The organism is Ramlibacter sp. AN1133 (genome assembly GCF_037890035.1).
Lineage (GTDB): Bacteria > Pseudomonadota > Gammaproteobacteria > Burkholderiales > Burkholderiaceae_C > Ramlibacter.
On sequence record NZ_JBBKTQ010000011.1, the window covers coordinates 1 to 56665 of the forward strand.

Genomic DNA, 56665 nt, shown 5'->3' on the forward strand with positions numbered 1-56665 from the left:
AAGAAGAAGGGCCTTCTTTCTTCCTTTCTTTCCTTTGTTCTTTCGGTTTCTTTTGCGTCCTCTGCGTACCCTTTGCGTCCTCTGCGTCCGGTAGTTTCGGTATCTTGTCTCGAAAACTCAGCGCTCCCGCACCTCCACCCGCAGCGACGCGAACCACGCCGCCAGGTCCTCGATCTCCTGGTCGCTGAGGTCCTTCGCGATCACGCCCATCACCTCGTGCGGGCGCCGGCCGCTGCGGAAATTGCGCAGCTGCTCGGCGAGGTAGATCTCGGGCTGGCCCGCCAGGTGCGGCGCGTTCGGCACCATGGACAGGCCCAGCGGCCCATGGCACACCGCGCAGGCCTGCGCCCTCGTCCGCCCTGCCTGCGGGTCCGCGGCCTGCGCGCAGGGCACGCAGGCCGCGAGCAACAGCGCGGCGAGGTGCCCGACCCTCAAGGCTGGTACGTGACGCGGTAGATCGCGCCGGCGTAGTCGTCCGAGATCAGCAGCGAGCCGTCCTTCATCACCGCCACGTCCACCGGGCGGCCGCGGTAGGTGCCGGTGGCCTCGTCGAGCCAGCCTTCCGCGAACACCTCGGGCCGGCCGGCCTTGCCGTCCTGCCCCACGGGGACGAAGTTGATCAGCGCGCCGGTCGCCTTGGTGCGGTTCCACGACCCGTGCGAGGCGACGAAGGCGCCGCCGCGGTACTTCGGCGGGAACTGCGCCGCGTTGTAGAAGGTCATGCCCAGCTGCGCCTGGTGCGCGGGGAACTCCACCTCGGGGAAGACCGCGTTGGCCGGCTCCTTCATGTCCTTGAGTTCCGGCGCCGCGGGCGAGCCCGCCACCTTGAACTTGCCGCCCCAGTACGGATAGCCGAAGTGCTGGCCGACCTTGGTCAGGCGATTCAGCTCGCCGGGCGGGACCTCGTCGCCCAGCCCGTCGGTCTGGTTGTCGGTGAACCACAGCACCTTGTCGCGCGGGTTGAAGTCCATGCCCACGGAGTTGCGCACACCCAGCGCCACCACTTCGCGCTTGGAGCCGTCGAACGGGTCCAGGCGCACGATGCCGCCGATGCCCATCCGGTCGTAGAGGCTGAACTTCATCAGCGGCTGCACGTTGTGCGGCTGGCCGAGCGTCACGTACAGCTTGCCGTCGTCGCCCACGCGGCAGGTGCGCGCGCCGTGGTTGTACGACTCCTCTTCCACCGGCACCAGACCGCCTTGCGGCACCACCTCGATCACCGCGACGTCGGGGCCCTCGTAGAAGAACTCGGCGGCCGGGAAGTTGAGGATCCGGTTGTGCTCGACGACGATCAGGAAGCCGTCCTTGGTCCAGCACACGCCGTTGGGCACCTTGAAGTTGAGCGAGGGCGCGAAGGGCTTCACCTCGTCGGCCACGCCGTCGCCGTTGCGGTCCGTCACGGCCCACACGGTCGTCTTGCGGGTGCCCACGAACAGCATGTTGGTCGACGGTGCCACCGCCATGTGGCGCGCATCGGGCACGATCGCGAACAGTTCGATCCTGAAGCCCGGCGGCAGTTTCACGCGCTTCAGGTTGGCGCGGATGGCCTCCGCGTTGCGGCCTTCCTGCGGGACGGTCGGGATGTTCAGGTCGGTGCCCGAGACCCGCATCTGTTTCAGGTTGGCAAGATTGTCGCGGCCGCTTTGCGCGAGCGCGCCGGAAGACACGGTGCCGAGGGCCGCAGCCACGGCGAATACCACGAACGACTTCTTCATCGCTTTGCCTCCTTGTGGTGGAACCGTTGCGGCGGATTGAAGCGCAACAGCAGAAGAAGGCAGTAGGACTTTTTCCTATCGTTTCAAATGAGCGCGGCCGTGGCGACCTCCGCGATCGCGAGCGCACTCGTCAGTCCCGGCGACTCGATGCCGAACAGGTTGAGCAGGCCCGGCACCCCGTGCAGCGCGGGGCCGTCGATGCGGAAGTCGGGCGCCTTCTCGTGCGGGCCGTGGATCTTCGGCCGCACGCCGCTGTAGCTGGGCGCCAGCGCGCCGTCGGGCAGGCCGGGCCAATAGCGCCGCACCTCGGCATAGAAGCCGTCCGCCCGCGCCGGATCCACGCGGTAGTCGATCTGTTCCGGCGCGCCGACGTCCAGCCATTCGATGTCGGGGCCGAACTTCGCCTGCCCGCCCAGGTCGAGCGTGAGGTGCGTGCCCAGGTGCGCATCGCCCGGGGCCGGATAGATCAGGTGCGTGAACGGCGCGCGGCCGCTCAGCGCGTAGTAGTTGCCCTTGGCGAACCACTCGCGCGGCACGAAGCGCGCGTCCAGGCCCTCGAAGCGGCGCGCGAGGCCGCACGCATGCAGCGAGGCGGCGTTCACGAGGAGGTCGCACGCCAGTTCGGAGCCGTCCGCGAGGCGCAGCACGTGCGGCTCGCCGGCATGCGGCGACACGCGCGCCGAGACGACCTCGCTGCCCAGGGCGACCATGCCGCCGGCGCGTTCGAGATCGCCCTGCAGCGCCAGCATCAGGCCATGGCTGTCGACGATGCCCGTGGTGGGCGAGTGCAGCGCCGCCACGCATTGCAGCGCCGGCTCCAGGGCCCGGGCCTGCGCGCCGTCCAGCCATTGCGCCGGCACGCCGTTGGCGGCGGCGCGGTCCTGCAGGCCGCGCAGGGCGCGCACCTCGTCCTCGTTGTGGGCCACGGTGAGCTTGCCGCAGCGCCTGTGCTCCACGCCGTGGGTCGCGCACAGCGCGTACAGCAATTCCTTGCCGCGCACGCACAGGCGCGCCTTCAGCGACCCGGGCGGGTAGTACAGGCCGGCGTGGATCACCTCGCTGTTGCGCGAGCTCACGCCCTGCCCGATGCCGGCCTGGGCCTCCGCGACGATGGTCTCGCGGCCCGCCTGCGCCAGCGCGCGCCCTACCGCCAGGCCCACGACGCCGGCGCCGATCACGACTGCATCCACGCGGTCCATCAGGCCAGCTTCCGCGGATCGGTGGCGAGCAGCTCCTCCACCAGCCGGCGCAGGTGCGCCTGCAGGCGGCCGAAGCCTTCGTTCGGCTCCAGGCTGGCTTCGTCCATGTACAGCTTGCGGTTGATCTCCACCTGGATGCTGTGCCGCTGCGCGGCCGGGTCGCCGTAGCGCCGCACCAGTTCCACGCCCTTGTACGGATGGTTGTACGAGACCGAGTAGCCGAAGCCGCGCAGCACCTCGCAGATGCGCTGCGACAGCGCCGGGGACGCCGTGCTGCCGTCGCGGTCGCCGATCACGAAGTCCGCGTGGACCAGCCCGGGGAAGTCGGTCGAATACGCCGACGACACCGCCGGCATCGAATGGCAGTTCAGGTGGATGCTGTAGCCGTGGCGCGCATGGGCGGCGGCGATCGCATCGGCCACGGCCTGGTGGTAGGGCTTCCAGCAGCGCTCGATGCGCGCGCGCACCTCCGCGGCCGGCAGCCTGCGGTCATAGAGCGGCTCGCCCTCGTCGGTGATGCGCCAGATCAGGCCCTTGCCCAGGCGCACCTTGGCCAGCGCCACGGGATCCAGTTCGACCGGTTCGTCCCAGTCCTCGACGAGGTCCAGGTCGATCTCGGTGACATTGCGGTTGGCATCGAGGTAGCTGCGCGGAAACAGCGCCTCGATCCAGGCGACGCCCAGCGCCGGCGCGAAGTCGTACAGCTTCTCCACGTGCGTGTCCTCGGCGCGGCGCAGCACGCGCAGCGCGAGGCGGGAGCGGAAGTCTTCGGGATAGTTCACGCCGCTGTGCGGCGAATCGAGCACCAGGGGGGCGCTGCCCGTGAGGGTTCGGACGAGCGATGACATGCCCCGATTGTCGCCGAGCCCGGAGGCCGTTTCAGCCGTTGCGGTCGGCTGCCGCCGTGCCGCTGGTCCAGCGCACACGCCCGCCGGACTCGCGCGTGACCGTGCCGTTGGACCACACCACGTGCCTGCCCGCGCGGCGGCCGTCGGCGTCACTGCCGGCGCCGGACCACTCGATGGTGCCCAGCGCGCGCGGCGGCTCCTTGACGGCAGCGACCCGCTGCACCGCAGCGGCCCTGGGAAGGGGCGGCAGATCCAGCTTGCCGCCCGCCAGTCGTTCGGCCTGGCGTGCGCCCTCGCGCACGTTCTCGATGTGGCGCTGCGTCTCCACCGGCAGGGCCGGGTGGCTGGCGCCGTTCCAGCGCTCGCGCGCCGCGCTCGAGAGGTTGTAGTAGATCGAGATGCCTTCGCGCAGGCGGGCGGCGCGTTGGGCGCCGTCCAGGCGCAGGCCGGCGATGCGGCGGGCGCTCCATTGCCCCGCTTCCCTCAGCAGCGTGGCGGCGGCATGCACCGCCTCCACGGGGTCGTTGGCGTTTCGCACGCCCAGCGCGCGCGCCGTGGCCGGCTCGAGCTGCGCCAGGCCCTGGCTGGTCACGCCGTTGCGGCCCAGGCCGTCGCGCGGCACCCAGCTCGTCTCGGCGCTGATCACGCCGTACACGTCGCGCCAGTCCAGGCCCACCTGCGCCAGGCCGGCGCGGTCGGCGGCGGCGCGAGCCAGCAGCAGGCGCGAGTCCGCATCGGGCGTGCGCACGTCGCGGCTGCCCACGCGCACGGTCACCCAGCGCAGCTGCGAGCGCAGGCGTTCGTAGTACGCGCGGGCGGCGCTCGGCGCCGAGGCTTCGGTGGCGCCCGCGTGCGCGGCGACGGGCCAGGCCACGCTGGCGGCGATGCAGGCTGCAGCCAGCGCGGACTGCGCGGCGAGATGGACGAACGACGGCTTGCTTCCCATGGCCCCTTTCCTGGACAAGCCATGTCTGACCCGCTGCCGCCGAGAGGTTCAGCACGGGGACGTGAAAACCGCACGAAAACCCTGTCGGAAACGTCCGACAGAGGCGAGCACCGCAGGCTGGCTCAGCCTTGGTGGAACTCGTGCCGCAGGATCTTGGCCGCCTCGACCATCGCGACCAGCTTGCCCTGCGCCACCTCGCGCGGCAGGTACTTCATGCCGCAGTCGGGCGCCAGGATCACGTCCTCGGGGGCTATGTCGTCCAGCGCGCGCCGGATGCGTCCGGCCACCACCTCGGGCGTTTCCACGTTCATGTCGTTGAGGTCGAGGCAGCCCACCAGCACCTGCTTGCCCTCGAGCTCGCGCAGCACGCGCGTGTCGAGTTTCGACTGCGCCGTCTCGATCGACACCTGCCGGCAGCCGCATCCCGCCAGCTCCGGCAGGAAGGAGTAGCCGCTGGGCCGCTGGTGGATCACCGCCGCGTAGCCGAAGCAGATGTGCACGCAGGTCGTGCCGTGCACGCCCTCCAGCGCGCGGTTGAGGGCCTGCAGGCCGTACTGCCGCGCCTTCTCGGGCCGTGCCTGCATGTAGGGCTCGTCGATCTGCACCACGTGCGCGCCGGCGGCGAAGAGGTCGCGGATCTCCTCGTTGACGGCCACCGCGTAGTCCATCGCGGCCTCTTCCTCGCTGGCGTAGAAGTCGTTCTGCGCCTGCTGCAGCATGGTGAACGGGCCCGGCACGGTGATCTTCGTGCGGTGCGTGGTGTGCGCCTTGAGGAACTTCAGGTCCTCCACTTCGACCGCATGGCGGCGGCGGATGGGCCCGACGATGCGCGGCACGGGATTCGGGTGGCCCGAGCGGTCCAGCGCCGTGCCGGGGTTGTCGAGGTCCACGCCGTCGAGCGCGGTGGCGAAGCGGTTGGAGTAGCTCTCGCGGCGGATCTCGCCGTCGGAGATGATGTCCAGGCCGGCATCCTCCTGGAAGCGGATCGCCAGCAGCGTGGCGTCGTCCTGCGCCTGCGACAGGAAAGGCTCGGGCAGGCGCCACAGCTCGCGGGCGCGCACGCGCGGCGGGAAGCGCCCGGCCAGCTTCTGGCGGTCGATCAGCCATTCGGGCTGCGGGTAGCTGCCGACGATGGTGGTGGGAAAGAGCATGCGGCCTCCTCTCGGAATTCCCGGCAATCTGGCACAGCAGTGCGGCTGCCGCAAGAGGGTGGCGGCAAGCTACTTGACGGGCTGCCGGCGGCCCGCGTACGCCCCGCCCACGCCCAGCAGCGCCGCGATGCCCCAGAACAGCGGCGCCAGGCCCAGGGCGCTGCTGAAGGCTCCCACGGCCAGCGGCAGCACCGTCTGGCCCAGGCCGATCATCGCCATGCGCAGGCCCACGGCCTCGCCGGTGCGCTCCGGGGGCGCGGTGACGTGCAGCAGGCTCATCACCACCGGCTGGCCGCATCCAAGCACGGCGCCCACCACCACCGCCAGCGGCAGCATGGTGCCCAGCGTGCGGCAGAAGGGAAACGCCAGGTAGCCCAGCGCCGAGAGCGCCAGCGCGATGCCGATCAGCCGCCATTCGGTGACGCGCCGGCTGATCCAGGGCAGCGCCAGCCGCACCAGGGCGCTGCCGATGCCGAAGCCGCCCGCCACCAGGCCGATGGCCGTGGCCGACAGGCCGCTGCGGGCGCCGTGCAGCGGCACGAGGAAGGTGAACAGGTCCCAGCCCGCCGCCACCAGCGAACTCACCACCAGCACCGCGCGCAGGCGCGGCAGGCGCAGCAGGTCCATGACCGCGGCTTTCGCGGCGCCGGGCACGGCGTCCGGCCGCGGCACGGCGGGCGCACGCCACAGCAGCGTGCCGGCCGCGAGCGGCAGCAGCGCCAGCAGCGCGAAGGTGAGCGGATAGCCGACGTGGTCGATGCCCGCCCCGGCCAGCATCGGCCCGAACAGCGCCGAGAGCGAATAGCCCACGGCGGTCAGCCCGAAGGCCCGCGCCCGCCCCGATGCGCCCGCCAGGTGGCCGATCGCGTTGTTGATCGCCACGTTGACGACGATGAAGGACGTGCCCACGACGATGCTGCCCAGCGCCAGGCCGGCCACCGACTGCAGGGTCGCGATCGCGAGCTCGCCCGCGACGAGCGCGGCGAGGGACCACGCCGTGGGGCGCAGGTAGCCGACGCGGTCGACCCAGCGGCCGATGTGGGCGGCCGTGAACGTCGGCACGAGCATCAGCAGGCTCATCAGGATGCCGACCGTGAGGGCGGAACCGCCCAGGTGCAGGGCCTGCAGGGAGATCGCGAGGCGCGCGCCGGCGAAACTGGCATGGCTGACGATCACCAGCAGGATCAGGCGCAGGGGGGAAGCGGGAGCGGGAATTTCAGCGGGACCGGGACGCGAGCGACGGCGCCGATGTTAACTTGGCCACGCCGGCCGTCGTCGCCGGACTACAGAAGCTTCGTCCCTTTGCCCCGGCGGCGCCGGGAGTGCGTGGGTAGAGTGGCCCCGGAAGGACAAGCACCCATGCCCTCTCCCAGCAAGAACAAGGATCTGCGGCTCGCCGTTCTCGTGGCGGCCCTGGTCGCCGCCGGCGGCCTGCTGCCGCTCGCGTACCACTACGGCCGCGAGCACCGGCCCGCGGCCCCGGCCACCCAGGTGGCCGGCGGGCCGGCGACGCCCGCACCGGCGCCGGAGGCCGAGGCGGCCCCGCCCGCGCCTCCCGGCGCCGAAGTGGTGCCGCCGGAGGAGGCCGAGACCGACCGCGGTCCCGCAGCCGCCTCGCCCGCGGGCCCGACCCTGTCCTTCGGCCGCGCGGCGGGCCTGCACCTCAAGCCCGATCCGCTGCACCTGAGTTCCAGCGCCGCCTTCGTGATGGACCAGGACACGGGCCAGGTGCTCGCGCAGAAGAACGAGACCGTGGTGCTGCCCATGGCCTCGCTCACCAAGCTCATGACGACGCTGCTGGTGCTCGAGGCGAAGCAGCCCATGGACGAAGTGCTGACCATCACCGAGGACGACGTGGACACCGAGCGCCACAGCCGCTCGCGCCTGCGGGTGGGCACGCAGCTCACGCGCGAGGAGGCGCTGCGGCTGGCGCTGATGTCCAGCGAGAACCGCGCCGCGCACGCGCTGGGCCGCAGCTATCCCGGCGGCCTGCCGAAGCTGGTGGAGGCCATGAATGCGCGGGCCAGGGCGCTGGGCATGGCCAACACGACCTACGTGGACCCCACGGGCCTGTCGAACCGCAACCAGTCGACCGCGCAGGATCTCGCCCGGCTGGTGGCCGAGGCCGCCAAGAACCCCGTGATGCGCGAGTTCTCCACCACGCCGACGCACCTCGCGTCGCTGAGCGGCCGCACGCTGCAGTACCGCAACTCCAACCGGCTGGTGCGCAACCAGAACGGGGGCTGGGACATCGAGCTGCAGAAGACCGGCTACATCGTGGAGGCGGGCCGCTGCCTCACGATGCTGGCCAAGGTCGGCGGCCACAACCTGATCATGGTGATGCTCGATGCCGACAGCAACGGCACGCGCCTGGCCGACGCGCAACGCCTGCGCAAATGGGTGGTGGCGCGCAACGGCTGGCAGGACCAGCCTGTCATGGCCCGGGCCGCCCCCGAGCCGGCACGCGAGCGCGTGGCCGCCAAGGACAAGGCGGAGAAAGCGGTGAGCCTGGCGGCTGTGAAGGCGCGCAAGGGCGAGAAGGCCTCGGCCGGCAAGGACGGCAAGCGCACGCAAGTCGCGTCGGCGAAGAAGCGCCGCGCGGGCGCGAAGACGGCCGTGGCCAAGGCCGACGCCGGGGACCGGAAGACCGCCGTCGCGAAGAAGGACGACAGGAAGGCCCGCGTCGCCAAGAAGGACGACGGCCAGAAGGCCGGCCGCGTCTCCCGGACCTTCGCCGCGCGCGCCGACCACAAGGGCTGAGGGCGCAACTGCGGGGGGGCGGGCTGCTTAAGCCGCCCGCTGAGAGGAAACTCCCCTATTCCCGCGCCGCGCCGGCCTGCTCGACACTGGAGCGGCTAATGCGGCCGAAGCGCGTGCCAAACGCGGGGCCGCGGGGAGAGCAACCATGATTCCAGTCAAGACAGCCGCGGGCCAGCAGGTGCTGAAAGACCGCTCGATCAAGCTGACGCCGCGCCAGCGCGCCGCGCTGATCCTCGTCGACGGCAAGCGCACCCTGGCCGACGTGCTGCAGGCCACGGGCGCCGCGGGCATCAACCGCGGCGACCTCGAACGCCTGTTCGAACTCGAGCTCGTGTCGGCCACCGGCGACGGCTCGCGCTCGCTGGGCACCGAGCCCACCCAGGCCTCGCCGCTCGGCGAGGACTGAGCGGGCCCGCCCTTTTCGCGTCAGCCGATCCGGATCGGCACGAAGATCTTGTCCTCGCCGCGCTGGATCAGCAGCGCGACGGACTTGGTCGACTTCGCCAGCGCGGCCTTCACCTGCTCCGGCGTCGTGACCGGCGTGCCGTTGACGGCGAGCACCACGTCGCCCGGCTCCACGCCCGCGGCTTCCGCGGGCCCGGCCACATCGGCCACCACGACGCCCGCGCGCAGGCCGGTTTCGGCCCGCTCCTCCGGCGCCAGCGGCCGCAGCGCGAGGCCCACCCGCGCGCCCTCGCCCGTGTCGGGCGTCGCGGCCGCGGCGACCTTCTCGCCGCCGGCGCGGGCCAGTTCGGCCGTGAGCTGCACCTTCTGGCCCTGCCGCCACACTTCCATCGCGAGGCGATCGCCGGGCGCGGACAGGCCCACGATCGCGGGCAGGTCGCCCGACGACACGATGGGCTTGCCGTTCACCGTGCGGATCACGTCACCGGGCTTGAGGCCGGCGCGTTCGGCGGGACTGTTCTTCTCCACGTTGGCGACCAGCGCGCCTTCCGGCCGCTCGAGGCCGAAGGAATCGGCCAGCGACTGGTTGACCTCCTGTACCGCCACGCCGAGCTTGGCGTGTTCGACCTTGCCGTGCGCGACGATCTGGTCCTTGATCTTCACCGCCATGTCGATCGGGATCGCGAACGACACGCCCTGGTAGCCGCCCGACTGGCTGTAGATCTGCGAGTTGATGCCCACGACCTCGCCGCGCGCGTTGAACAGCGGGCCACCGGAGTTGCCGGGGTTCACCGCCACGTCGGTCTGGATGAAGGGCACCGCGCTGTCGTCGGGCAGCGAGCGGCCCTTGGCGCTCACCACGCCGGCCGTCACCGTGTTCTCGAAGCCGAACGGCGAGCCGATGGCCAGCACCCATTCGCCCGGACGCAGCGCTTCGGCGCTGCCCACGGAGACCACGGGCAGGTTGGCCGCGTTGATCTTCAGCACCGCGACGTCGGTCTTGGGGTCGCTGCCCAGCACCTTGGCGCGGAACTCGCGGCGGTCGGTGAGCTTCACCATGACTTCGGTGGCGTCCTTCACCACGTGCGCGTTGGTCAGGATGATGCCGTCGGCGCCGACGATGAAGCCGGAGCCCTGGCCGCGCACGGGCACGTCCTTCGGGCGCACGCCGCGCTGGAACTGGCGGAAGAACTCCAGCGGGTCGCTCATGTCGGGCGTGGCCTGCGCGCGGCCCGTCACGCTGATGTTCACCACGGCAGGGCCATAGCGCTGCGTGATCAGCGGGAAGTCGGGCATCACCACGCTGCCCGCGCCCGGCGTGGGCGACGGCACGCTCGCCGGCGCCACGGGCGCCAGCACGGCGGCGATGGCCGGGGAAGAGGCATGGTGCACCGCCTCGACGGCGGCGCCGCCGACGATGCCGGCACCCAGCAGGGCCAGCACCAGCGGAGCGGATTTCAGGTTGACGTTCTTCATTGCGGGGATCCTCGTGAGTAACCGACCCCTGCAATGTGCGGCCGCAGCCTTAGAACAGGCTTAAGGTGGGGGAAAACGCAGTTCGACGCGGGCGCCGCCCAGCGTGGGCGACTGCACGAGCCGCACCTGGGCGCCCAGCCGCTGGGCCACCGTGCGCACGATCGCCAGGCCCAGGCCGCTGCCGGCCGCCTCGGTGCCCGGCACGCGGTAGAAGCGGTCGAACACGCGTTCGCGTTCCGTTTCGGGCACGCCGGGCCCGCTGTCGTCGACGGCCAGCCACGCGCCCTGGGCATCGCGGCCCATGCCGATGTCGATGCGGCCGCCCACCGGCGTGTACTTGATCGCGTTATCGAGCAGGTTGCGCAGGATGAGATGCAGTGCTTCGCGGTTGGCCTGCACCACCACCGGCTCGGTGGTGGCCAGCCCCACGTCCAGCGACTTCGCATGCGCGGTCGGCAGCAGCGCGGACACCGCCTGCCGCGCCACCTCCTCCAGGTCGAGGGGCTCGCCCGCGCCCTCGCCTGCGCCTTCCTGCCGCGCCAGCGCGAGCAGTTGTTCCACCAGCGCGATCGCGCGTTCGATGCCGGCGGCGAGCTGCTGGGTCGCCGCGTGCCGTGCCTCTTCATCGTGCGCGCGCTGCGCCGCCTGCAGCTGCAGCTTCAGCGCGGTCAGCGGCGAGCGCAGCTCGTGCGCCGCATCGGCCACGAAGTGCTGCTGTGCCTCCAGCGTGCCCTGCACGCGCGCGAACAGCGCGTTGAGCTCGCGCACGAGCGGCTGCACTTCCTCCGGCACGCCTTCGGCACTCAGCGGGGAGAGGTCGCGCGCCGCGCGCGCCGCCACCTGCCGGCGCATGCGCGCCAGCGGCGCCAGCGAGCCGCCGATCACCGCGCCGACGGCCAGCATCAGCAGCGGCGCCAGCAGCAGCACCGGCGTGACCGCCGTGGCGGCCAGCGCGCGCGCCCTCGTCTCGCGCGCGTCGAGGTCCTGCGCGATCTGGATCGTGTGCTCCGGCGTCTGCAGCGTGTAGATGCGCAGCCGGATGCCGTTGACGCGCGAATCGGAAAAACCGAGCACCGCCTGCGAGGGCAGCTCGCGCCCGTTGGAGCGGTAGATGGTCGAGCCATCCGGCCCCCACACCTGCACCGAGTATTCCGAGTCGTCGCCGCCGGGCGCGAACGGCATGCCCCCGTGCACGGAGCGCGCGACCTCCTCGAGGTGGAAGTCGAACATGCGATCGGCCTCGCGCAGGGCGGAGCGGTAGGCGGTCGCGGCCTGCAGCACCGTGACGACGCCGATCGCCGCCAGCACCAGCCACATGAGCCGGCGGCGCAGGGACCACGAGGCGTTCGTCGCCGCTGTCATTCGCGCGGCACCACGTAGCCGAGCCCGCGCACGGTGCGGATGAAGTCGGCGCCGAGCTTCTTGCGCAGCCCGTGCACGTAGACCTCCACCGCGTTGCTGCTGATCTCGTCCTTCCAGCCATAGAGCTTCTGTTCGAGCTGCGCCCGCGAGAACACCACGCCGGGGCGCTGCAGCATCGGCTCGACCAGCGCCCACTCGCGCGGCGAGAGGTTCAGGGGCTGTTCGTTGAAGCGCGCCTCGCGCGTGGCGGGGTTGAGCTCCAGCCCCTTGTGGCTGATCAGCGGTTCGCCGCGGCCCGCGCTGCGCCTGAGCAAGGCGCGCACGCGGGCCAGCAGTTCATCGGTGTCGTAGGGCTTCACGATGTAGTCGTCGGCGCCGGCATCGAGGCCCGCGACGCGGTCGCCGATCGCGTCGCGCGCCGTTGCCACCAGCACGGGCACCGCGTCACGGCGCGCCCGCAGGCTGCGCAGGACCTGCAGGCCATCCGCCCTGGGCAGGCCCAGATCGAGCAGCACCAGGTCGTATCGCTCAGCCAGCAGCGCCGAGTCCGCTGCCGCGCCATCGCGCACCCAGTCCACCGCGTAGTGTTCCGAGCGCAGCACATCCAGCACGGCCTGGCCGATCATCGTGTCATCTTCCACAAGTAGCACGCGCATGTCGGACGAAGCTTACCTTGGGATGTAACAACGCAGACTCAGCGGCGAACTTCGAGGCGTCCTACCTGTCTATCAGTCGTCTCCTACAAACAGTCCAGCACACAGTCCCACATGCAACGTATCACTGCCTCTACCGTCTGGTCCACCGCCGCCATTGCCCTGGTTGCCGGCGCCGCCACCCTGTCGAGCCACGTGACCCCGTCCGATCCCGCCGCGGGCGCGGACGTGGCGGGCGCCCCCGTCGCGACGAACCGCATCGCCGGTGCGGCCGCTGCCGCCACCAGCGCCGCGGCCGCCGTGGCCCGCACCACCGCGGCCGCGACGACGAGCGCCGCGCAAGCCGTTGCCGCCGTCGCCGCGAAGAGCCCCGCCGTGCCGCCCGCCATCCGCGCGGCGACCGCGTTCGCCGTCGCCTCGGACCAGGAACTGCGCGAGCGCATCAAGTGGGTGCCGGTGCGCTGGGGCGGCGAGAAGACCAAGACGCTCGACGAAGAATCGCGCCTGCTGCTCGCGGCCGTCGCGGCGGAGCGCGCGGACCTGGACCAGGTCGGCCTGACTTTCCAGGACGTGTACGGCGTGATCGATGCCGAGACCTCGTGGGTGCCGCGCAAGGGCATGGGCCGCAACGGCGTCTCCAGCCATGGCCTGGCGCAGTTCGAGGCGCGCACCGCCCGCGGCCTGGGCCTGAAGGACCCCAACGACCCGGTGCAGGCCGTGTACGCCGCCGCCGTGAACATGAAGCACGGCGCCGAGTGGGCCGCCGAGAAGATCGCGCACCTGGACCTGACCCCCGAGCAGCGCGCCGAGAAGATCCGCGAAGGCGTGTCGGTCTACTACAACCTGTCGATCCGCGGCCGCAACAAGTGGGACGGCCTCAACACGGCGCAGCTGCCCGTGCCGACCCAGCGCCACATCCGCAACGTGCGCGCCGGCGCCGAGAAGGCCTCGGACCTGGCCGAAGACATGCTGAGCTGAACGCGATCCGCGCTCACGGCGAACGCCACCTTCGGGTGGCGTTTTTCCTTTGCCTGCGCCCGCGGCGCTCAGCGCTTGCCGAACAGGCGGCCGAACCAGCTCGCGTTCGGGTCCTCCGGCAGCGGCAGCGGCTGCGTGCTCGGCCCCCGCGCGTGGTACCAGCGGCCGAAGTGCAGGTCGTGCGTGAGGATGTGGCCCACCAGCCACTTGTTCAGGAAGGTGCGCAGCTCCTGCACCCGGTGCTCCGACCAGGAGGCGCCCGAGACGAGGAATTCGCTCACGCGCGCCGCCAGCCCCTCGTGCATCTCCACGTGGCGATGCAGCCCGGGGTAGCCGCTGCGCTCCATCAGTTCCTCTTCGTGCGTGAAGTGCGTGACGACGTAGTCGACCAGGCCATGGAGCAGCTGCTTCGCGTTCGCGAGCTCGAGGCCCTTGACGAGCGCGAACAGCTGCTGGTGCTCCGCATCGATCTCCGCGATCCCGGTGCGGAAGCCCTCGCGCCACTCCACGATGAAGTTGCCGTGGCCGCCCCGGTCGGTGGCGGCCGTCATCCCCGTTTCCCGCGCCGGCATCGTGCCGCTTACCTGCGCGAGAGCAGCACGCCGAGCAACGCGCCCAACGCGGCGCCGGCCGCGATGGCCTGCCACGGGTTCTCGTGCACGTAGGCGTCGGTGGCGCGGCCGGCCGCAGTGGCGCGGTCGACGGCCGTGCGTTCCAGGCGCACGATCGCGTCCTTGGCGGCAACGAGGCTTTCCTCCAGGCGCCCGCGCGCCTCGGCCACCGCCTCGCCCGTGCCTTGCGCGCCCACGCGCAGGAGCTTTTCGGCGTCGTCGACCACCGCGCGGACGTCCTTCGCGAGCCGTTCGCGGTTCTGCTGCAATTCGCTGCGGATCTGGTGGTTCATGGTTTCTCCTGAAGCTGGCCACATGCAGCCAGTCTCGGCCGGCGCGTTCGCGGCAACCTTGACGCTCGTCAAGGCCTGTTGCGCGCCGGCGCGCAGGCACCAGGCCGCACCATGACGTACATTGGGCGCCGCTCCCCTCCACTCATCGATGTTCGCGGCCTCCAGTCCCCGCCAGTGGCTTTCGCTGCATACCGCGGTCATCCTGCTGTCGCTCGTCATCTACGTCGCCCTGTCCCTGGCGCGACGGCAGCGCCGCCATCCGTCGGCGGCGATCGGCTGGGTGTTGTTCCTCGCCCTCGCGCCCTACCTGGCGCTACCGCTGTTCCTGCTGTTCGGCACGCGCAAGACCGTGCGCGCCCGCCACCACCCGCGCGTGGCGATCGACGGCGCGGGCCGCGAGGCGCTGCACGAGCCGGCCGGGCGCTTTCGCGCCCTCGCCTTCGGCCTGGGCCTGCCGGCGCCCGTGCCGTGCCGGGACCTGGCGATCCACGAGGACGGGGAGGTGGCGCTGGAGCGCCTGTGCACGCTGCTGCTGTCGGCGCGCCACACCATCGAGGTGAGCACCTTCGTCCTCGGGCGCGACGAGGTCGGCGACAACATCGTCGCGCTGCTGGCGCGGCGCGCGCGCGACGGCGTGCGGGTGCGGTTCATGATCGACGGGGTGGGCCGCTACCTGGGGGGCAGCCCCGCGCTGCACCCGCTGCGCGCCGCGGGGGTCGAGGTGGGGCTGTTCGTGCGTCCGTGGTCCTCGCCGCTGCGCGGGCGCGTCAACCTGCGCAATCACCGCAAGGTGGCCATCGCCGACGGCACCTGGCTGTGGACCGGCGGGCGCAACCTGGCGGCCGAATACTTCGTCGGGCGCACGACACTCGGGCGGCGCGAGCGAGCGTGGACCGACCTGAGCTTCGACCTGCACGGGCCGCTGGCCGTGCAGGCCCGCGAGCAGTTCGAGCGGGATTGGGCCATCGCGGTCGGCCAGCCGCCGCCGCTGGTGCGGCGGCTGCCGCTGCCCGTCGCCGCGGCCGGCGAGCCGCTCGTGCAGTTCCTGCCCAGCGGGCCGGACCAGGCCGACGACACGGTGCACGAACTCCTGATCGACGCCTGCTTCAATGCGCAGGCCCGCATCCTCGCCGTGACGCCCTACTTCGTGCCGGACCCGGTGCTGCTGATGGCGTTCGCGCTCGCCGCCCGGCGCGGCGTGACGGTGGACCTGGTGCTGCCGCGGCGCTCCAACCACCGGCTGGCCGACCTCGCCCGGCCGACGGCCGTGCGCGAGCTGCTGGCCTCGGGCGCGCGCGTGTGGCTCGCGCCCTCCATGCTGCACGCCAAGCTGGTGGTGGTGGACCGCACGGTGGCGCTGGCCGGCTCGCTGAACCTGGACGCGCGCAGCCTGTTCCTGAACTACGAAATGATGGTGGCCTTCTACGATGCCGCCGCCATCGAGCGCTTCACGGCCTGGGGCGAGCAGGTCCGCGCCGACGCCGAAGGCCAGCAGCCGCAGCGCGTCGGCGCGCTGCGCGAGGTGGGCGAAGGGCTGCTGCGCTGGCTGACCTTCCAGCTCTAGGGCCCCCAGTCGAGCGGACCTTGATGCGGCGCAACAGCGGGCGCCGCCCGCGTGCCATGGTGGAATCGATGTCCCTCATCGCATTCGTGGGCACCTATGGCTACCTGGCCGTGCTGCTCGGCACGCTGCTGGAAGGCGAGAGCATCCTGCTGCTGGCGGGTTTCGCGGCCCACCAGGGCCACCTCTCGCTGGAACTGGTGCTGCTGATCGCCTTCTTCGGCGGCGCGGTGGGCGACCAGGTGTTCTTCTGGATCGGCCGCCGCTGGGGCGGCCTGCTGCTGGCGCGCTCGCCCATGGTGCGCGAGCGCACGGCGCGGGTGGGCGCGCTGCTCAAGCGCTGGGATGCGGCGCTGGTGTTCGGCATCCGCTTCCTGTACGGCCTGCGGATCGCGGGCCCGGTCGCGATGGGAGCGCTGGGCGTGAACGCAGGCCGTTTCACGCTGTTCAATGCGCTCGGCGCCGCCGTGTGGGCGGTGGTGATCGGCGGGGGCGGCTACCTCCTGGGGCACAGCCTGGAGGTCTTCCTGGGCGACCTGCAACGCTACGAGGGGGCCATCTTCGGCGGCGCGCTGGCCGTGGCCGCGCTGGGCTTCCTGGCGCACCGCGGACTGCAGCACGTGCGCGCGAAGCGGCTGCGGCGCGCCGACGCGGCGGATGCCCCACACCGGCGCTGACCTCAGCCAGCCTGCCAGCCCCGCAGGTCCTCCAGCGTGACGCCGTCCAGGGAAGGCAGCACCCTCAGCGCGCCGTCGAAATCATGGCCCCGCGTGAAGGACGTCGGCGTCACGACCGTGGCCAGGCCCGCCCCGGTGGCCGCGCGCAGCCCGTTGGCGGAATCCTCGAACGCGATGCACGACCGGGCCGGCTGGCGCAGGCGCTGCAGGACCTGCAGGTACACCTGCGGATGCGGCTTCTTGCGCGGTGCCGTGGCGCCGTCGCACACGACGGGAAAGTGCAGCTTCCACTGCGGCCCGATCGCCTGCCGCAGCAGCGCCGCGACGTTCACCGGCGAGGTAGTGGTCGCGATGGCCAGCGGCAGCCCGTCGCGCAGCGCCTGCTCCATCAATGCCAGCACGCCAGGGCGCAGCGGCACCCTGCCGGACGCGACCATGGCTTCGTAGGCCGCGTTCTTCGCCACGTGGACGCGCTCCACGATGTCATCCAGGGCGCGGCCGTCGATCTCGAAGCGGCCCGCCTGCGTCCGCTCCCAGTGATGCCGGATGCGTTCCCTGCCGCCGGAGACCTGCAGCAGCTGCGTGTACAGGGCCTCGTCCCACTGCCAGTCCAGCCCGGCCTCCGCGAAGGCGAGATTGAACGCCGTGCGGTGGAAATGCTCGGTGTCGGCCAGCGTGCCGTCGACGTCGAACACCAGTGCGCGCAGTGCGGGGCTCATGGCGGCGCGTCACTGCGCGCGGCGCTTGATGTCCATCAGCCGCAGGATCATCGGCGTGAAGATCAATTGCATCGCCAGCCCCATCTTGCCGCCCGGCACCACGATGTTGTTCGGGCGGCTCATCCAGGAGTCGTGCAGCATGGAGACCAGGTAGGGGAAGTCGATGCCCTTGGGGTCGGCGAAGCGGATCACCACCATCGATTCGTCGGCGCTGGGGATGTCCTTGGCGATGAAGGGATTGCTGGTGTCCACCGTCGGCACGCGCTGGAAGTTCACGTGCGTGCGGCTGAACTGCGGGCAGATGTGGTTCACGTAGTCCGGCATGCGGCGCAGGATGGTGTCCACCACCGCGTCCTGGCTGTAGCCACGCAGGTTCTGGTCGCGGTGCAGCTTCTGGATCCATTCGAGGTTGATGATCGGCACCACGCCCACCAGCAGGTCCACGTGGCGCGCCACGTTCGCGCCCGGGCCGACGTAGCCCCCGTGCAGCCCCTCGTAGAACAGCAGGTCGCTGCCCGGCGCCATGTCGGCCCAGGGCGTGAAGGTCCCGGGCTCGCCCCCGAGTTCCTTCGCCTCCCCGGCGTCGTGGATGTAGCGGCGCACCTTGCCGCCGCCGGTCTCGCCGTATTCCCGCAGGGTCTGGTCCAGTTCCGCCAGCAGGTTCGCCTCCGGGCCGAAATGGCTGATCGAGGGCCCCTCGCCGGAATCGGCCCGGCGCACGCGCTCGCGCATGCCGGCGCGGTCGAAGCGATGGAAGGAATCGCCCTCGATCACCTGGGCGGCGATGCGCTCGCGCCGGAAGATGTGGGAGAAGCTTTTCATCACCGTGGTCGTTCCGGCACCGGACGAACCGGTCACGGCGATGATGGGATGGCGCAGCGACATGGTTCTTCCTCTCAGGACGGCAGGGCTTCGGGCCGGAACAGCGAACGCTCGTTGAACAGTGGCGAGACGAAGGGGCGGTCGATGCCGCTGTCGTGCTCCACGTGGTAGCGCTCGATGCGCTGCACCTCGTTGCGCGAACCCAGGATCACCGGCACGCGCTGGTGCAGCGCCGTCGGCTGCACCTCCAGCAGGCGCTGCCGCCCGGTGCTGGCCGCCCCGCCCGCCTGTTCCACCAGCAGGCTGATGGGGCTGGCTTCGTACAGCAGCCGCAGCCGCCCCGGCTTGGCGGGATCCCTGGTGTCGCGCGGGTACAGGAACACGCCGCCGCGCACCAGGATGCGATGCACCTCCGCCACCATCGAGGCGATCCAGCGCATGTTGAAGTCGCGCCCGCGCGGCCCGCTGCGGCCGGCCTGGCACTCCGAGACGTAGCGGTGCACCGGCGCCTCCCAGAAGCGCACGTTGCTGGTGTTGATCGCGAATTCGCCGGTGTCGGCGGGAATGCGCATCACCGGGTGCGTGAGGATGAAGTTGCCGATCTCGCGGTCCAGCGTGAAGCCGTGCGTGCCCTTGCCCACCGTCAGCACCAGCATCGTCGCCGGCCCGTAGATCGCATAGCCGGCCGCGACCTGCTCGTGCCCGGGCAGCAGGAAGTCCGCCGGGTCGCCATCGGCGCCGCCGCGGTGGCGCAGCACGGAAAAGATCGTCCCCACCGAGACGTTCACGTCGGTGTTCGACGAGCCGTCCAGCGGATCGAACACCAGCAGGAAGGGCCCGCGGCTGCAATCCGCCGGGATCGGCAGGGGCTGCTCGTTCTCTTCCGAGGCCATCGCGGCCAGCAGCCCGCCCCACTCGCAGTGGCGGATCATGGTGTCGTTGGCCAGCACGTCCAGCTTCTTCTGCACCTCGCCCTGCACGTTGCGCTGGTCCAGGTCGCCGAGATAGCCGCCGAGCGCGCCCTTCGCCGTCATGGCGGAAATCGTCTTGATCGCCGCGGCGACGTCGACCAGCAGCGCGCCGAGGTCGTTGCCGTCCGGGATGTCCCGCAGCTGCTGCAGCAGGAATTTCGACAAGGTGGTGCGTCCGAGATGCATGGTCAATCCCTCCCTCACTGGTCCTGCGTGGCGGCCAGCGCGAAGACGCGGCTCGCACGGATGTCGGCTTCGGCAATCGTGCTCAGCTCCTCGCGTCCGAGTTCTCGATCGGCTTGCGCGAACAGGCGGCTGGCCTGCCGCAGGCGGGCGCGGTCCAGCGCGTTGCGAACGCTGCGCGCGTTGGCGAAGTGCGGCTGGCGCAGCCGCAGCGCCACGTAGGCGTCCAGCGCCTCGAGGGCGCCGGGGCCGAAGCGGTAGTTCATGTCGTGCAACATGCGCTGCGCGATCTGCAGCAGCTCCCCGGCCGAATAGTCCGGGAACGCGATGTGGTGCGCGATGCGCGAGCTCAGGCCCGGGTTGGAACGGAAGAAGGTGTCCATCCGGTCCTGGTAGCCCGCGAGGATCACCACCAGGTCGTCGCGCTGGTTCTCCATCACCTGCAGCAGGATCTCGATGGCCTCCTGCCCGTAGTCGCGCTCGTTGTCGGGCCGGTAGAGGTAGTAGGCCTCGTCGATGAACAGCACGCCGCCCATGGCCTTCTTGAGCACCTCGCGCGTCTTCGGCGCGGTGTGGCCGATGTACTGGCCGACGAGGTCGTCGCGCGTCACCGCCACCAGGTGGCCTTTGCGCACGTAGCCCAGGCGGTGCAGGATCTGCGCCATGCGCAGCGCCACCGTCGTCTTGCCCGTGCCGGGATTGCCGGTGAAGGACATGTGCAGCGAGGGCGCGTGCGCCTGCAGGCCGGCGCCGGTGCGCAGCCGGTCGATCACCAGCAGCGCGGCGATGTCGCGGATGCGCTGCTTGACCGGCGCCAGGCCGACCAGGTCGCGCTCCAACTCCTCCAGCACCGCCATGACGTTGGTGTGCGCAAGCACGTCGGCGACGGTGCGAGGCGGGGCCGGCTGCGGCTCCGGCTCCGCGGCGGGCGCCGCGGCGAAGGCCTCGCGGGCGTAGGCGGGCAGCGCCATCACGCAGTCTCCGCTTCGCGGGCGCGCAGGGCGAGCTGCAGGCGCAGCGCGGCCATCACCTGCACGTAATTCGGTTGCGCGAAAATCGCGCTGCCGGCCACGAAGGTGTCGGCGCCCGCCTCGGCGAGGCGGCGGATGTTGTCCACCTTCACCCCGCCGTCCACCTGCAGCCGGATGTCGCGCCCGGTCTCGCGACGATGGGCATCGATCAGGCGGCGGGCCTGCGCCACCTTGCGCAGGGACGACTCGATCAGGCCCTGGCCGCCGAAGCCGGGGTTCACGCCCATCACCAGCACCAGGTCGACCTTGTCGATCACCCACTCCAGCAGGTCCAGCGGCTCCGCCGGGTTGAACGCCAGGCCGGCGGCGCAGCCCCCGGCGCGAATCAGCTGCAGCGTGCGGTCCACGTGCGCGCTGGCGTCCGGGTGGAAGGAGATGACGTCGGCCCCCGCCTCGACGAAGGCCTGCGCCAGCGCGTCCACCGGCTGCACCATCAGGTGGACGTCCAGCAGCACGGGCGTGCCGTCGCTGCGCACGCAGTGGCGCTTGAGCGCCTGCGCCACCCCCGGGCCGATCGTGAGGTTGGGCACGTAGTGCTGGTCCATCACGTCGAAGTGGATCCAGTCGGCACCCGCCGCGATCACGGCGCGCACCTCCTCGCCCAGGCGCGCGAAATCGGCGGAGAGGATCGAAGGCGCGATGCGGTACATCGCCTCAGGCCTCGTAGCGGCGCGTTTCCGGCCGGTCGGTGGCGTAGCTGTGCACCGTGTAGCGCATGGAACGCCCCTGCCCTTCCTGCCGCACCAGGCCGAAGCCCGGCTCGTTCTCGGGCCGCTGCACGAGGAAGCTCATGGCCACCGATTCCACGCCGCGGGTGGAGTCGAAGGCCACCAGGCGGATGTAGTGGGACGTGAACGTCTTCCTGCATTGCCGCACCTCGGCCAGCACGCCGGCCGCATCGCGCAGGTCGAACATCGGCTGGCCGAACATCTCCCAGTAGGTGTTGCGCGGGTGCGGATCGTCGGTGTACTCGACGCTCCAGGCGTAGCCGCGCGCCAGGCCGTACTCGATCTGCGCCAGGATCTCCGCGTCGGTGAGGTCGGGCAGGAAACTGAACTGGCCCTGCGTGAGGCGGCCGGTGGGGTTGGTCATCATGGCGGGGGCTCCTTCACATCGAGAGTGCGGGTGTGGCGGCGTAGTCGCTCGTGTCGGTGGACTGGTAGTTGAAGGAGACGTCGCCCCAGGTATCGAGCGCCTGCTGCAGCGGCGTGCAGAAGCGCGCGGCGGCCCGCAGGATCTCCGGCCCTTCGACGGCGATCTCGCGGCCCTCGTTGCGCGCCTTCACCATGGCTTCCAGCGCCACGCGATTGGCGACGGCGCCCGCCTGCACGCCGGCCGGGTGGCCGATGGTGCCGCCGCCGAACTGCAGGATCACGTCGTCGCCGAACAGGTCCAGCAGCTGGTGCATCTGGCCGGCATGGATGCCACCGGAGGCCACCGGCATCACCTTGCGCAGGTCCGCCCAGTCCTGGTCGAAGAACAGCCCGCGCGGCAGGTCCCGCCGGGTATACGCATCGCGGCAGACGTTGTAGTAGCCCTGCACCGTCATGGGGTCGCCCTCCAGCTTGCCCACCGCCGTGCCGGCATGCAGGTGGTCCACGCCGGCCAGCCGCAGCCACTTGGCGATCACGCGGAAGCTCACGCCGTGGTTCTTCTGCCGCGTGTAGGTGCCGTGCCCGGCGCGGTGCATGTGCAGGATCATGTCGTTGCGGCGGCACCAGTTCGCCATCGACTGGATCGCCGTCCAGCCGACGACGAGGTCCACCATCACCACGACGGAGCCGAGCTCGCGGGCCAGTTCGGCGCGCTCGTACATGTCTTCCATCGTCGCGGCCGTCACGTTCAGGTACGAGCCCTTGATCTCGCCGGTCGCGGCGCTGGCCTTGTTCACGGCGTCCATCACGTACAGGAAGCGGTCGCGCCAGTGCATGAAGGGCTGCGAGTTGATGTTCTCGTCGTCCTTCATGAAATCGAGGCCGCCCTTGAGGCCCTCGTAGATCACCCGCCCGTAGTTGCGGCCCGAGAGGCCCAGCTTGGGCTTGGTGGTCGCGCCCAGCAGCGGGCGGCCGAACTTGTCCAGGCGCTCGCGCTCCACGACCAGTCCGGTGGGCGGGCCCTTGAAGGTCTTGACGTAGGCCACCGGGATGCGGATGTCCTCCAGCCGCACGGCCTTGAGCGGCTTGAACGAGAACACGTTGCCGATCAGGCTCGCGGTGAGGTTGGCGATCGAGCCCTCCTCGAACAGGATCAGGTCGTAGGCCACCCAGGCGAAGTACTGGCCCGGCTGCCCCGGCACCGGCTCCACGCTGTAGGCCTTGGCGCGGTAGCTGTCGCAGGCCGTGAGGCGGTCGGTCCACACGACCGTCCACGTGGCGGTGCTGGATTCGCCCGCCACCGCGGCGGCGGCCTCGATCGGGTCCACGCCCCCCTGCGGCGTGATGCGGAACAGGCAGAGGACATCGGTGTCGCGCGGCGTGTAGTCCGCGTCCCAGTAGCCCATCTGCCGGTACTTCAGGACGCCGGCGGCATAGCGCTTCCTGGCGTCGGTGATCAGCCCCTCGTCGACCGGCTTGTTCATCCTTGATCTCCATCAATCGCCGCACCGATGCAGCGGTTGATGGGGACTCTAGGGACGCCTAGCATGCAGCGGAAGTCAGATCTTCTGATCCCATCGTTAAGCAACGCTGAATGAAGAACGCCACGCTGCGCCAGCTGAGGGTGTTCGCCGCCGTCGGCAAGCACCTGAACTTCGCGCGGGCGGCGGAGGAACTCTCCCTCTCGCCGCCGGCCGTCTCGATGCAGATCCGCGAGCTGGAGGAGCAGGTCGGCATGCCCCTGTTCGACCGCACCAGCCGCGCGGTGTCGCTGACGACGGTGGGCGAATACGTGCTGGCGCACGCGCGGCGCGTGCTCGCGGCCATGCGCGACGCCGAAGACATGGTGGCCAACCTCAAGGGCCTGCAGAGCGGCGTGCTCGATGTGGTGATGGTGAGCACCGCGAAGTACTTCGTGCCGCGCCTGCTCGCCCGGTTCCGCCACGACCACCCCGGCGTGGAGATCCGCCTGCGCGTGGCGCACAACCGCGACGCGATCGTGGACCTGATGCGCCAGGGCGAGGTGGAACTCGCCGTGATGGGACGCCCGCCCACCGAATGGGCCACGCGCGCCGAGCCTTTCGCGCTGCATCCGCACGTGCTGGTGACCGCGACCGACCATCCCTTCGCGCGCCTGGAGCAGGTGCCGGCGCAGGCGCTCTCGCGCGAGGCGTTCATCGTGCGCGAGGAAGGCTCGGGCACGCGGGCGGCGCTGCAGGAGTACCTGCACGCGCACCGGCTCGCGCCGCACGTGGCGATGGAGATGGCCAGCAACGAGGCGATCAAGCAGGCCGTGATGGCGGGCATGGGGGTGAGCCTGCTGTCGCTGCACACGCTGGGGCTGGAGCTCGCGCACGGCCTCATCGCCACGCCGGAGGTCGAGGGACTGCCCTTGATGCGCCGCTGGCATGTGGTGCACACGCTCGGTCGCACGCTCTCGCCCGCGGCGGAGGCGTTTCGTTACTTCATGCTGGAGCGCGGCGAAGGGTTCCTCGCGGAGCACTTCGGGCTGGGTCGCCGGGGTGAAGAAGTCTGAGGGGCCCGTAGGCTGGCGGTGACGAAGGAACCCCAGCTACGCTGCGCTCGCGGAATCGCTGGGGTTCCTTCGTCACCGCCAGCCTACGAATCCCTGTCGCCCGCGGCAGCGTGAACTGCTTCACGCAGCAGCGGAAAACCTGAGCCACCGCCAGCTCGCAGCCCATCCGGGCGCAGCGCGCTTCGCGGCTTGCATGCGCGTTCCGTTCGGAGCTTGGCGAATGCACAAAGGGGTTAGGAGCCACCAACTTTTGGACGATTCAGGCGCGGGGGCCGGTTCCTATAGTCCGTTCCATCGCGGTGTCGCCAACGTGACGCAGCGTGAGACAGATGAACCCGCAGGAGGGGCCCCGGCCAGAGACCGCGCCATTCCCTGCTCCATCGGAAGGTGCGCCGTGCTGCTTGTCGTTCACCCCAGGTCCGGAGTCCGTCGCCTGACGGCCTGACTCCCTTTTCCCCTCAACCCCTTTCAAAGCATCCAGCCGGAGGTGGCATGGACAGGACACCTTTTGCCGTCGCGCGCGCCGAGATCCGGGCCCAGCAGGCCCGCCGCTGGGCCATGGAGCCCGTCATGAACAGCATCCACCACTGCCGCGCCGAAGAGTGCGGCCTTCCCCACCGCCCCTCACCTTGCCAGGAGAAAGCCCCCATGCAACCCCTCACCACCGCGCCCGCCCTCGCCACCACGCTGGTCCACATCCTGAAGCAGCGGGCCGCGCTCACCCCCGAGCGCACCGCCTACATCTTCCTCGAGGACGGCGAAAACGAGGAGCGGCCCATCACCTACGGCGAGCTCGATCGCCGCGCGCGCCTGCTGGCCGCCACGCTGCAAAAGCGCATCCCGCAGGCCCATGGCAGCCGCGTGCTGCTGATGTATCCGCAGGGGCTGGAATTCCTGGTCGCGTTCTTCGGCAGCCTGTACGCCGGCGCCACCGCGGTGCTGGTGTATCCCCCCACCAATCCCAAGATGGCGCGCCGGCTGGCGGTGATCGCGGCCGATTGCGACGTCTCGGCCGTGCTGTCGACCACCGGCGTGATCGGCAAGATGACCCGCATGGCCGCCGAGGGCCTGGCGGAGCTGCCCTGCATCAACACCGACCTGCTCGACGCCGCGCTGGAAAGCCGCTACGCCGAACAGGACATCCGCCCCGAGCACATCGCCTTCCTGCAGTACACCTCGGGCTCCACCGGCACGCCCAAGGGGGTGATGATCAGCCACGCCAACCTGATGGCGAACCAGCGCACCATCCAGGAGCTGTACCGCAGCGACCGCAACAGCGTGGTGGTCGGCTGGCTGCCGCTGATCCACGACATGGGCCTGATCGGCAAGGCGCTGCATCCGCTGTACATCGGCGTGCCGCTGATCTTCATGTCGCCGCTGCATTTCATGCAGCGGCCGGTGCGCTGGCTGCGCGCGATCAACAAGTACCGCGCCACGATCAGCGGCGGCCCGAACTTCGCCTACGACCTGTGCGCCGCCAAGATCCCCGAGGAGGACCTGCAGGGGCTGGACCTCTCGTGCTGGACCACCGCCTTCAACGGCGCCGAGCCGGTGCGGCGCGAGACCATGGAGCGCTTCCACCGGCGTTTCTCCGCCTGCGGCCTGCCGCGGCAGGCGCTGATGGCGGTGTACGGCCTGGCCGAGGCGACGCTGATCGTCACCGGCACCCGGCGCGACGCGCTGCTGGAGGCCGATGCCGAGACCGCCGCCATGCCCTCGGGCCGCGCGGCGCCGTGGGACACGGTGAAGGTGGTCGACGTGGTGGCGGGCACCGAAGCCGTCGAAGGCCGCGAAGGCGAGGTGTGGGTCAGCGGCCCCAGCGTGGCCTGCGGCTACTGGAACCAGCCCGAGGTGAACCGCGAGATCTTCCAGGCGCAGATCCCGGGCTCGCCGCTGCGCTACCTGCGCACCGGCGACACCGGCTACATGCGCAAGGGCTGCCTGCACATCACCGGCCGCATCAAGGACATCATCATCCTGCAGGGCCGCAACTACCACGCCGAGGACATCGAGTGGAGCCTGGCCAACCTGCGCGGCCTGCGCGCCGGCTGCGCCGCGGCCTTCTCCACCGACGAAGGCGGCAAGGAGCGGCTGGTGGTCGTCGCCGGCGCCACCGCCACCGATCCCGCCGAGGCCCACAAGCTGGTCGCCGCCATGCGCGAAGCGGTCTACGCCGACCACCAGCTGCCGCTCGACCGCGTGGTGCTGATCCGCCCGAAGGACCTGCCCATGACCACCAGCGGCAAGGTGCAGCGGCGCCTGACGAAGAAGCTGCTGCTGGCCGGCGAGTTCGAGCCCGTGCTGGACCAGTGCGCGTCCGACGCTGCTCCCGCGGCGGAACAGGGCCGCTTCGTCGCGCCCGGCACGCCGGCCGAGCGCGAACTGGCCGCGGTCTGGAGCCAGGTGCTCGCCATGCCGCTGGACAAGATCGGCATCCACGACAACTTCTTCGACCTCGGCGGCTCCTCGCTGACGATGCTGCAGCTGTCGGACCGGATCGGCGCCAGCATGGAACTGCTGTTCCGCTACCCGACCATCGCCGGCTACCTGTACCGCAGCTCAGAATACGAGTTTCCCGACGTCGAGGCCGACATCCACCTGCCGCCGCTGGCGATCGACGAGAGCCTCACCGGCCGCACCGGCCTGAGCCTGGTGACCGGCGCGCACGGCTTCTTCGGCTTGCACTTCCTGCGCTCGATGATGAAGCGCAGCACCGACCGCTTCGCGCTGCTGCTGCGGGGCAAGAACGGCGAGGGCCTGCAGAAGCGCTTCGAGCAGGCGGTGGACTATTTCGGCATGCGCGCCGAGATCGACATGGACCGGATCGAACTGGTGGAAGGCGACCTGAGCAAGCCGCACGCCGGCATCGCCGACGACGCCTGGGCCTCGCTGGCGACGCGCGTGGACCGCATCTTCCACATCGGCTCGCACGTCAACAACTGGCTGCCCTACGAGGGCATCCGCGCGATCAACGTCGACGGCACCCGCAGCCTGCTGGAGCTGGCCCGCACCGGCCGCCGCAAGGAGTTCCACTACACCAGCACCAGCACCTTCTCGCCGCTGAAGGAGGACAAGTCGGTGTTCGACGAGGACGACCGGATCGACCCGTCCGACATCAACCGCTACTTCGGCTACGACATCAGCAAGTACGCGAGCGAGGCGATGTGCCGGCTGGCCCGGGCCGACGGCAACGTCTGCAACATCTACCGCCTGGTCTGGGTGGGCGGGCACCTGGCCACCGGCGTGACCAAGATGAACGACGGGCTGAACATCATGCTGCGCATGCTGCTCACGCTGGGCGTGTACCCGCAGGGCAACTACCTGCACGACGTGGTGCCGGTCGACCTGATGGCCGACGCGATGGCCTCGCTGGCCGGCAAGACGCCCAACGGCAACTACAACGTGACCAGCCAGTCGAAGGAATCGATCGACATGAAGCGCATCGCCACGATGCTGCGCAGCATGGGCTACGCGCTCACCGAGGTGAGCCGCGCCGAGTTCGTGCAGCGGCTCAAGGACTACCCGGCGGACAAATGGGACGAGCACTGCCGCTCCTACCGCCAGCTCGTGATCCGCCTGTTCGAGGACCCGACGCCCAAGGTCGAATCGTTCTACGACAGCCGCAACTTCCGCCGCGACCTCGACCCGGAGATCCTCGCGCGCATGGAACGCAAGTTCATCGACGCCTGGTTCGAGAAGACCGTGCAGTTCCTGGTGCGCCACGACGCGCTGCCGACGCCGCAGGGCGGCCTGTACAGCGACGACCTGAAGGCCATCAAGGCCTGGAACCGCACCGAGGCGCAGGTGCCGCGCGAGCAGTGCCTGCACCAGCGCTTCTCGCTGCAGGCGGCCGCCACGCCCGAGGCAGTGGCGCTGCGCTTCGCCGGCGGCTCCACCACCTACCGCGAACTGGACCGCGTCTCCAACCGCATCGCGCATCGCCTGCTGGCCCGCGGCGCGCGGCCGGGCGAGCTGATCGGCCTGTCGGTCAACCGCTCGCCGGCGCTGATCGCCGCGATCCTGGGCATCTTCAAGGCCGGCTGCGCCTACGTGCCGCTCGACCCCACCTACCCGGTGACGAGCCTGGACACCATGATCGAGGATTGCGGTGCGCGCCGCATCGTCGTCGATGCTGCGGCCGGCGCGCAGCTGGAGCGGCACCGCGGCAAGCTGCTGGACGTCGCCCTTCTGGGCAGCGCGGACTACGACGGCGGCACACCGGTGGCACCCGACGTGCCGGCCAAGGCGACCTGCCTGGCCTACGTGATCTACACCTCCGGCAGCACCGGCAAGCCCAAGGGCGTGATGGTGGAGCACCGCAGCGTGATCAACCACAACGAGTCGCTGATGCGCGCCTTCGCGCTGACGCCCACCGACAAGATGCTGCAGTTCTCCACCGTCAACTTCGATTCCTTCATCGAGGAGGTCTTCCCCACGCTGTTCACGGGCGCCACCCTGGTGCTGGTGAACAAGGGCGAGCTGAACGACGTCGAGCGCCTGAAGGCGGTGATCACGTCCGAAGGCGTGACGGTCCTGAAGTTCTCCACCGCCTACTGGCACAACCTGAGCGACCTGAGCGTCAGCGAACTCGGCGTGCGGCTGGTGGGCATCGGCGGCGAGGCGGCGGACCTGGCGCGCTACAACGCCTGGCGCGCCAAGAATCCCGGCATCCCGCTGGTCAACACCTACGGCCCGACGGAGACCACCGTCACTGCGACGCTGGCGAGTTTCGACGGCCCGCTCGAGCGCATGACCATCGGCCGGCCCATCCTCAACACGCAGGCCCACGTGCTGGACGCACAGCTGAACCCGGTGCCGGTGGGCTTCGTCGGCGAGCTGTACATCGCCGGCGACGGCGTCACGCGCGGCTACCTCAATCGCCCCGAGGCGAATGCCGCCGCCTTCCTGCCCAACCCGTTCCGGCCCGGCGAAACCTTTTACAAGACCGGCGACATGGTGCGCTGGCTGCCCGACGGCAACATCGAGTTCCTCGGCCGCGTCGACCACCAGGTCAAGGTGCGCGGCTACCGCATCGAGCTGGGCGCCATCGAAGGTGCGCTCGCCAGCCACCCGCAGGTGGCCGACACCGCGGTGGTGGTCAAGGAGGTCGACACCCGCAAGAAGATCGTCGCCTACTACCAGCCGCGCGGCGCGGAGGTCGCGGGCAGCGAGCTGCGCGCCTGGCTGGAGGACCAGCTTCCCAGCTACATGATCCCCAACCTGCTGCTGCCGCTGGCGCAGATCCCCATGAACCCGAACGGCAAGGTCGACCGCCGCGCACTCGAACTGATGCCGGTCGACGCCAGCCGGCATGTCGACTTCGCGGCGCCGACCACGCTGGCGGAGATCAAGATGGCGCGGGTGTGGGAATCCGTGCTGGGCGTCGATGGCGTCGGCCTGAACGACGAATTCGCCGAACTCGGCGGCCACTCGCTGCTGGCGATGCCGCTGGTGCAGCGGGTGAACGAGCAGTTCGGCACCAGCCTGGCGATCGGCGCGCTGTACGAGCATCCCACGGTCGCGAAGCTGCTGGCGCACGCGAGCCGCGAATCGGCCGAAGCGCAGCCCTCCAACCTGATCCGCTTCCCCGAACCGGGCCGCAAGGCGCAACCCGCCGCGCGGCTGCGCCCGCTGTTCCTGGTGCATGGCCTGGGCGGCCACCTCGCCTCGTTCTATCCGCTGGTCCGGAACTTGAAACAAAGCCTGCACGACCAGCACGGCCTGGACATCACCGTCTACGGCCTGGAGGCCAACGGTTTCCGCGAGGGGCAGGAGCACTTCCAGGACCTGGACCAGATGGTCGCGGCCTACGTGCAGCAGATCCGCGAGGTGCAGCCACAAGGTCCCTACCTGCTGGGCGGCTGGTCCTACGGCGTGTCGATCGCCTTCCACATCGCGCAGGAGCTGATCCGCAGCGGCGACGAGGTGGGCCTGTTCATCTCGATCGACGCCGAGGCGCCCAACGTGCCGAAGGACTTCGAGGCCTTCATCGCGGAGCACGGCATCATGACGCTCGACGACCTGTACGAGGACGGCAGGTTGAAGACGCTGCTGGTGCGCTTCGGCCGGCGCTTCGGCTTCGTCTGCCGCGAGGACGAGCCGGCCCGCCAGCAGTTCCACCGCTTCCTCGGCTACGCCCACGGCCACGGGGCCCAGCCGGTCGATGCGGACCTGGAGCGCCACAGCAAGGTGGCGATCGCCAACCTGTTCAACGCGCGCGGCTTCAAGCCCCGCCCCATCGCCCCGATGAACACGGTGCTGGTGCGTGCCAGCGGCAGCCGCTTCGACAACTACCTGGGCGACTGGGCCAGCCTGCTGGACAGCCGCATGCTCGCATCGCTCACGCTGGCGGGCGACCACTGGTCCATCATGCAGGACCCCGAGCTGGCCGCGCAACTGGCGACCCAGCTCGCCCTGCATGCCACCCCGCCGGCCGAGCGGCTGGCTGCCTGAAGGAGGAACCCACGATGTATCCCGACATCATCGCCCTGGGCATTCCCGTCATGATCGGCTGCGTGGTCGTGGAGTTCCTCCACGACCTGCGGCAGAAGGTGCGCAACTTCCGCCTCAACGCCACCGTCAGCAACATCAGTTGCGGCATCCTGGAGCAGGCGACCGGCTTCATCTCCAAGGGCCTGTTCATCGCGCTCTACGCCTGGCTGTACGAGCACGCCCGGCTGGCCACGATCCAGGATGCGTGGTGGGTGTTCCTGCTGCTGATCGTGGCGGTGGACCTGGTGTTCTACTTCTTCCACCGCTTCAGCCACCGCTGCTCCTTCCTCTGGGCGGGGCACATGGTGCACCACGAGGTGGAGGAGTTCAACCTCACGGTGGCGCTGCGCCGGTCGGTGATGCAGGAGTTCACCATCATCTGGGTCTACCTGCCGTTCGCGCTGTTCGGCTTCTCGCCGGGCGCGTTCTTCCTGGTGTTCGCGGCACACAACCTCTACCAGTTCCTGATCCACACCTCGTACCTGCCCGAGTTCCGGACCTTCGGCCTGGTGTTCAACACGCCGCACCACCACGAGGTGCACCACTGCCGCAACGCCTGCTACATCGACAAGAACTTCGCCGGCGTGTTCATCGTGTGGGACAAGCTGTTCGGCACCTTCACGGCGCAGACCGAGAAGCCCGTGTTCGGCGTGGCGCAGCTGACCTCCACGCTCAATCCGGTCAAGGCGCAGGTCACCACGCTGGCCGCCGTGTTCGCCGAGGCCGGACGGCGGCAGGGCTGGCGCGACAAGCTGCACGCGCTGTTCGGCCCGCCGGACTACCTGGGCGTCCACGGCCAGGACCCGGTGCACCGGCCGAAGTTCGATCCGGCCATCCCGGGACCGCAGTTCGGACTGGCCATCACGCTGTTCCTGCTGCTGGTGGTGGGCACCACGCTGTACCGCAACTACGAGAGCGCGTTCGACCTCGCCGAGAAGATCGCGGTGCTGGGTGGGATCGGTGGCGTGCTGTTCCTGATCGGCAACCTGCTCGACGCCCGCGGCCTGCTGCCGGTGCTCGCGTGGACCCGCCGCAGCGGAGGGTGATGCCATGACCGACGCGGGCATGATCTCCGGCCTGGCCGGCCTCGCCGGCCTCGCCGCCGCCACGCTGCTGGGCCTGCTGGCCGGCGCGCTGCTGGCCGAGGGCGCGCTGCTGGTGCCCTACTGGCGCACGCTCTCCGCCGAGCAGTTCTACGCCCTGCACCCGACCTACGGCCCGCGTCTCTATCGCTTCTACGCGCCCCTGACCATCGCGGCGCCGCTGGCCGCGCTGGTCTCCGCGGGGCTGGCGACGGCCGCCGGCGTCCACGTGGCGGCCGCCTGGGGGGCGGCGCTGCTGACGCTGGCGCTGCTCGCCTGCTACGGCCTGTTCTTCCGCGCCGCCAACGACGCCTTCACGCGCCACGCCGTCCCGGCCGACGAACTGCCCGCGGCCCTGGCGCGCTGGGCGGCGTGGCACCACGTGCGCGTCGTCATCGCCATCCTCGCCTTCGTCTGCTCGCTGCTCGCCCTCTGAGGTTCCCCATGAAAAGCTATGTCGAATGGATCATCCGCCGGCGCTGGCTGGTCATCGCGCTGACGCTCCTCGTCACCGCGCTGGCCGGCTGGCAGGCCCGGCACCTGCGCATCGTGATCGATCCCAACACGATGCTGCCGCCCTCGCATCCCTACGTCGCCACCGGGCTGGAAGTCTCCAGGGTGTTCGGCTCCAAGTACATCGTGGTGATCGGCATCGCGCCCAGGCAGGGCGATGTCTACCAGCCCGCCGTGCTGGCCAAGGTCGACCGCATCGGCCAGGAACTGCTGCAGGCCCCCGGCGTGATCCGCAACAGCCTCCTGAGCCTGGGCGCGCGCCGGGCCAAGGACATCGCCGGCAGCGCCGACGGACTGGAGGTACGGCCCCTGATGGACGGCGTGCCGCGGGATGCCACGGCGCTGGCGAAGCTGCGGCACGCGATCGCGGCCAACCCGGTGTACCAGGACACGCTGGTGGCGCGCGACGGCAAGGCCACGGCCATCATCGTGGAGTTCAAGGAAGATGCGGCCGGCTACCGCGGCATCCTCGAGCGGGTGCAGCCCATCGTCGACCGCGAGCGCGATGCGACGGTGGACATCCACGTCGGCGGCGCCCCCGCCTTCCTCGCCGCGATCGAGGGCTATTCGGAGCGCATGGGCATCCTGCTGCCGGTGGCGATCCTGGTGCTCGCGCTGGTGCTGTTCGAGGCCTTCCGCTCGCGCCAGGGGCTCGTGCTGCCGCTCGTGACAGGCATCCTGGCGGTAGCCTGGGGCGTCGGCGTGATGGGCGCGGCGGGCATTCCGATGGACGTGTTCAACGCCACCACGCCGATCCTGATCCTGGCCGTGGCCACCGGCCACGCGGTACAGATGCTCAAGCGCTACTACGACGAATACCACGCCCTGCGCGGTGGCCTGCTGCCGATGGAGCCGCCCGAAGCGAACCGCGAGGCCGTGTCGCGCGCGGTGCAGCGCGTGGGCCCGGTGATGCTGGCCGCCGGCACGGTGGCCACCCTGGGCTTCTTCTCGCTGGTGGTGTTCGACATCAGCACCGTGCGCACCTTCGGCATCTTCACCGGCATCGGCATCCTGGCCACCGTGCTGCTGGAAATGAGCTTCATCCCGGCGCTGCGCGCGGTGCTGGCACCGCCGCGCGAGGGCGACGGCCAGGGCAGCCGCCGGTACAGCGCGTGGGACCGCACCACCGCTGCCATCGCCAATGCCGTCACCGGTCGCCGGCGCCGGCGCATCTGTGCCGCAGCCGCGCTCTTCGCCCTGATGTGCCTGGCCGGCATGGCGCAGGTGACGGTGGACAACTCCATGAAAAGCTACTTCTCGCCGCGCCTGCCGCTGATCCGGGACGACCAGGCGCTCAACCGCTTCCTGGGCGGCACCAACACCATCTTCGTGCTGGTCAAGGGCGCCTCCGAGGACGCGATCAAGGAACCGCGCACCCTGCGGGCCATCGACGAACTCCAGCGCTTCATCGAGAGCCAGCCGCACGTCGGCAAGACGGTCTCGATCGCCGACTTCGTCAAGCGCATGCACCAGGCCATGAACGGTGACAACCCGGCGTTCGATGTCGTGCCGGCCAGCCGCGAACTGATCTCGCAGTACCTGCTGCTGTACGCGATGTCCGGCGAGCCGGGCGACTTCGACACCTATGTCGACTACGGCTACCGGCTCGCCAATGTCACCGTGTACCTGAAGTCGGACAGCAGCGCCGATTTCCAGGCGTTGGTCCAGCGCATCCAGGGCTTTGCCGCCGGGCGCTTCGGCCCCGACGTGAGGGTGTCGGTCGGTGGCGGCCTGGCCGAAGGCGCGGCGCTCAACGAGGTCATGGTGAAGGGCAAGATCCTCAACATCGTGCAGATCGCCGCGGTGGTGTTCGTGGTGTCCAGCCTGCTGTTCCGTTCGCTCGCCGCCGGGGCGCTGGTGCTGCTGCCGCTGGCGCTGGCGGTGCTCGCGACCTTCGGCCTGATCGGCTGGGCCGGCATCCCCCTCAATGTTTCCACCTCGCTGATCTCCGCGATGGCCGTGGGCATAGGCGCCGACTACGCGATCTACCTGATCTACCGCATCCGCGAGGAACTCGCTGCCGGCAACGCGCCGGAACCCGCCATCCGCCGCGTGCTCGCCACCGCGGGCAAGGCCATCCTGTTCGTCGCGCTCGCGGTATCGGCCGGGTACGGCGTGCTGCTGCTGTCGATCGGCTTCCACATCCACCAGTGGCTCGCGCTGCTGATCGCCGTCGCGATGCTGGTCAGCGCCGTCGCCGCGCTGCTGCTGATTCCTTCCCTCGTGCTCACCCTGCGTCCGCGCTTCATCTTCGGAGAACCTGCCATGAAGACCATCCGCCCCGTCGCCACCACCGCCACCACCGCCACCACCGCCGCCGCCATCGCCCTGGCGACCACGGTCGCCCTGCACGCCACCGAGGCGCAGGCGAGCGTGGACGTGCAGCAGGTGATGGAGCGCAACGCCGCCGTGTTCAAGGTGGCCGATTCGGTGTCGGACGCCACCTTCACGCTGGTCAACAAGTCGGGCCAGGAACGCGTGCGCAAGACCGCCAGCGCCACCAAGCTGCAGGCCAACGGCGTCGACAACATGCGCCTGACGCGCTTCACGGCGCCGGCCGACGTGAAGGACACGGTGACCCTGATGATCGAGAACTCGGCCAAGGACGACGACATCTGGGTCTACCTGCCGGCGCTGAAGAAGGTGCGCCGGCTGGTGGCGAGCAACAAGAAGGACAGCTTCGTCGGCACCGACTTCTCCTATGCCGACGTGATCGGCTACAAGGTCTCGGAGTGGAACTACAAGCTGCTGCGCGAGGACACGCTCGACGGCCAGCCGGTCTACGTGGTCGAGGCGCTGCCGAAGACGGCCGCCGTGCGCTCCGACACCGGCTACGGGCGGCGCACCGACTGGATCCGCAAGGACAACCTGATGACGGTGAAGTCCGAGCTGCTGGACACCGGCGAGCAGCCCCTGAAGACGATCGTCTTCAGCGAGCTGCGCCTGGTCGATGCCGGGCGCGGCAAGTGGCAGGCGATGCAGATGGAGGCCAGCAACGTGCAGACCGGGCACCGCACCGTGATCCGGGTCGAGAACTTCAAGGCCAACCAGAACGTGAAGGACGAACTCTTCACCCCACGCTACATGGAGGGCCAATGAGGCTGGCACCTGCCTGCGCAGCGGCGCTGGCGGCGGCCTGCCTCGCCGCCGCGCCGGCCCGCGCGGCCGACGAGGCGGCGGGCGGCTGGCGCGAGAAGCTGAATGCGAGCGGCTCCTTGCGGGGCGCGTATTTCAGCTCCTCGCGCGACCTCGACGACCGGCGCGGCATCGGCAGCCCATCGCTGTGGCTCAAGGCGGCGCCGAAGCTGGACAAGTCGGTCTCGGCCAACGTCGAAGGCTGGGTGCGCGACGACAGCGGCCGCAGCGGGGCGCGGCTGCGCGAAGGCTACGTCGACCTGCGCGCCGGCGCCGTCGACCTGCGCCTGGGCCAGCAGATCATCGCGTGGGGCCGGGCCGACGAACTGAATCCCACCGACAACCTGAGCCCGCGCGACTTCACGCTGCTGGTGCCGGAGAACAGCGACCAGCGCTTCGGCACGATGGCCGCGCGGCTGGTCTGGCACGTGGACGACTACGCGCTGACCGCGGTGGTGTTGCCGCGCTTTCGCTCGAACCGCTTCCCGGTGGCGGCCACGCCCGGCGTGGAGGTCGTGCGGCAGGAGCCGGACGGCGACGGGGTGGCCTTGAAGTTCGAGCGCAGCGGCAAGGGCGTCGAGTGGTCGGTGTCCTATTTCGACGGGCTCGACCCGAATCCGGACCTGGTTCCCGCCGGCGCCAGTCCGGCCGGCCTGCGCCTCGCGCTGCGCAACCACCGCATCCGCGTGCTCGGCGCCGACGTCGCCGGCGTGGCCGGCCGCTTCGGCTTGCGCGCCGAGGCCGCCTACAACTGGACGCAGCACGACGCGTCGCAGGATCCCTTCGTCAAGAAGCCGTTCTTCTACGCCGTGGCCGGCGCCGACCGCACCTTCGACGACGGCACCTACCTGAACGTGCAGTTGTACCTGCGGCAGGTCACCGGCTTCAGCGACCCCCACACCATCCCCGACCCCCTGCAGCGCACGCTGGCCCTGGAAAGCGCGCTGGTCGCCAACCAGCGTGACCGCAGCGAGCAGGGCCTCACCCTGCGCGTATCGCACCGCTGGCTCAACGACACGCTGGAGGCCGAACTGGTGGGCGTGGTCTCGCTCACCCGCGGCGACCACGCCTGGCGCCCCAAGCTCACCTACGCGATCAGCGATGCGCTCAAGCTCACCGTCGGCGCCGACCTGTTCCGCGGCGGCCGCGACACCTACTACGGCCGGCTGCGCGACAACTCGCTCGCGTATGCGGAGCTGAAGTACGCGTTCTGACCCCCCACCCGACCGACCCGCTAGCTTGCTCCCCGGAGGCTCCCATGAACACCCCAGTCCATCCCATGCAGGTCCACCTGTTCTGCCTGCAGGCCCTGAAGGCGCAGGCGGGCGGCGTGACGCACGCCGAGGAGGAGCTGCTGGAAGTGGCCGGCGTCCGCTCGCCGAGCCGCCGCACGGAAATCGTGCACGGCCGCGCGGCGCTGCGCGCCCTGCTGTCCAAGGTGACCGGCGCCCCGGCCGACACCTTGCGCCTGCGGCAGGACGAGCGCGGCAAACCCTCGGCCGTGGTGGCCGGCGGCGCCCCGATGCCGGCTTTCAACGTGTCCCATTCCAACGGCGTGCTGGCCATCGCCATCGGCCCCGACGCGCCCGCCGTCGGCGTCGACGTGGAGGGCCCCGCCCCGGGCCTGGCGCCCGACGTGGAGGCGATCGCGCGCAGCCATTTCTCGCCCGCCGAACGCGCCGAGGTGCTCGCCGCCGCGCCGAAGGAGCGCATGAAGCTCTTCCTGCGCGTGTGGACGCTCAAGGAGGCGGTGCTCAAGACCACCGGCGCCGGCCTGAGCCACCCCTTGCGGACGGTGGAAGTGAGCGGAGCGCGCGGCACCCTGCACTGCCAGCTGGGCGCGCAGCGCACGCCGATCCACGCGCGCCACATCGACCTGGCGCCCGCCTGGCACCTGGCGGTGGCCCGCTATGGCGAGCTGCCGCCCGTGTCGCTGCACTGGATGACGGCGCTGCCCGCACTGGGACCCTCGCCGCACGCGCCGGGCGAGGGCCATGCCTGTCCCTCCTGCAGCCCGGTGGCGGCCGCGGCGGCGGCGTGGGGGGCGACTGCGGCGGCGAAGGAGGAGGCGGAGTGCGGGTGAGCCGTGGCGCTGCCCGCCGCCGCTTCACGCCCCTTCGAGAAACGCGAGCCGCGGACCGGCCGGCACCACCCGCGTCGGGTTGATGTGGGGGTGGCTCAGGTAGTAGTGCCGCTTGATGTGGCCCATGTCCACCGTCCCGGCGATGCCGGGTGTGCGGTACAGCCTGCGCAGGTAGCGCGAGAGATTCGGGAAGTCCTCGATGCGGTTGCGGTTGCACTTGAAGTGGCCGACGTACACCGCATCGAAGCGCACCAGCGTCGTGAACAGGCGCCAGTCCGCCTCGGTCGCTTCCTGCCCCACCAGGTACGGGCGATCGGCGAGTTCCGACTCCACCCAGTCCAGGGCAGCGAACAGCCGATCGAAGGCGCGCTCGTAGGCGGCCTGCTCCGTCGCGAAGCCGCAGCGGTAGACGCCGTTGTTGATGTGGTCGTAGACGTAGGCGTTGACGCGGTCGATCTCCCCGCGCAGCGGCGCGGGGTACAGGTCCACGTCGCGCTTCGCGTGCGCGGAGAACGCGTCGTTGAACATGCGGATGATCTCGCTCGACTCGTTGCTGACGATGGTGCGCGTCTTCCTGTCCCACAGCGCCGGCACCAGCACCCGCCCCGTGTAGCCGGGATCGGCCGCCGAGTACAGCTGGTGCAGGAACGCGAAGCCGTGCAGGTGGTCGGGCAGGTCGTCGCTGAAGGCCCAGCCCTGCGTCATCACCGGTTCCACCACCGAGACGGAGATCGCCTCCTCCAGGCCCTTGAGCGCCCGCGCGACGAGGGTGCGGTGCGCCCAGGGACAGGCCAGCGACACGTAGAGGTGATAGCGCCCCGCTTCGGCGGGAAAGCCGGTGGAGCCGTCGGCGCTGACCCAGTTGCGGAACCGGGACGTCGTGCGCACGAACTCGCCGTGGCTGGCGCGCGTGTCGTACCAGCCGTCGTGCCACTTGCCCTTTTCGAGGAAGCCGCTCACTGCACTCTCCATGTTGCCGCTGCATTCGCGGCCTGCACGTGCGGCCCGCGCGCACCATGTGCCTGCTGGAACCGGCCGCACGCCGGGGACGCCGCGCTGGCCATCATGCTACGTCGTGCCCCTTGCGATCGGGGCCTCAGCGCCGGCTTCGATTTCGGCAGGCCCAGGCGTTCTGCCGTGCGGCCGAAGCTCCCCAGTTCCGCCACGAAGGCGAGGATCAGCAGATCGTTGGGGTCGACGGGGAGCTGTTCTTGTTCCAGCGCGCAGGGGCCCGGCACATTTGCGGGGCTCGCGGCATCCAATGGCCAGGAACGCATTCGCGGGTCCACCACGCATGCCGCGCGCACCGAGCGGCCCTGGAGCAGCCCCATGAGCACCTCGACAGTCCACCTGCAGCGCCGCGAGGAAATCGCCCACGGCACGGTCGCCTTCCACTTCGACCAGCCATCCGGATTCAGCTTCAGGCCGGGCCAGGCGATCGACCTGATCCTGCCGGATCCGGCCGTCACGGGGACGGAAGGCGCACGCCATGCGTTTTCCATCGTCAGCGCGCCCCACGAGGGCGAGCTGGTGGTGGCCACCCGGATGCGGGACAGCGGGTTCAAGAATGCGCTGGCGCGGCTGGCCATCGGTGGCCCTGCCGAGATCGAGGGCCCGTTCGGCTCGCTCACCCTGCACAACAAGCTGGCCCGGGCCGCCGTCTTCGTCGCCGGCGGCATCGGCATCACGCCATTCATGAGCATGCTGCGGCACGCAGCGCACACGGCCCTGCAACAGCGCCTGGTCCTGCTGTATTCCAATCGCCGGCCCGAGGACAGTGCGTTCCTCGCCGAATTGCAGCGGCTGGAAGGCGACAACCCGAACTTCCGCCTGGTGGCCACCATGACGCGGATGGCGGAGTCCCGCATGCCGTGGACCGGCGCCACCGGACAAGTCGACGCCGCCCTCGTCCGGCGCATCGCCTCGGAGCTGCCCGACCCCATCTTCTACGTGGCCGGTCCGCCGGCCATGGTCGGGGCGCTGCGGGACACACTGGAGCGCGCGGGCATCGACGGCGACGACATCCGCAGCGAGGAGTTCTACGGCTATTGAGGAGGCACCGCCATGGGCGACAGCGTCAAGGACAAGACCGCCTTCGTGCTGGCCGGAGGCGGCAGCTTCGGGGCGATCCAGGTGGGCATGCTGCGCGAGTTGGTGGCGCACGGCGTGGTGCCCGACCTGGTCGTGGGCGCCTCGGTCGGCGCCCTCAACGGCATCTACTTCTGCTCCGACCCCACGCCGGCCGGCGTGGCGCGGCTGGAGGCGGTCTGGTGCGGGCTGCGGCGCAGCGACATCTTTCCCCTGTCCGCGAGCCACCTGCTGGGGCTGTTTCGGGGAGCCGCGTCGCTCGTCGACCCCAGCGGCCTGCGCGGCCTGATCGCGCGCCACCTTTCGCATCCGCAGCTGGAAGACACCCCGATCCCGGTGCACGTCGCGGCCACCGACCTGCTCACGGGCGCTTCGGTGCTGCTCTCGTCCGGCCCCGCCGCCGACGCCATCCTGGCCAGTTGCGCCATTCCGGGCGCCTTTCCGCCAGTGCGCATCGGCGACCGCTATCTCATCGACGGCGCCGTCGCCACCAACACGCCGGTGATGGCGGCGCTGGCGCTGGGATGCACCCGCATCGTCGTCCTGCCCACCGGCTTCGCGTGCGCCCTGAGCACGGCGCCCACGGGAGCGCTCGCGAGCGCCTTCCATGCACTGAACCTGCTGGTGGCCCGCCAGCTGGTACGCGACCTGGAGCAGCTGGCCGGGCGCATCGAGGTGGCGACGGTGCCGCCGCTGTGCCCGCTCACGGTATCGGCCTACGACTTCTCCCGCGCGCACGAGCTGATCGAACGCGCCGCGCAGGGCACGCGCCGCTGGCTCCAGGGCGGGGGACTCGATCAGCAGCGCATTCCGGGCGCGCTGCGCCCGCACGTCGACGAAGCGCCGGCGGCCGGCAACTGCGACGCTGCGCCGCAGGCCGCCCTGCCGCATTCTTGAGGCCGCCGGCGCGCAGGCGGTGGGGGCGACCCTTCGAGGCGCGACGCCCCCTCGCCTAACGGGACGCTTCGCCCTGCTCCTCTCGGCCCTCGCTCGCGCGCCGGGGAACGACCAGCACGTCGCACCCCGCGTGCTCCAGCATGTGGCTGGTCGTGCTTCCGAGCAGCATGTCTTCCAGCAGCGATTCGCCCTGCTTGCCCACCGCGACCAGGTCCGGCTGCAGGCGTTCGATGGCACGCAAGGCCTCCGTGCGGATGTCACCGGGCACCACGCTCGGCTGGATGCGGTCCGGCGCAGCGGCGCCGGCCAGCGCCTGCTGCATCTGCGCGAAAACGCGGTCACGCATCTCCCGCCGATAGGCGGCGATGTCTTCGTCGCCGACGCCGGCCAGCCGCAGCTTGCCCTCGAACGGGATGTTGAACGCATGCAGCAGGTGCACCTCGCCCTCGCCCACCACGGCCAGCGCGGCGCGCATCGCGGCCCCGGCCGCGGTGGAGTAGTCGGTCAGAACGAGCGCGCGCTGGTAGGTGCGGTCAGGTGCGCGCCTGACGACGAGGACGGGGCGGTCGGCGGTTCGCACCAGGCGGTCCGCGAGGGTGCCCAGGGTGGCCTCGCGCGCGCCACGCTCGCCGCATGCGCCCAGCACCACCAGGTCCGATCCGCTGCTGGCCGCGTGGACTTCATCGAGGACCCGGCCGGCGCGGACCAGCCGCTCGATGCGCACGCCCTGGCGCTGTTCGATCTCGTCGGCCTGCGCATCGAGTTGCATCCTCGCCTGTTCCGTCACGGCGGCCCGCAGGTCGCGGCCCTTGGCGAACCAGTCGCGCAGCGTCACCACCGCGTCGGGTTCCACCACGTTCATCAGGACCAGGCCGGCACCGCTACCGGCGGCCAGCAGGGCGGCGCGCTGCGCTGCCATCGTCGCGCCGGCCGAGAAGTCGGTCACGGCGAGGATGGCGCGAATGGGATTCATGACTGGCTCTCCTGTATCGGGTGATCGATCCGGGGGAGCTTGCTGTCGACGCCCAGATTGAATGGCGCCAGATCGCGGGGCCTTGTCCGCAAGCTGCAGGCGGATCCGGAGTGACCAGATCTCCTTCGGCTTGAGCGGCGGCTTCTGGCCAAGCAAGCGACCCTTGCTCCAAGCAGTGCGTTGGTTGCGCATGGTGAGCTCCTCATGAAGAGGACTTCACGATGCTTCTCGGCAGCTCTCAACCCCGGGCGGGTGGCGCATTTCTTGATGGCCTATGTACCATCGGCCGGTGGATTTCCTTCTTCTCTTGCCCATTGCGCTGGGCGCCCTGTGGATCGCCAGAGCGAGGCAGCAGCAACGGCGCATCGCCATCTTGGCCCGCTACCTGTCCGACCACGACATCGAAAAATGCATCGAGACCCTCTCGCAGGGCTACTCGCGCGCCCTGGGCGAATCCGACCCCGCCCGAAGCGAGCAGGTCTGGGGCGTGCTGCGCGGGACCGAGGACGTCCTGTGCCGGCAGGTCCGCAAGCTCGCGGGGGACTTCGCGGGCGTCGAGCCTACGGCCACACGCGTGAGCAAGTTCCCGATCTGGCTGCCGCTCTCGCCCGCGTTCGACAGGTCCTTCGACATGCGCGAGGCGCTGCGCATGCACTCCCGCGGCATCTGCCGTGCCGTCGAGGAACAGGACGCCTCCCCGAAGGACCGCGCCTTCGCCATCCTGGCCGAGATGCTCCTGATGCAGCACACCTGCCACTGGTATTGCCGGTCCAGGTCCGTGGCATCGGCCCGTATGCTGGCCAGCCATCGCACGTCCTACGAGCAACTCGTAGGGGCTGTATTGCCGCAGACGCGACAGGAGTATCTCGGGCTGGTGGCCTGACGACGGCAGGCGGCCCCTTCGCGGAGCTGGCAAAGCGGGGGTCGCGGCTCATCATTTCGACGGTGGGCAGAACGTTGTTTGCACATGGTGAGCTCCTCATGAAGAGAACCTCACGATGCCGACGGCTGCATTCGACCGAAGCAGACATTCAGCGAGGTAGACGAGATGAACGGTGGGGAACAGACGAACCTCTCGCCTCACGGCACAATCGCCCGCCATGCACCTGAAGGTCGGCGAACTCGCGCGCTCCACCGGGCTCACGGTCCGCACGCTCCACCACTACGACGAGATCGGTCTGTTGAAGCCGTCGGGCCGGTCCGGGTCCGGCTACCGGCTGTATGACGAAGGCGACGCGGCGCGCCTGCATGCCATCCAGGCGCTGCGCCACCTCGGGCTGCCGCTGGCAGAGATTGGGCCGCTGCTCGATGGCAGCGAGGCCGCGCCGCAGCGCGTGATCGAACAGCAGATGCATGCGCTCGATCACCAGATCCGCCAGGCCACCGAGCTGCGCGAGCGGCTCGCGCTGATGCACGGCATGCTGAGCAAGGGAGACAGCCCCAGCATGGACGACTGGGTGCGCACCCTTTCGATGATGACGACCTTCGGCCGCTACTTCGACACGCGCGAACTGAAGCAGATCCTCGGTGCTTACGGCAGCGTCGAGCAGGAGTGGCTGCAACTGCAGGCGGAGGTGCGCCGCTACATGGACACGGGCGGCGGGATCGACACCCTGGAGTGCCAAGTGCTCACCCGCCGCTGGACGATGCTGATGGTGCGCTGGATGGGAGGCGACTACGCCCTGATGGACCGCTGGGGCACCATGTTCCGGCAGGAATCCGGCGTGCGCGGGCAAGGCGGTGCGCCGCCGACCGACATGATGGAATTCATGGAGTCGGCCATCCAGCTGCGCGTGCGCTGGTTCCAGGAACACTTCGGCGACGTGGATTTCCGCCTGCGCCCCACACCGGACACCGAGGCGCAGGCGATCGAGGCCGAGGGACAGGCGCTGCTGCGGGCGGGCGAACCGCGCCACGGCGCCAGGGCGCAGGCGCTGCGCGCCCGCTGGGCGGCGTTGCTGGACCAGACCTCCGGCGGCAACGCGGCGCTGCGCGCCAAGCTCGCCACCCTGCATCTCGGGCACCCCCTGTTGCTGGCCGGCCTGCCGCTCGGGCGCGAAGTGCGCGAATTCCTCTCGCCTTTGGACGAAAGTGCTTGACCCTCACGTAACGTGAGCCCGCACAGTCGGCCCTGTTCCAGAGGACCGACCATGACAACGAACACCGAGACGGCCGTCCGCGCGGCCCTTTTCCAGGACCGCAACTTCCGCTGGCTGATGGCCGGCAGCGCCATTTCCCTGCTGGGCGACCAGTTCACCCTGCTCGCCCTGCCCTGGCTGGTGCTGCGCCTGACCGGCGACACCGTGGCGCTGGGCACCGTGCTGGCGCTCGTCGGCATCCCGCGCGCCGTCTTCATCCTGGTGGGCGGCGCGGTGGTCGACCGCTTCTCGCCGCAGCGCGTGCTGATGCTCACCAAGTACGTCAACACCGTGCTGCTCGCGGTGCTGGCGCTGGGAGCGTGGCAGGCCGCCCTGACGCTGCCGGTGATCTACGCCTTGTCGCTGGCCCTGGGCGTCAGCAGCGCGTTCAGCATCCCCTCGGGCACGTCCATCCTGCCGCACGCCTTGCCGCCGGAGCAGCTTGCCGCCGCCAATGGCGTGATGATGGGGCTGCGGCAACTGAGCATGTTCCTTGGCCCCCTCGCGGCCGGCGTGCTGATCGCCCTGTTCGGCGACGGCTCGGGCGGCGTGCAGGATGCGGGCGGCGTCGCGCTGGCCTTCGGGCTCGACGCGTTCAGCTTCGCGCTCTCCGCCTGGACGCTCTCTCGCGTCGTGACGCGCCGGCTGCCGGCCAACCCGGTGCAGCATGCGCCCATCTGGGCCTCGGTGGCCAGGGGCCTGAAGCACGTGTGGGGCGACGCGCAACTGCGCACGCTCTACCTGTACTGGGGCGCCGTCGCCGTGCTGGTGCTCGGGCCCCTGCACATTGCCCTGCCGGTGCTGGCCCAGAGCACACCGGGGCTGGGCGCTTCGGCGCTCGGGTTGATGCTGGGGGCGCACGGTGCCGGCACGTTGATCGGCATGGTGGCTTCGGGCCTGCGCCCGGGCATGCGCATTGGAACACTGGGCACCAGCGTGCTGCTGGCGGACATCGCCATCGGGCTGCTGTTCGTGCCCCTGGGTGGCATCACCGCGGCGTGGCAGGGCGCCGTGCTGATGGTCCTGGTGGGCACGCTCGGCGGCTTCATGCAGGTGGCGGTGTTCACCTGGGTGCAGAAGCGCGTGCCCCCCGCGATGATCGGCCGGGCCATGAGCCTGTTCATGTTCATCTTCATGGGGCTGGTGCCGGTGGCATCGGCGGGCGCGGGGTGGTTGCTGCGGGTGGTGACGTTGCCGCAGCTGTTCGCGGGGTCGGGGTTGCTGCTGGTGGCAGCGGCGCTGCTGGCGTGGGTGGGGACGCCGATTCGGGCTGTCAACGATGCGGTGGCCAAGACGGCGTGAGGACTCCAGCGCTACGCCGAGTCCTCTTCCGGGTCCGAAGCAGACACAGCCACGCCGGGGTCGAAGACTCCTTCCCTACGCGTCGACAGCCTTGGGATCTCTCTCCCGTGCTGATGCAGGCAGTCCAAAGACCCGATCGAACGCCCACGTGAACGCGATGGCGTAGACGAAGAAGAACACGAGTAGCCCCAGATTGGCCACGAACGCTGCCATGGGGGAGATGTCCAGCCAGAGAGACATGACTGGAATGAGGATGACCGCCAGGCCTCCCTCGAACCCGGTTCCGTGTGCAAGCCGCCTGCCGAACGAGCGCCCGGGCGCGATCTGGCGCGATTCCCAGCGCTCGAAGATCCAGTTGAAGGCGTAGTTCCACGTGAGCGCAATCGTGGACAGCACGACGGCCAGCCCGAACGTGGATGTTTGCGGCTCGTCGAAGGCAACGCTCAGCGCCGGCCCCACGAAGGCGATGGCCACGAACTCGTACAGGACGGCTTGAACGACGCGGCGGGTTATGGGTGACATCGTGAGTGAAAAGCGTACGCGGGCAGGCCGCGTCGCACTGGCCAGTGGGTTCCTGCTGCGAGGAAGATTACTGGTGTCGCCCTGTGTCTGCCGGGCGAAGCGTGAGAAGCCCCAGAGCGCATGGGTGACCCCTTTGCAACCGTCCAAGTGGAGTGAGCGAATGCAGGAAGCCCCGCCATGCGGGGCTTCGCCGCATGGGGGAGCAGGAGGCAGCGGTATCAACCCAGCCGGATGCCGGGGATGATGGAAAGGTCCTCCACCTTGTCCTCGATCAGGACAGCGACGAGCGCTTTCCCCGGTCCATTCGGTACGGCCGGACATGTCTTCCACTGTGATGAATCGAATGCGGGTGCCGGCAGCTATTCGACCTTGACGCCCGTCGCGTTCGCCGGCGTGCCCGTGCGGGCGCAAGTTCTGGTCGTCGGCGCCGGCCCCGTCGGCCTGACGCTTGCCACCGGTCTCGCGCAGCGCGGCATCACCGACGCGCAGACGTTCACGTTTCACATCGGCGCGCCAGGGAGCAACAGGCACTGCGCCCGATGTGCGTGAACGCGCATTCGAGACACGAGTCGCAAGTCGGGCGCAGCCGTCCCAGCGGCCAGGGACGGCCCGTCTACATCGGCGGTGCGAACCCGTTGCGCCCGACCAGCACGCGCAAGGCCGTCGGCCTGGCGTCCTTTTCCTGGGCGGTCACCATCACGCGTGCGCCGGGCACGAGCAGCGCTTTCTCGTCTTCCTTCCCCGGCTTGAAAGTCACCACCGGAACGTTGGCGGGAACAATGACGGTCTTCTCGCCGCCCTTGTAGCGCAGCGTCAGCTTCTGTCCGCCAGGGACTGTTGCCGGGGCGGCGGCGAGGTCTGCCACCGTGGCGTTCGTCATCGTGCTTTGCGGCTGCAGATCCCACGGGTAGTGTCCCTCCCCGCTGCCGCGCGCCGACTCCGGAAACACCAACACCTCCAGCGCCAGTTGCGTGCCGTCTGGCTGCGGCATGGCGGCCGTGCCGACAAAGTTGCCCGGCTTGATGTCTGCCAGGTTGATCGGCACGACCTCGATCACGCCCATGTCCGCGGGGCGCACGAGCGTGATGACCTCGCCGCTGCGCTCCTTGACGGTCAGCGTCATGGCGTCGACCCTCTCGATCGTGCCGCGCAGGCGCACGGTCGGCGCGGCGGGCGCCGCCGTTTGCGCCAGGGCCAGGGTGGTGCAGAGGACGCCCAGGGCGATGAGGAGCGGTTTGAACATGGAAACCTCCCGTGTCGGAGGCCGAAATGTGGCCGATGCGAGAGCGCAGTGCAAGAGCCCCCACCCGGGAAATTGCACCCGGAAAGGCCGAGGGCCCCGAAGGGCCCTCGAAATTCGTTGGTGGGTGATACATGGATCGAACATGTGACCCCTGCCGTGTGAAGGCTGAAAAGGCACACTTTTGCGAACCGCCATGAACGCGTTTCCCCTCTGAAAGAGTCTCTTGCGGTTCGCCGATGTTCGCCTAAGATTTAGACACTTTTTAGACACTTTTTTTGACACCTGCCCGACCCCCATGGCAGTCAAGATCCATACCGTGAGCGCGCGCGAGGCCCTGAAGCCTCGCCACAACCCGTACTGGCATCGTGTGCGCAAGGGCGCATACATCGGATTCCGCAAGACATCAGCGGCGACTGGCGGGTCTTGGCTGGCGCGCTTTCGCGACGAAGAGACCGGAAAGCAGCAGCTTCAAAGCCTCGGCAGGTTCGACAAGCTACCGCCCTCCGACCGCTTCGACGCGGCATTGCGCGAAGCGGAGGCGTGGTTCCGACACCGAGACACCGGCGGAACGTCGGAATTGATCACCGTGGCTGGTGCCTGTCGCGAGTATGTGAAGCACCTGCAGGATCGGGGCCGTGAAGCTGCAGCGACAGACGCCGCCCGCCGGTTCAAGCGGTGGATATACGGCAACGAGAAGTTCGCGGGAACAAGGCTCTTGAAGCTCACGCCGAAGGCCGTGGCCGACTGGCGCACGGAGTTGGCGAAGACCCCCGCAATTCCGCAGGACAAATCCAAGCCCGGCACCCGATTGAGATCCGCCAGCACACTGAACCGAGACATGACGGCGCTAAGGGCGGCGCTGAATCTTGCCAGGGAAAACGGCCACGTCACCACCGACCAAGCTTGGCTGGCCAAGCTCCGCCCGGTGGAGAATGCCGACGGCCGCCGGGACGTGTACCTGGACATTGAGCAACGCCGAAAGCTGATCGACGCCGCGCGGGCCGACGTCTCCGCACTTCTACGAGCGTTGTCGATGGTTCCGCTGCGGCCGGGCGCAATGGCGGCGCTGCGTGTGGGCGACTTCGACAAGCGGCTGTCCACGATCACCATCGGAAAAGACAAGGCGGGTGCTGATCGCAAGATCACGCTGCCCAAGTCAACGGCTGCGTTTTTCGAGGCGCTTTGCAGGGACAAGCTGCCGGCGACGCCGCTGCTCACGCGGGCAGACGGCAAGGCATGGGACAAGGATGCCTGGAAGGGGCCCATCAAGGACGCGGTAAAGGCCGCCGGACTGCCACACGCCGCCACCGCATACGCGCTGCGGCATAGTGCGATTACCGACCTCATCGCTCTGCACAAGTTGGACACACTTACCGTCGCCCAGCTATCAGGCACCAGCCTGCAAATGATTGAGCGGCACTACGGTCACCTCCTGCGCGAACACGCGGCGAGCGCGCTAGCGCGGCTAGCCCTCTGAACGATCTTGCCGCGCGATCTTCAGACGCGGCGGCGCGTGGGTATTGCGGCAAGGCGGAAGCGGCCCCTTAAGGGATCGAAACGGGGTCGCTAGGGCGTTCAGATGGGTCTCTGCGCTGCCGGACTTTCGGTACCCTCGGGACGCTGGCTGCGGCTCTTGGCCGCCCGGGTCTGCTCGTAGCGCCGAATTGGAGCCCCTCGTTGACCGACAAGCAGACCCGTCGCGGCACGCACCGCCCTACCCGAAAATTCGAAGCAGCCATCGGGGGCTACACGCACAAAGACAATGCCAAGCCATTCGCGTGGACAGAGACCTTCGTTTCTTCCGCGAACTCCTGACTCAGGAGACTGGTGGCCTGCACGCGCAAGGACACTCACGATCCTGCACGCAATGGTGCAGAACCGATCCTCCGGGACATCCAAGATGGCTGCCGGAGGCCGCCTCCGAGCTCCTCCGGCGGGACTACGAACGTTTCACAAACGCGGGACGACGGAGGCAAAGCTGGAAGATCGAGGAAGCCGTTGTCAGACGTACCCCGGCCCATCGATCACCGGATGGCTCGCGATGAAGGCCTCGTCGATCTCCACCCCAAGGCCGGGGCCTTCCGGCGGCCGCACCTGGCCGTTGCGGTCCACCTCGCCCGCGCGCGTCGTGAGCTGGTCGCGAAAGAGGTTCTCGACCGACGCGTCGGCCTCGTAGTAGCCACCGTTGTCGATGCTCGCCAGGAAGTGCAGCGTGGCTGCCATGTTCAGGCCGGTGGCCGAGGTGTGCGGGTTGATGCGCAGTTTGCTGGCGGACGCCATGGCCGCGATCCTCAGGCCCTCGGTGATGCCACCCGTCTTGGACAGGTCGGGCTGCAGGATCGTGACGGCGCCGTCCTCCAGCAGGCGCTGGAACTCGAAACGCGTGTAGTGGTTCTCTCCCGCGGCCAACGGCGTGCGGCCGTAGGTGGCCGCGGTGCGGTAGCTGCGTGCGTCGTGCGGCGGAAAGGGCTCTTCGAGCCAGCCTACCCTCAGTTCGTCGTACGCGGGCATCGCGTGGCGGACATCCTCCACCGTGTAGTTTGTGTTGGCGTCGACCAGCAGTTCGACCGCGTCGCCCACGGCCTCGCGCACGGCCCGCACGCGCTCGACGTCTGCGCGCCAGCTGTCACCCACCCGCAGCTTGAGCGCGCGGTAGCCGCGCTCCACCAGGCCGAGCGCTTCGTTGGCCAGTTCGGCCGGCGGCTGGAAGCCCAGGGAGATGCCGCCGGCGTAAGCCGTGACGGCCTTGGACCGCCCTCCCAGCAGGCGGTACAGGGGCCAGCCCACGGCCTTGGCTCGCAGGTCCCACAGCGCCATGTCGATGCCGCTAAGACCGATGGCGGCCGCAGCACCCATGCCGTGGCTGGCCAGTTGCATCCGGTACACGCGGTCCCAGACGCCGACGATGTCGGTCGCGTCCATGCCGGTCACCAGGTGCGACAGGGTGGTGTTGACCAGGTTGGCCACTGCGCCCGGCGCGCGCCCGTGGTGGGCCTCGCCCCAGCCAATCAGGCCGTCGTCGCTGCGCACCTTCACCACCACGGTGTCGCGCTTGACGGTTCGGCCGATGCCCAGGCGAACCTGGCCGGCGTCGGAGACGCGAAAGGAGAGCGGATAGGCCTTGACTTCGGAGATCTTCATGTACGTCGGGGGCGGCCGGTCAGGCGCCCAAGTAGGAGGCGCGAAGCGCCGGGTCGTTGCGCAGGTCCTGCGCGGGCGCCGAGAAGGCCACCCGGCCATTCTCGAACACGTAGGCGCGGTCGGCCACGGCCAGCGCGATGTGGGCGCTCTGCTCGGACAGCAGCAGCGTCAGGCCCTGCTCGCGGATGCGCTGCAAGGTCTGGTAGATCACCTTGACCATGACTGGCGCGAGGCCCAGCGAGGGCTCGTCCAGCATCAGCACCTTGGGGCGGCGCATCATGGCTCGACCGATGGCCAGCATCTGCTGCTCGCCGCCCGACAGGGTGGCTGCCAGCTGGCGGGTGCGTTCCCGCAGGCGAGGGAACATCCCGTACACCGTCTCCACCCGGGCGCTCACCTCGTCGCGGTCGTTCACCACGTAGGCGCCCATCTGCAGGTTCTCGTGCACGGTGAGGTCGCCGAATACGCGCCGCCCCTCGGGCGAATATCCCAGCCCGCGCGCCACGCGCTGGTCGCTCCGCAGCGCATCGATGCTCGTCCCCTCGAGCAGGACACTGCCGGAGCGGACCGGCACCAGCCCCATCAAGGCCCGCATCGCCGACGACTTGCCGGCGCCGTTGGCCCCGAGGATGGCGACGACTTCGCCGGCGTGCACGTCGAGCGAGATGCCCTGGACGGCGTGCACCTTGTCGTAGTAGACGTGCAGGTCGCGCGCGGACAACACCGGCGCCCGCTTTCCCTGGTCGTCACGCATGGCTGGCCTCCTCGCTCTGGACGTCGCCGAAGTACGCTTCGAGGACCTGGGGGTTGTTGACCACTTCCTCGGATGGCCCGTCGGCGATCTTCACCCCGTGGTCCAGCGCGAGGACCCGGCGGCACAAGCCCGTCACCATGCGCACGTCGTGCTCCACCAGCACGATCGTGACCCCGTCGGAGTGGACCTTCTCGATCAAGCCGCGCAGCTCGCCGCGCTCGGCCGGGTTCAGGCCAGCGGCCGGCTCGTCGAGCAGCAGCAGCCTGGGCTCCAGCGCCAGCGCACGCGCGATCTCCAGGCGGTTCTGCGCGCCGTACGGCAGGTCGCGCGCCTGGACCGCAGCCAGGGAGGAGAGGTTCACGCGGTCCAGGCAGCGCCGTGCCAGTTCCAGCCCGCGGGACATGCCCTGCTTCGATCGGGTCAGGCCGAACACATCGCCCAGGGGCGAGCCGGCCTGGGACTTGAGCGCCGCGACGAGCACGTTCTCCAGCACACTCATGGACCCGAACAGGCGCTTGTTCTGGAAGGTGCGGACCAGGCCGCGCTGGGCGATCCGCGAGGGCGCGAGGCCGCCGATCGGCGCTCCGTCCAGGTGGATCGTTCCCGCGTCACATCGATAGATGCCGGACAGCACGTTGAACAGCGTGCTCTTGCCCGAACCGTTGGGGCCGATGATGCCGACGAGCTCCCCCTGGTCGATCGCAAGGTCGACGTTGTCGAGGGCGCGCACGCCCTTGAAGGCCAGGCTGATACCGGACGCTTGGAGCAGCTTCATGCCGTGCCCTCCGCGCCCAGAGCCACTTCCGCCGCGGGCTCGCGCCGCTTGCGCTGGAACAGGGTCAGGATGCCCTTCGGGAAGTACATCATCCCGGCCAGCAGGATCACGCCGTAGGCGATCATGCGGTACTCGCCGAAGGGGCGCAGGTATTCGGTGGCGGACTCGAGCACCGCGGTGGCCAGGATCATGCCCGCGAGGGAACGGTAGCCGCCGAACATGCTCATCACCAGGAACAGCACGGACGGCTCCAGACCGAACATGTCCGGGTGGACGTAGCGCACGTAGTGCGCGTACAGGAAACCACCGGCACCGGCCCAGGCGGCCGACAGCGCCAGCGCCGTCACCTTGGCGCGGGTCACCTTCACCGCCACGGCGTCCGCTGCCAGCGCGTCGTCGCTGAGCGCGCGCAGGTACAGACCCAGGCGGCTGGCGATGACTCTCCTGGCCAGAACGTAGGAGACCACGGCGAACAACAGCGCCAGGAAGTAGAAGCTGCGGGTGGAGTCGAGCTCCCAGGCGCCGATGGAGACCGCGGGGATGGAGCGCACGCCCTGCGGCCCGCCGGTCAGGTCGATCCAGTTCATCAGCGTGATGCTCACGATCTGCTGGATACCGATGGTGGCCATCACGAAGTACAGGCCCGCCAGCCGCACCACGGCGCCGCCGATGGCCAGGGCCAGTGCGACCGTCACGACGATGGACGGGAGCAAGGCCGCGAGCGGGCTCCAGCCCAGGCGCGTGGTCAGCAGGGCCGTGGTGTAGGCCCCGACCCCGAAGAGCGCGCCCTGCGCTAGGGAGACCCGGCCCGTGAACCCCGTGAGGAAACCCAGGCCGATCACCGGCAGCGTGTAGATCAGGATGAAGACGAGCACGTGCAGGACGTACTGCGGCAGCACCAGCGGCAACAGCAGCAGTGCCAGCAGCGCGCCCGCGCGGGCCAGCCAGGGCGTCATGGAGTGAATCTCCTTGTTCATACCTTGATGGGCGTTTCCCGCCCCAGCAGTCCGGAGGGGCGCCACACGAGCGTGACCAGCAGGATCACGAAGGCGACCAGGTCCTTGTAGGCCGAGGACACGTAGCCGCCGGCGAGGTTCTCCAGCACGCCGATCACCACGCCGCCGAGAATCGTCCCGGGGATGCTGTTGATGCCGCCGAACACCGCGGCCGAGAAGGCCTTGAGCCCCACCATGTCGCCCATGTCGAAGGAGACGAAATACAGCGGGCCGATCAGCACGCCGGCGATGGCCGCGACCGCGCAGCTCAGGCCGAAGGTCAGGCCGATCGCGCGGCTGACGTTGACGCCCACCGCACCCGCCGTTTCCGCGTCCGCCGCCACCGCGCGCAGCGCCCGGCCGGTGCGGGTGTGGGTGAACAGCACGTGCAGCAGGACCACCAGCACCACGGTACAGACCACGATCCACAGGCTGGTCTCCTGGATGCGCGCGGAGCCGATCGTGATCACCTCGGCGCCGAACACCTTGGGGAATGGGACGGGCTCGGGAAACAGGATGCGGATGCTGTTGGTCAGGATGATCCCCAGGCCGATCGACCCCACGATGAACACCTCATGGTTGTGGTAGAGGCGCCGGAAGATGAAGCGCTCGAGGACCAGCCCGAGGAGGAAGGCGGCGGCACCCACGACCAGCAGCAGCAGGGGTGTCGGCATGGGCAGTTTCTGCGCGATCGTCAGTCCGAGGAAAGTGCCGGCCATGAAGACCTGGCCCTGGGCGAAGTTGACCATCCGCAAGGTGCGGTAGACCAGCGTGAAGCCCAGTCCCACGACGGCATAGATGCAGCCGGTGGCCAGGCCACTGATGACGATCTGCGAGAACATGAAGCGCGCGCCTTACTTGCCCTTGAACGCCTGGAAGGTGCCGCGGCCGACCTCGACCAGCACCGACTGCTGCTGCATCTGGCCGGTCTTGTCGAACGAGACTTCCCCGGGAATGCCGAACATGCGGCCCTTGAAGGACCCGATGCACTGGCGCAGCTTGTCCTTGTCGGTGCCGGCGCTGGCCAGGCAGGGGGCGACGATGGTCTTGATCGCGCGGTACTCGTAGGCCGCCAGGATGGGGCGCGCAGGCTGGGCCGCACCGCTGAACTCCTTGACGAAGCGCTGCGACCAGGCCGTGGCGTCGGCGTCGACGTCCTCGTGGAACAGCGTGGTCAGGACCGTGCCTTCCGAGGCCTTGGGCGCCAGCGTCATCAGGTTCTCGTTGGCCAGGCCACCGGTGCCGATGAAGCGGGCCTTGATGCCCAGGTCGCGGGCCTGGTTCATGATGGCCGGGGCGGCGGGAATCGTGCCGAAGATGGCGACGCCGTCCGCGTTGGACGCGGCGATGCGAGACAGTTGGGCGGTGAAGTCCTTGTCGTTGCTCTGGTAGGAAACCACGGCCACCGGCTCGAGCCCGAGCTTCTTCAGACTGGCGAGGAAGACGTCGCGGTTGCCCACGCCATAGTCGTTCACGTCGTGGATCACGGCGATGCGCTTCATGCCGAGGCGCTTGACGGCCGCTTCGGCAATCTGCCCGGCCTGGTCGGAGTCCGTCGGGATGACGCGGAACGTCCACTTGTTCTTGTCGGTCGTGATCTTCGGGTTGGTGGCGCCCACGACGACGTAGGGGATGCCGGCGCGCTCGGCCACTTCCATGTTCGCCAGCACCTGGGAGCTACCCCAGCCGCCCACGATCACGTCGACCTTGTCGCTGGCCAGGCGCTGCATGGCGGTCACCGATTGCGCCGGGTTGCTGGCATCGTCGACCACCACCAGCGAAATCTTGCGGCCCTTCACGCCGCCCGCGGCATTGATCTCGTTGACGGCCATTTCGGCGCCCTGGCGGATGCCGATGCCATAGGACGTTCCGGGGCCGGACATGCCGGCGACCACGCCCAGCTTGATGTCCTGGGCGTGGGATGCCGCGGCGCCCATCAGCACCGTGGCCGCAATCGCAAAGCCAGACAGACTCAACTTCATCGCTCACTCCTCTCGTGCCGAATCGGCAATAAACCAGTCACAACGTGACACCCATCAACGGCGGACCAGGTCCCCGTACCATTCGTTCGCCCGCTCTTGCGTGACATAGCCCTCGGCCATGTCCCGCTCGACCGCCGCGCGCGTGCGCTCCCTCGGGTCGCCCGCCCCGCCGCCGCCAGGCAGCTCCAGCACGACCTGCACCGCCGGCGCCAGCGTGACGCGCCCCTTGGCAGGCAGTGCCTGGCCGTCGGCCGACATCACGCTGCCGGCGGCGCCATCGGCGCCCCCCTGCGTGCCGCGCGGCGCGAACTTGATGCGGTCGTACATCCCGGACAGGATCCAGGGGCCCTTGGAGCGCACCTCGAAGCGGATGGACTGGCCCAGGCCGCCGCGGTAGCGGCCCGCACCGCCCGAATCGGCGCGCAATTCGCGCTGGCGCATCACGATGGGCGACGAGGCCTCGATCACCTCCGTCGCGACGTTCTGGATGCCGCTCGGGAATGAGGTGGCCGCCAAGCCGTCCTTGGTCTGGCGCGCGCCCATGCCGCCGCAGGAGAAGAAGGCAAAGGAGAAAGGCTGGTCGTCCTGCCGGATGCCGGAGACCTGGGTGACCCACAGGCCGGCGGCGCTGTCCGCCGGGACCTTGGCGGGCATGGCCTGCTCCAGCGCGCCGAACACCACCGTCGGCAGGAACTGGCCGACGATGTGGCGCGCGGCGGTCGGGGACGGATGCACCGGGTTCAGCAGCGAGCCGACCGGTGCCCGCACCACGATCGGCAGGAAGCTGCCTTCGTTGTTGGGCACATCGGGGGCGACGACGCATTTCACGGCGTAGCTGGAATAGGCCGTGGTATAGGCGAGCGGCACGTTGATGCCGCGGTCCACGCTCGGGTCCGTGCCGGCGAAGTCGACCACCAGCTGCTCGCCTTCCTTGAAGATCTCGACCTGCACGTGCAATGGCTTCTCGAACCCGTCGTTCTGGGCGCTGAACACGTAGCGGTCCTCGGGGAAGGCGCGGACCGCCTCGCGCACGGCCGCATGCGAGCGGTCGACGATCTCGTCGGAGAGGTCCTCGATGTCGGCCAGCTCGAACTCCTCCAGCAGCTGGGTCAGGCGGCGCGAGCCCACCTCGCCCGCCGCGACCTGGGCGTACAGGTCGCCGATCACTTCGCGCGGGGTGCGCACGTTGGTCTCGATGAACCGGAAGACGTCGCGGTTCTTCTCGCCGCGCACGAGGAACTTGCAGAACGGCACCTGCAGGCCTTCCTCGAAGACGTTGCGCGCGTCCGCGGTCAGGCCCACGCCGCCGATGTCCACCATGTGGCAGCAGCTGGCGAAGAAACCCACCAGGCTGCCGCGGTGGAAGGCCGGCGTGACCAGGCACATGTCATTGAGCTGACCGGCGAGCTTGTAGGGGTCGTTGGACAGCAAGGCGTCGCCCGGCTCGATCGTCTCCAGCGGGAACTCCGCCAGGAAGTGGCGCATTCCGCGGGCCATGGTGTTCACGTGGCCCGGGGTGCCGGTGCGCGCCTGCGCCACCATGCGGCCGCGGCGGTCGAAGATCGCCGCCGACAGGTCGCCAGCCTCGCGCACGATGGTGGAGAAGGCGGTGCGCATCAGCACCTGGGCCTGCTCCTCGGCCAGTGCCAGCAGCCGGTTCCACAGGATCTCGAGCAGGTAGGGCGGAAAGGTGGTGCTCATCGCGTTCAATCAGTACGTCAGGGTGATCTGGATCAGGCCGTCTTCACGCATCGAGGCGCGCGCGTCGGGTCCGACGGTGATCGTGGCGTCGCCCAGCTCGATGAGCGCGGGTCCGTCGACGACCTCGCCGGCAGCTAGCGTCTCGCGCGGAATCACCTTGGTGTCGACATAGCCCTGCGCGGCGCCGAAATACACCAGGCGCTGCGAGCGCACGGCGCGCGTCCGCCCAGCGCGGTTGGCGCGCAGCGGCAGCTCGGGCACCGGCCCGCGGGCGCTGGCGCGCCAGGTGATGAGCTCCACGGATGCGTCGGGTCCCTCGACTGCGTTCAGTCGCTTGTACTCGGCGCGGAAACGCTCTTCCACGTCTTGGTTGCGGATCCCGGGCCAGCCCAGTCCTTCGAGGTTGATCTGCAGCTCGTGGCCCTGGCCGGCGAAGCGGATATCCACCGAGCGCGTGGTCGTGATGTCCTGCGGCGCGATGCCCGCGTCCATGACCCGCTGGCGGCACTCGCCCACCATCTCGTCCAGGAAGCGGGAGATCTCCTGCCAGTTCGCCTGCGCGAGCGGGACGTTCAGGCTGCGGGCCAGGTCGAACGACACCGGCGCGCACAGCATGCCGAAGGCGGAGCCGACGCCGGCCTGCCACGGAACCACCAGCTGCTTGAGCCGCAGCGCGCGGGCGACGCCGTAAGCGTGCGTGGGGCCGGCGCCGCCGAAGGCGACCATGGTGTAGTCGGTCGGCGTGCGGCCATGCTCCAGGAGGTGGACCCGGGCGGCCGACGCCATGTTCTCGTTGACCACCTGGTGCATGCCCCAGGCCGCTTCCTCGACGCTGAGGTTCAGGGGCCTCGCCAGGTG

The 56665-nt window shown here is 69.7% G+C and carries 51 protein-coding genes (1 of these 51 cut by a window edge); 19 read left to right on the forward strand and 32 right to left on the reverse strand.

The genetic code is table 11. From position 1 onward, the window contains the following. Nucleotides 1–117: 117 nt before the first annotated feature. The 7 genes from WG923_RS16580 to WG923_RS16610 form a co-directional block, all read right to left on the reverse strand. Nucleotides 118–435, reverse strand: a complete 318-nt coding sequence (locus WG923_RS16580; protein WP_340352083.1) for a c-type cytochrome — start codon at nt 433–435, stop codon at nt 118–120. Further along, nucleotides 432–1715: a PQQ-dependent sugar dehydrogenase gene (locus WG923_RS16585; RefSeq protein ID WP_340352084.1), complete on the reverse strand. Its 1284-nt coding sequence runs from the start codon at nt 1713–1715 to the stop codon at nt 432–434. The genes WG923_RS16580 and WG923_RS16585 overlap by 4 nt, the downstream gene beginning before the upstream one ends. A gap of 83 nt (nt 1716–1798) precedes the next feature. Then, complete coding sequence (locus tag WG923_RS16590; RefSeq protein ID WP_340352085.1) at nt 1799–2914, reverse strand: NAD(P)/FAD-dependent oxidoreductase; 1116 nt, start codon at nt 2912–2914, stop codon at nt 1799–1801. Continuing rightward, on the reverse strand, nt 2914–3762 hold the full coding sequence (locus WG923_RS16595) for an N-formylglutamate amidohydrolase (protein ID WP_340352086.1): 849 nt from the start codon (nt 3760–3762) through the stop codon (nt 2914–2916). Before WG923_RS16595 ends, WG923_RS16590 begins: the two co-directional genes overlap by 1 nt. 31 nt (nt 3763–3793) lie before the next feature. Further along, the gene (locus tag WG923_RS16600; protein WP_340352087.1) at nt 3794–4708 is read right to left on the reverse strand and encodes a lytic transglycosylase domain-containing protein; all 915 of its coding nucleotides are present in this window, start codon (nt 4706–4708) and stop codon (nt 3794–3796) included. A 122-nt stretch (nt 4709–4830) separates the two neighbouring features. Then, nucleotides 4831–5859, reverse strand: coding sequence for a uroporphyrinogen decarboxylase family protein (locus WG923_RS16605; protein WP_340352088.1), 1029 nt, complete (start codon nt 5857–5859; stop codon nt 4831–4833). 69 nt (nt 5860–5928) lie between these two features. Beyond that, nucleotides 5929–7035 (reverse strand): MFS transporter, encoded by a 1107-nt coding sequence (locus WG923_RS16610; protein ID WP_340352089.1) that lies wholly within the window; start codon nt 7033–7035, stop codon nt 5929–5931. Nucleotides 7036–7218: 183 nt separating this feature from the next. Here WG923_RS16610 and WG923_RS16615 point away from each other — a divergent pair, with 183 nt between their 5' ends. Together WG923_RS16615 and WG923_RS16620 are read left to right on the forward strand one after the other, a co-directional pair. Beyond that, nucleotides 7219–8619, forward strand: coding sequence for a serine hydrolase (locus WG923_RS16615; protein ID WP_445322939.1), 1401 nt, complete (start codon nt 7219–7221; stop codon nt 8617–8619). A gap of 145 nt (nt 8620–8764) precedes the next feature. After that, complete coding sequence (locus tag WG923_RS16620; RefSeq protein WP_340352090.1) at nt 8765–9025, forward strand: hypothetical protein; 261 nt, start codon at nt 8765–8767, stop codon at nt 9023–9025. 20 nt (nt 9026–9045) lie between these two features. Here WG923_RS16620 and WG923_RS16625 read toward each other — a convergent pair whose 3' ends face one another. Genes WG923_RS16625 through WG923_RS16635 form a run of 3 tightly spaced genes read right to left on the reverse strand, consistent with a single transcriptional unit; the run spans nt 9046 to nt 12518 of the window. Then, on the reverse strand, nt 9046–10500 hold the full coding sequence (locus tag WG923_RS16625; RefSeq protein WP_340352091.1) for a DegQ family serine endoprotease: 1455 nt from the start codon (nt 10498–10500) through the stop codon (nt 9046–9048). A gap of 60 nt (nt 10501–10560) precedes the next feature. Beyond that, nucleotides 10561–11862: an ATP-binding protein gene (locus WG923_RS16630; protein WP_340352092.1), complete on the reverse strand. Its 1302-nt coding sequence runs from the start codon at nt 11860–11862 to the stop codon at nt 10561–10563. Then, a complete protein-coding gene (locus WG923_RS16635) occupies nt 11859–12518 on the reverse strand; it encodes a response regulator transcription factor (protein WP_340352093.1) in 660 nt (219 codons plus the stop codon). Before WG923_RS16635 ends, WG923_RS16630 begins: the two co-directional genes overlap by 4 nt. A gap of 111 nt (nt 12519–12629) precedes the next feature. Between WG923_RS16635 and WG923_RS16640 the strand changes: the two genes are divergently transcribed. Next, the gene (locus WG923_RS16640) at nt 12630–13493 is read left to right on the forward strand and encodes a hypothetical protein (RefSeq protein ID WP_340352094.1); all 864 of its coding nucleotides are present in this window, start codon (nt 12630–12632) and stop codon (nt 13491–13493) included. Between the two features lie 68 nt (nt 13494–13561). Here the strand turns inward: WG923_RS16640 and WG923_RS16645 are convergent, their stop codons facing one another. Both WG923_RS16645 and WG923_RS16650 read right to left on the reverse strand, forming a co-directional pair. Beyond that, nucleotides 13562–14044, reverse strand: a complete 483-nt coding sequence (locus WG923_RS16645; protein ID WP_340352095.1) for a bacteriohemerythrin — start codon at nt 14042–14044, stop codon at nt 13562–13564. Nucleotides 14045–14073: 29 nt separating this feature from the next. Further along, entirely contained in the window at nt 14074–14397 is a 324-nt protein-coding gene (locus WG923_RS16650; protein ID WP_340352096.1) for a DUF883 family protein, read from the reverse strand. Nucleotides 14398–14545: 148 nt separating this feature from the next. Between WG923_RS16650 and WG923_RS16655 the strand changes: the two genes are divergently transcribed. Together WG923_RS16655 and WG923_RS16660 are read left to right on the forward strand one after the other, a co-directional pair. Then, on the forward strand, nt 14546–15961 hold the full coding sequence (locus tag WG923_RS16655) for a phospholipase D-like domain-containing protein (RefSeq protein WP_340352097.1): 1416 nt from the start codon (nt 14546–14548) through the stop codon (nt 15959–15961). A 68-nt stretch (nt 15962–16029) separates the two neighbouring features. Further along, nucleotides 16030–16635, forward strand: coding sequence for a DedA family protein (locus WG923_RS16660; RefSeq protein ID WP_340352098.1), 606 nt, complete (start codon nt 16030–16032; stop codon nt 16633–16635). Between the two features lie 2 nt (nt 16636–16637). Here the strand turns inward: WG923_RS16660 and WG923_RS16665 are convergent, their stop codons facing one another. Genes WG923_RS16665 through WG923_RS16695 form a run of 7 tightly spaced genes read right to left on the reverse strand, consistent with a single transcriptional unit; the run spans nt 16638 to nt 22939 of the window. After that, on the reverse strand, nt 16638–17354 hold the full coding sequence (locus WG923_RS16665) for an HAD-IA family hydrolase (protein ID WP_340352099.1): 717 nt from the start codon (nt 17352–17354) through the stop codon (nt 16638–16640). A gap of 9 nt (nt 17355–17363) precedes the next feature. Next, nucleotides 17364–18239 (reverse strand): phosphoribulokinase, encoded by an 876-nt coding sequence (locus WG923_RS16670; protein WP_340352100.1) that lies wholly within the window; start codon nt 18237–18239, stop codon nt 17364–17366. Nucleotides 18240–18250: 11 nt separating this feature from the next. Beyond that, nucleotides 18251–19333 (reverse strand): class 1 fructose-bisphosphatase, encoded by a 1083-nt coding sequence (locus WG923_RS16675; protein ID WP_340352101.1) that lies wholly within the window; start codon nt 19331–19333, stop codon nt 18251–18253. A 14-nt stretch (nt 19334–19347) separates the two neighbouring features. Next, the gene (gene cbbX / locus WG923_RS16680) at nt 19348–20301 is read right to left on the reverse strand and encodes a CbbX protein (RefSeq protein WP_340352102.1); all 954 of its coding nucleotides are present in this window, start codon (nt 20299–20301) and stop codon (nt 19348–19350) included. Further along, on the reverse strand, nt 20301–21011 hold the full coding sequence (gene rpe / locus WG923_RS16685) for a ribulose-phosphate 3-epimerase (RefSeq protein ID WP_340352103.1): 711 nt from the start codon (nt 21009–21011) through the stop codon (nt 20301–20303). The genes cbbX and rpe overlap by 1 nt, the downstream gene beginning before the upstream one ends. A gap of 4 nt (nt 21012–21015) precedes the next feature. Continuing rightward, nucleotides 21016–21456, reverse strand: coding sequence for a ribulose bisphosphate carboxylase small subunit (locus WG923_RS16690; RefSeq protein ID WP_340352104.1), 441 nt, complete (start codon nt 21454–21456; stop codon nt 21016–21018). 13 nt (nt 21457–21469) lie between these two features. After that, nucleotides 21470–22939, reverse strand: coding sequence for a form I ribulose bisphosphate carboxylase large subunit (locus tag WG923_RS16695; protein WP_340352105.1), 1470 nt, complete (start codon nt 22937–22939; stop codon nt 21470–21472). 110 nt (nt 22940–23049) lie between these two features. On the opposite strand from WG923_RS16695, the gene WG923_RS16700 reads away from it, so the two are divergent. From WG923_RS16700 to WG923_RS16730, 7 genes are all read left to right on the forward strand, one after another. Then, nucleotides 23050–23991, forward strand: coding sequence for a LysR family transcriptional regulator (locus WG923_RS16700; protein WP_340352106.1), 942 nt, complete (start codon nt 23050–23052; stop codon nt 23989–23991). A gap of 648 nt (nt 23992–24639) precedes the next feature. Then, nucleotides 24640–30444 carry an amino acid adenylation domain-containing protein gene (locus WG923_RS16705; RefSeq protein WP_340352107.1) on the forward strand — a complete coding sequence of 1935 codons (5805 nt, stop codon included), beginning with the start codon at nt 24640–24642 and terminating at the stop codon, nt 30442–30444. Between the two features lie 14 nt (nt 30445–30458). Further along, a complete protein-coding gene (locus WG923_RS16710; protein ID WP_340352108.1) occupies nt 30459–31529 on the forward strand; it encodes a sterol desaturase family protein in 1071 nt (356 codons plus the stop codon). Between the two features lie 4 nt (nt 31530–31533). Continuing rightward, nucleotides 31534–32001, forward strand: a complete 468-nt coding sequence (locus tag WG923_RS16715; protein WP_340352109.1) for a hypothetical protein — start codon at nt 31534–31536, stop codon at nt 31999–32001. An 8-nt stretch (nt 32002–32009) separates the two neighbouring features. Beyond that, the gene (locus WG923_RS16720) at nt 32010–35177 is read left to right on the forward strand and encodes an outer membrane lipoprotein-sorting protein (RefSeq protein ID WP_340352110.1); all 3168 of its coding nucleotides are present in this window, start codon (nt 32010–32012) and stop codon (nt 35175–35177) included. After that, entirely contained in the window at nt 35174–36427 is a 1254-nt protein-coding gene (locus WG923_RS16725) for a DUF1302 family protein (RefSeq protein ID WP_340352111.1), read from the forward strand. Before WG923_RS16720 ends, WG923_RS16725 begins: the two co-directional genes overlap by 4 nt. Nucleotides 36428–36471: 44 nt before the next feature. Continuing rightward, nucleotides 36472–37296 (forward strand): 4'-phosphopantetheinyl transferase family protein, encoded by an 825-nt coding sequence (locus tag WG923_RS16730; protein WP_340352112.1) that lies wholly within the window; start codon nt 36472–36474, stop codon nt 37294–37296. A 24-nt stretch (nt 37297–37320) separates the two neighbouring features. Here WG923_RS16730 and WG923_RS16735 read toward each other — a convergent pair whose 3' ends face one another. Together WG923_RS16735 and WG923_RS16740 are read right to left on the reverse strand one after the other, a co-directional pair. Further along, on the reverse strand, nt 37321–38256 hold the full coding sequence (locus WG923_RS16735; protein WP_340352113.1) for a glutathione S-transferase family protein: 936 nt from the start codon (nt 38254–38256) through the stop codon (nt 37321–37323). After that, nucleotides 38253–38627, reverse strand: coding sequence for a hypothetical protein (locus WG923_RS16740; protein WP_340352114.1), 375 nt, complete (start codon nt 38625–38627; stop codon nt 38253–38255). Before WG923_RS16740 ends, WG923_RS16735 begins: the two co-directional genes overlap by 4 nt. Between WG923_RS16740 and WG923_RS16745 the strand changes: the two genes are divergently transcribed. Both WG923_RS16745 and WG923_RS16750 read left to right on the forward strand, forming a co-directional pair. After that, nucleotides 38626–39348, forward strand: a complete 723-nt coding sequence (locus WG923_RS16745; protein ID WP_340352115.1) for a ferredoxin--NADP reductase — start codon at nt 38626–38628, stop codon at nt 39346–39348. The two genes, WG923_RS16740 and WG923_RS16745, sit on opposite strands and share 2 nt — an antisense overlap. Nucleotides 39349–39360: 12 nt before the next feature. Next, nucleotides 39361–40281 carry a patatin-like phospholipase family protein gene (locus WG923_RS16750; RefSeq protein ID WP_340352116.1) on the forward strand — a complete coding sequence of 307 codons (921 nt, stop codon included), beginning with the start codon at nt 39361–39363 and terminating at the stop codon, nt 40279–40281. A 55-nt stretch (nt 40282–40336) separates the two neighbouring features. Here the strand turns inward: WG923_RS16750 and WG923_RS16755 are convergent, their stop codons facing one another. Further along, nucleotides 40337–41254, reverse strand: coding sequence for a universal stress protein (locus tag WG923_RS16755; protein ID WP_340352117.1), 918 nt, complete (start codon nt 41252–41254; stop codon nt 40337–40339). A gap of 373 nt (nt 41255–41627) precedes the next feature. Between WG923_RS16755 and WG923_RS16760 the strand changes: the two genes are divergently transcribed. The 3 genes from WG923_RS16760 to WG923_RS16770 all read left to right on the forward strand — a co-directional run bounded on the left by WG923_RS16760 (nt 41628) and on the right by WG923_RS16770 (nt 44694). Continuing rightward, nucleotides 41628–42137: a hypothetical protein gene (locus WG923_RS16760; protein ID WP_340352118.1), complete on the forward strand. Its 510-nt coding sequence runs from the start codon at nt 41628–41630 to the stop codon at nt 42135–42137. Nucleotides 42138–42354: 217 nt separating this feature from the next. Beyond that, a complete protein-coding gene (locus WG923_RS16765; RefSeq protein ID WP_340352119.1) occupies nt 42355–43353 on the forward strand; it encodes a MerR family transcriptional regulator in 999 nt (332 codons plus the stop codon). A gap of 51 nt (nt 43354–43404) precedes the next feature. Then, nucleotides 43405–44694: an MFS transporter gene (locus WG923_RS16770; protein WP_340352120.1), complete on the forward strand. Its 1290-nt coding sequence runs from the start codon at nt 43405–43407 to the stop codon at nt 44692–44694. A gap of 75 nt (nt 44695–44769) precedes the next feature. On the opposite strand, the gene WG923_RS16775 is transcribed toward WG923_RS16770, so the two are convergent. After that, on the reverse strand, nt 44770–45216 hold the full coding sequence (locus WG923_RS16775; RefSeq protein ID WP_340352121.1) for a PACE efflux transporter: 447 nt from the start codon (nt 45214–45216) through the stop codon (nt 44770–44772). Nucleotides 45217–45456: 240 nt separating this feature from the next. On the opposite strand from WG923_RS16775, the gene WG923_RS16780 reads away from it, so the two are divergent. After that, a complete protein-coding gene (locus tag WG923_RS16780) occupies nt 45457–45765 on the forward strand; it encodes an FAD-dependent monooxygenase (protein WP_340352122.1) in 309 nt (102 codons plus the stop codon). A 64-nt stretch (nt 45766–45829) separates the two neighbouring features. Here WG923_RS16780 and WG923_RS16785 read toward each other — a convergent pair whose 3' ends face one another. Next, entirely contained in the window at nt 45830–46459 is a 630-nt protein-coding gene (locus WG923_RS16785) for a hypothetical protein (protein WP_340352123.1), read from the reverse strand. 295 nt (nt 46460–46754) lie between these two features. On the opposite strand from WG923_RS16785, the gene WG923_RS16790 reads away from it, so the two are divergent. Further along, nucleotides 46755–47936 carry a tyrosine-type recombinase/integrase gene (locus WG923_RS16790; RefSeq protein ID WP_340352124.1) on the forward strand — a complete coding sequence of 394 codons (1182 nt, stop codon included), beginning with the start codon at nt 46755–46757 and terminating at the stop codon, nt 47934–47936. A 524-nt stretch (nt 47937–48460) separates the two neighbouring features. Here the strand turns inward: WG923_RS16790 and WG923_RS16795 are convergent. The 8 genes in view from WG923_RS16795 to WG923_RS16830 are tightly spaced (at most 54 nt apart) and all read right to left on the reverse strand, a layout consistent with a single transcriptional unit that may run on beyond the window. Further along, a complete protein-coding gene (locus WG923_RS16795; RefSeq protein WP_340352125.1) occupies nt 48461–49600 on the reverse strand; it encodes a mandelate racemase/muconate lactonizing enzyme family protein in 1140 nt (379 codons plus the stop codon). A 19-nt stretch (nt 49601–49619) separates the two neighbouring features. Further along, complete coding sequence (locus WG923_RS16800) at nt 49620–50354, reverse strand: ABC transporter ATP-binding protein (RefSeq protein ID WP_340352126.1); 735 nt, start codon at nt 50352–50354, stop codon at nt 49620–49622. Continuing rightward, nucleotides 50347–51129: an ABC transporter ATP-binding protein gene (locus WG923_RS16805; protein ID WP_340352127.1), complete on the reverse strand. Its 783-nt coding sequence runs from the start codon at nt 51127–51129 to the stop codon at nt 50347–50349. Before WG923_RS16805 ends, WG923_RS16800 begins: the two co-directional genes overlap by 8 nt. Further along, nucleotides 51126–52085, reverse strand: coding sequence for a branched-chain amino acid ABC transporter permease (locus WG923_RS16810; RefSeq protein ID WP_340352128.1), 960 nt, complete (start codon nt 52083–52085; stop codon nt 51126–51128). Before WG923_RS16810 ends, WG923_RS16805 begins: the two co-directional genes overlap by 4 nt. Before the next feature lie 17 nt (nt 52086–52102). Then, nucleotides 52103–52966, reverse strand: a complete 864-nt coding sequence (locus WG923_RS16815) for a branched-chain amino acid ABC transporter permease (protein ID WP_340352129.1) — start codon at nt 52964–52966, stop codon at nt 52103–52105. A gap of 12 nt (nt 52967–52978) precedes the next feature. Further along, nucleotides 52979–54106 carry an ABC transporter substrate-binding protein gene (locus WG923_RS16820; protein ID WP_340352130.1) on the reverse strand — a complete coding sequence of 376 codons (1128 nt, stop codon included), beginning with the start codon at nt 54104–54106 and terminating at the stop codon, nt 52979–52981. Between the two features lie 54 nt (nt 54107–54160). Beyond that, nucleotides 54161–55807, reverse strand: a complete 1647-nt coding sequence (locus WG923_RS16825; RefSeq protein ID WP_340352131.1) for a hydantoinase B/oxoprolinase family protein — start codon at nt 55805–55807, stop codon at nt 54161–54163. Between the two features lie 9 nt (nt 55808–55816). Then, nucleotides 55817–56665: the end of a hydantoinase/oxoprolinase family protein gene (locus WG923_RS16830; RefSeq protein ID WP_340352132.1), read on the reverse strand. Its footprint extends 1224 nt past the window's final position; 849 of the gene's 2073 nt are visible here — the last part of the coding sequence; its start codon lies beyond the right edge, outside the window; it ends in the stop codon at nt 55817–55819.

Coding starts and splice junctions, on each gene's coding strand:
- WG923_RS16585 (WP_340352084.1), bottom strand. CDS start 1,715: ATGAAGAAGTCGTTCGTGGTATTCGCCGTGGCTGCGGCCCTCGGCACC.
- WG923_RS16590 (WP_340352085.1), bottom strand. CDS start 2,914: ATGGACCGCGTGGATGCAGTCGTGATCGGCGCCGGCGTCGTGGGCCTG.
- WG923_RS16595 (WP_340352086.1), bottom strand. CDS start 3,762: ATGTCATCGCTCGTCCGAACCCTCACGGGCAGCGCCCCCCTGGTGCTC.
- WG923_RS16600 (WP_340352087.1), bottom strand. CDS start 4,708: ATGGGAAGCAAGCCGTCGTTCGTCCATCTCGCCGCGCAGTCCGCGCTG.
- WG923_RS16605 (WP_340352088.1), bottom strand. CDS start 5,859: ATGCTCTTTCCCACCACCATCGTCGGCAGCTACCCGCAGCCCGAATGG.
- WG923_RS16615 (WP_445322939.1), top strand. CDS start 7,219: ATGCCCTCTCCCAGCAAGAACAAGGATCTGCGGCTCGCCGTTCTCGTG.
- WG923_RS16620 (WP_340352090.1), top strand. CDS start 8,765: ATGATTCCAGTCAAGACAGCCGCGGGCCAGCAGGTGCTGAAAGACCGC.
- WG923_RS16625 (WP_340352091.1), bottom strand. CDS start 10,500: ATGAAGAACGTCAACCTGAAATCCGCTCCGCTGGTGCTGGCCCTGCTG.
- WG923_RS16630 (WP_340352092.1), bottom strand. CDS start 11,862: ATGACAGCGGCGACGAACGCCTCGTGGTCCCTGCGCCGCCGGCTCATG.
- WG923_RS16635 (WP_340352093.1), bottom strand. CDS start 12,518: ATGCGCGTGCTACTTGTGGAAGATGACACGATGATCGGCCAGGCCGTG.
- WG923_RS16640 (WP_340352094.1), top strand. CDS start 12,630: ATGCAACGTATCACTGCCTCTACCGTCTGGTCCACCGCCGCCATTGCC.
- WG923_RS16645 (WP_340352095.1), bottom strand. CDS start 14,044: ATGACGGCCGCCACCGACCGGGGCGGCCACGGCAACTTCATCGTGGAG.
- WG923_RS16650 (WP_340352096.1), bottom strand. CDS start 14,397: ATGAACCACCAGATCCGCAGCGAATTGCAGCAGAACCGCGAACGGCTC.
- WG923_RS16655 (WP_340352097.1), top strand. CDS start 14,546: ATGTTCGCGGCCTCCAGTCCCCGCCAGTGGCTTTCGCTGCATACCGCG.
- WG923_RS16660 (WP_340352098.1), top strand. CDS start 16,030: ATGTCCCTCATCGCATTCGTGGGCACCTATGGCTACCTGGCCGTGCTG.
- WG923_RS16665 (WP_340352099.1), bottom strand. CDS start 17,354: ATGAGCCCCGCACTGCGCGCACTGGTGTTCGACGTCGACGGCACGCTG.
- WG923_RS16670 (WP_340352100.1), bottom strand. CDS start 18,239: ATGTCGCTGCGCCATCCCATCATCGCCGTGACCGGTTCGTCCGGTGCC.
- WG923_RS16675 (WP_340352101.1), bottom strand. CDS start 19,333: ATGCATCTCGGACGCACCACCTTGTCGAAATTCCTGCTGCAGCAGCTG.
- cbbX (WP_340352102.1), bottom strand. CDS start 20,301: ATGGCGCTGCCCGCCTACGCCCGCGAGGCCTTCGCCGCGGCGCCCGCC.
- rpe (WP_340352103.1), bottom strand. CDS start 21,011: ATGTACCGCATCGCGCCTTCGATCCTCTCCGCCGATTTCGCGCGCCTG.
- WG923_RS16690 (WP_340352104.1), bottom strand. CDS start 21,456: ATGATGACCAACCCCACCGGCCGCCTCACGCAGGGCCAGTTCAGTTTC.
- WG923_RS16695 (WP_340352105.1), bottom strand. CDS start 22,939: ATGAACAAGCCGGTCGACGAGGGGCTGATCACCGACGCCAGGAAGCGC.
- WG923_RS16700 (WP_340352106.1), top strand. CDS start 23,050: ATGAAGAACGCCACGCTGCGCCAGCTGAGGGTGTTCGCCGCCGTCGGC.
- WG923_RS16705 (WP_340352107.1), top strand. CDS start 24,640: ATGCAACCCCTCACCACCGCGCCCGCCCTCGCCACCACGCTGGTCCAC.
- WG923_RS16710 (WP_340352108.1), top strand. CDS start 30,459: ATGTATCCCGACATCATCGCCCTGGGCATTCCCGTCATGATCGGCTGC.
- WG923_RS16715 (WP_340352109.1), top strand. CDS start 31,534: ATGACCGACGCGGGCATGATCTCCGGCCTGGCCGGCCTCGCCGGCCTC.
- WG923_RS16720 (WP_340352110.1), top strand. CDS start 32,010: ATGAAAAGCTATGTCGAATGGATCATCCGCCGGCGCTGGCTGGTCATC.
- WG923_RS16725 (WP_340352111.1), top strand. CDS start 35,174: ATGAGGCTGGCACCTGCCTGCGCAGCGGCGCTGGCGGCGGCCTGCCTC.
- WG923_RS16730 (WP_340352112.1), top strand. CDS start 36,472: ATGAACACCCCAGTCCATCCCATGCAGGTCCACCTGTTCTGCCTGCAG.
- WG923_RS16745 (WP_340352115.1), top strand. CDS start 38,626: ATGAGCACCTCGACAGTCCACCTGCAGCGCCGCGAGGAAATCGCCCAC.
- WG923_RS16740 (WP_340352114.1), bottom strand. CDS start 38,627: ATGGGGCTGCTCCAGGGCCGCTCGGTGCGCGCGGCATGCGTGGTGGAC.
- WG923_RS16750 (WP_340352116.1), top strand. CDS start 39,361: ATGGGCGACAGCGTCAAGGACAAGACCGCCTTCGTGCTGGCCGGAGGC.
- WG923_RS16755 (WP_340352117.1), bottom strand. CDS start 41,254: ATGAATCCCATTCGCGCCATCCTCGCCGTGACCGACTTCTCGGCCGGC.
- WG923_RS16765 (WP_340352119.1), top strand. CDS start 42,355: ATGCACCTGAAGGTCGGCGAACTCGCGCGCTCCACCGGGCTCACGGTC.
- WG923_RS16770 (WP_340352120.1), top strand. CDS start 43,405: ATGACAACGAACACCGAGACGGCCGTCCGCGCGGCCCTTTTCCAGGAC.
- WG923_RS16775 (WP_340352121.1), bottom strand. CDS start 45,216: ATGTCACCCATAACCCGCCGCGTCGTTCAAGCCGTCCTGTACGAGTTC.
- WG923_RS16780 (WP_340352122.1), top strand. CDS start 45,457: ATGATGGAAAGGTCCTCCACCTTGTCCTCGATCAGGACAGCGACGAGC.
- WG923_RS16785 (WP_340352123.1), bottom strand. CDS start 46,459: ATGTTCAAACCGCTCCTCATCGCCCTGGGCGTCCTCTGCACCACCCTG.
- WG923_RS16790 (WP_340352124.1), top strand. CDS start 46,755: ATGGCAGTCAAGATCCATACCGTGAGCGCGCGCGAGGCCCTGAAGCCT.
- WG923_RS16795 (WP_340352125.1), bottom strand. CDS start 49,600: ATGAAGATCTCCGAAGTCAAGGCCTATCCGCTCTCCTTTCGCGTCTCC.
- WG923_RS16800 (WP_340352126.1), bottom strand. CDS start 50,354: ATGCGTGACGACCAGGGAAAGCGGGCGCCGGTGTTGTCCGCGCGCGAC.
- WG923_RS16805 (WP_340352127.1), bottom strand. CDS start 51,129: ATGAAGCTGCTCCAAGCGTCCGGTATCAGCCTGGCCTTCAAGGGCGTG.
- WG923_RS16810 (WP_340352128.1), bottom strand. CDS start 52,085: ATGACGCCCTGGCTGGCCCGCGCGGGCGCGCTGCTGGCACTGCTGCTG.
- WG923_RS16815 (WP_340352129.1), bottom strand. CDS start 52,966: ATGTTCTCGCAGATCGTCATCAGTGGCCTGGCCACCGGCTGCATCTAT.
- WG923_RS16820 (WP_340352130.1), bottom strand. CDS start 54,106: ATGAAGTTGAGTCTGTCTGGCTTTGCGATTGCGGCCACGGTGCTGATG.
- WG923_RS16825 (WP_340352131.1), bottom strand. CDS start 55,807: ATGAGCACCACCTTTCCGCCCTACCTGCTCGAGATCCTGTGGAACCGG.